Consider the following 57,671-nt stretch of genomic DNA (forward strand, 5'->3'; position numbering starts at 1 on the left):
TGTTATTTTTATAGTTTCATCTAGTGATGTACCTGTTTTGAGAACAGGTTGAATTACAAAATCACCTTCATCAAGAGTAGGTACAAATTCGCTTCCCATTCTAGAAAATAGAAAACCACCAAGTATGATGAACAGTAAACTAATGGCTATAATTGGTTTGGTATGTTTGAGCGCAAATTTGATGGTAGGAGTGTATTTCTTATGAAGAAAAGCCATCAATTTATCAGATAGATTTGGTTTTGTTCTTTTTTTGGAACTAAGAAATAAAGAAGAAGCTACCGGAACATATGTAAGACAAAGAATCATAGCTCCTATTAATGCGAAGCTAAACACAAGAGCCATGGGAATAAACATTTTTCCTTCTACACCTTGTAAGGATAAAATAGGTATAAATACGATTAAGATAATGATTTGTCCAAAAAAGGCAGATTTCATCATTTTGCTAGCTCCATCAAGAGCAATTGTATCTCTTGTATTTTTTTTATCACTTTTAGAAAATTCTTGCAGTTCTTTGCTATGTTTCATGAATTCATGGGCTATGAATTCTACGATGATTACAGCGCCATCTATAATAATTCCAAAGTCAATGGCTCCAAGACTCATTAAGTTTGCATTGACATTGAAAATGTACATCATAGAAAGAGCAAAAAGTAAACACAATGGTATAACGGAAGCTACAACCAAACCAGATCGCCAATTGCCGAGTAATAATACCACTACAAAAATTACAATTAAACATCCTAAAATGAGGTTTTCTGCAATGGTATGAGTAGTTTTTGCAATAAGTTCGCTACGATCTAAAATTGGATTTATATAAACTCCTTCTGGTAATGTTTTTTGTAAAGTAGCTATACGATCTTTTACCAAGCCTATAGTTTCCAATGAGTTGGCGCCTTTCAACATCATAATTTGCCCCATTACTTTTTCACCCTCTCCATTTGCTGTAATAGCTCCAAAACGGGTGGCATGTCCAAATTTTACTTGCGCAACATTTTTAATAAGAACAGGAATATGATTTTGCGTTGAAACTACTATATTTTCAATATCTTCCTTACTGCTTACCAAACCTTCACCACGAATAAAATAGGCTTGATTGTTTTTTTCAATATAACTACCGCCTGCGATACTATTATTTTCTTCTAATGCTTTAAAAACTTGAGAAGGAGTTAACGATAGGGCATTAAGATGTTCTGGGTTAATAGCTACTTCGTATTGTTTGAGATATCCACCCCATGTATTTACTTCTACAACGCCTTTGATACCAGAAAGTTCTCGTTTTACAATCCAATCTTGAATGGTTCTTAAATCGGCTGCAGAATACCAATCTTTATATGCTGGCTTAACATCTAGTGTATACTGATAGATTTCTCCAAGTCCTGTGGTGATAGGTCCCATTTCTGGAGCTCCAAAACTTTCAGGGATATTTTGTGAAGCCGATTTTATTTTTTCGGCAATTAATTGTCGAGGTAAATACGTTCCTATAGATTCTTCAAAAACAATGGTGACAACAGAAAGACCAAATTTGGAAACCGATCTTATTTCTTTAACCCCAGGTATGTTTGCCATTTCTAGCTCTACGGGATAGGTAATGAATTTTTCTACATCTTCGGTAGATAAATTTTCTGAAGTTGTAATTACTTGTACCTGATTGTTGGTAATATCGGGTACAGCTCCAATGGGTATTTTTGTAAGGGAATAAACACCAAAACCTGCTATTACGAGAGTGAATAGTATAGCTAACAGCTTATGCTGCATGCTAAACTTAATTATTTTTTGCATGGATATGATTCAATAAGATAAAACTTGATTTTTGTATTTTACGCTTGAATTATATCAAATATTTAGGAGGTTGTAATAGCTTATTTGAAAGAAGCCAATGCTGGCAATTGGGTGTATAAAGGATAGTTTTTTTATGATTGATAACCACTGATGTCGTAATCTTTTCCGTATTTTTTAAAAGATAATTTGGGATAAAATGATTGATGTGGTGCTCTCCTGAATGATTATCAAACGGAATTTTATGTTGGCTATCGTGCTCTTTTGTGTGCGAAGCTTTGTTTTTTCCGTAGTGTTTTTCTAAGAATGAATAGAAGTTATCACCAAATTCAGAATGATGAAGTTGGTAATGATCATATAAACCAACATATTCTTTCATATCGGTAAACGCTCCAAAAATGAGTTGAATACTGAATTTTAGAAGGAAAAAAATATGTAAGTAGTTTTTAAACATATGGTTACAAAGGTACTTTTCTTTGTTTTCTATTGAAGCATTCTATTCTTAAGATTCGCTTAATTTTTAATCTATTGTAATTTTAAAAGTAGTTCCTTTTCCTTCTTCACTATGCATGGTTATAGGGGCATGAATCATTTCACTAGCTTTTTTTACTATGGACAGGCCTAAACCATTTCCTTTTATTTTTCTATCACTTGGATTTATTCTGTAAAATGGATTGTAAATTTTATCAAATTCATCCTTTGCAATTCCTATTCCTTGATCTTCAATATAAATGTAAGGCTTATTATTTTCTTGAGATAACTTAATGGTTATTTTTGAATTGATTGGAGAATATTTAATGGCGTTACTCAGCAAATTTTCGAGTATTAATTCCAAGTAATATTTGCTTGTAAATAATTCTTGGCAATGATCATCTTTTATATAAACGGCAATGTTTTTTTCTGAAATTTGCTTTCGAAAACGCTGAATAATATCATCTATAAGAGTTGTTGTAGCAAAGTTTTCCTTGTTTATAAGTTGTTCGTTCTTATTAAAACGAGCTAGTAGTAATAATTGATCTACGATGTCTGAAATACGGTCAATTTCTTGAATACTACTAGTTATCTTCGTTTCGTATTCTTTACAATTTCTTTCTTTTCTAATTAACACTTCCAGGGTTCCTTTTAATACTGCCAGCGGAGTTCTTAATTGATGTGAAGCATCTGAAGTAAATTGTTTTTCTCGTTGTAAAGCTTCCTCAATTCTGTCTAAAAGGTCGTTAATGGACTTGGTTACTAAAAATAGTTCATCTTTATTTTTAGGAAGTGTAATTCTTTGATTTAAATTCTCTTTTGTAATTAGATTGGCTGTATTTGTTATTTTTTGAACTGGTTTAATGGCACCACCGGCTAAAATTCTTGAACTCACAAAGATGAGAATCAATATAAATGGGAAAAAGAGTAACAGATTAAATAATAGATCATCCAATATCTCGGTAATATTTTCAACGGACATAGCTGTAATAATATAGCCTTTGACAACATTTTTTTCATGTATTGGAGTCTGAATTTGTCTGATAAAAGTACCGTTCAATTTGGTGTTAAATGCACTATTATTCTCTTGATTAACATGAAGTTTTAGGTTGCCATTTTTAAGATTGGGTGATTTGTCCAGTGTATTTCCCAATGAATCCGTTATCTGCACAAAAACCGGGTTTACCTGTAGTTCAACATGTTCTCGTTCTTCCCATTCTTCTTTATCTGTAAAAACAATTTGATGATGATCTACTGCAATTTCAGCAAGATGTAATTTAGACTCATAAAAGAGATCAGAATCAATATGTTGATATAAAGATTTTTTTACAACAAGATAAATACCTGCAAATACAACGCTCATAACAATGGCAGTTATAAGCATGTAATAAAGAGAAATTCTATTTTTAAAAGATAAATTCATTCTACAATCATGTAACCTACACCACGCACAGTTTGTATGTAATCTTCGGTTTTAGTGAAACCCAATTTTTTACGTAGTCCATTTATATAAACATCAATAATACCGGTGTCATATTCAAAATGAATATCCCAAACTTGTTCAATAATTTGATTTCTAGAACAAACTTTTCCTTTATTTTGAAGTAAATGTTCTAGCAAGGCAAATTCCTTTTGAGTAAGTGGAACTTCAAGTCCAGATTTTGTTACTTTATGCGCATCAATATCCATAGAGATGTCTTTTAATTGAAGTATGCTATGTATATTGGATACATTTCTTAACTGTACTTTAATGCGCTCAATTAGTTCATCAAAATGAAAAGGTTTTTTGATATAATCATTTGCGCCCGATTGCAAACCTGCAATAGTATCTTGGATAGTATCTTTTGCGGTTAAAAAAATGATTGGGGTTGCGGTATTTTCTTTTCTGTATATTTTACAAATTTCCAAACCACTAATTCCAGGTAACATCCAGTCTAGCAAGATTAAGTCAAAGGATTCTAGCTTAAGCAACTGTAAACCTTCGGTTCCTGTATTTGCAATAGAAACATGGAAATTTTCTTCTGTTAAACCTTCCTTTACAAAATTTGCAATACCATCTTCATCTTCTATAATTAGAATTTTTGCCATACTTCAAAAATAGAAAATCAAATAGTTAGATTTCCTTTTTATTCTTAAGATTTGATTAAAACCAACCTTTATATTTAAAGCTTCTTCATAATATCTTTTGTAACTGTTAAAATATTCCCGCTTATACATCGTTGTTTGAGTAAGTTTTATTTATTTTGCGCCCATGCGAAAAGCTTTGTTTACCCTTTTTTTAATAATGTTTGTAGAAATAATTTCTGCCCAAATTGGGGGGCAAAGTACCTATCAGTTTCTTAATCTTGTAACTTCTCCAAGGCAAGCTGCACTGGGTGGAAAAGTTATTACCAATTTTGATAGCGATGTTGCCCAAGGACTTTTCAATCCGGCAAGTATTAATAATGATATGGATAATCAACTGGCATTGAATTATGGGAATTACTTGGGAAATGTGAATTATGGATCTGCAACATATGCTTATCAGTATGACAGATATGTTAATACAATTATGGCAGGTATTACCTATGTGAATTATGGATCTTTTGATGGAAGAGATGAATATGGAAATGATACAGGAAGCTTCTCTGGAAGTGAAACAGCCGTTTCTGTTGGTTGGGCCTATGATATTCCGTGGTCTGATTTTAGGGTAGGAGCCAATGTGAAATATATTTATTCTTCCTTTGAAAGCTATAATTCTATGGGAGGAGCTTTTGACCTTGGTTTAATGTATGTAAATGATAAACTCGACTTTAACGCGGCTATTGTAGTTCGTAATATAGGAGTTCAATTTACAACCTATGCAGGTTTGCAAGAATCTTTACCGTTGGAAGTAGATTTAGGTTTGTCACAGACTTTAGAACATGTACCAATTCGTTGGCATTTAACTTTTGAAGATTTACAATATTGGAATGTATCATTTTCAAACCCGGTAAATTCAGAAGAGAGTTTAGATGGAACTGTAACTGAGGAGAGCGATACTTTTTTTAAAGAACTCTTTAGACATACTGTTATTGGCGCTGAACTATTTCCGGAAGGAAACTTCAATATTCGCTTAGGTTACAACTTTAGAAGATCTTCCGAAGGAAAAATAGAAGAACTAAGATCATTTTCAGGATTTTCAGGAGGATTTGCGTTACAAATTAATAAGACCAAAATAAGCTATACCTTTGCAAGGTACACCACTGCGTCACATGCGAGTTTATTAGGTGTACACTTCAATCTTCAATAATATCTATGAAAAAGAAAATTACAATTGCTATTGATGGTTTTTCATCAACAGGAAAAAGTACCATAGCAAAGGAAATTGCAAAATCACTCGGCTACGTTTATGTAGATACGGGAGCAATGTATAGAGCAGTTACTTTATTTGCTATGAATTCAGGAATGGTTTCACCAGAATTAACCAATAGTTTAGGGTTGATTAAACTTTTGCCTCAGGTTAAATTGCAATTTAAGTTCAATGAAGAGAAAGGTGCTGCAGATATGTACTTAAATGACATCAATGTAGAAGATAAAATAAGAACTTTAGAAGTTTCTAATTTGGTAAGTGTAGTTGCTGCCATTCCCGAGGTTCGTTACAAACTCGTAGAGCAACAGCGAGAAATGGGTAAGGAAAAAGGAATCGTAATGGATGGTAGAGATATAGGTACAGTAGTTTTTCCAGATGCAGAATTAAAACTATTTATGACCGCTTCTGCAGAAGTAAGGGCGGAACGCAGGTATAAAGAACTTACAGAAAAAGGAGAAGCAGTAGATTTTGACGCTGTATTATCAAATATCCAGCAACGCGATCATATAGATTCTACAAGAGAAGATTCTCCATTGGTAAAAGCAGAAGACGCTGTAGAAATTGATAATTCTTATATGAGTAGAGAAGAGCAGTTTGCAAGAATTTTAAGTCTAGTACATATTACTTTAGAAAAATAAATAAATTTTCATTTAAGCTGTTGTAAATCATAAAACAAGTTTGTATTTTTGCACTCCTTTTTAAACAAAGTAGGAGAGGAGAAGGAAATTATTGTATATCAATTTATTAATACTTCTGTTTTGGAGTTGAACTTTCCTAGCAAAGCAGAATACAAATTTTTAATCAGCACATGGCTGAAGAACAAAACAAAACTGTAGCTCAAAACCAAGAAGAGTTTTTAGCGAATTTTAACTGGCACAACTACGAAGAAGGTATTGATCAGGTAGAGGACGAACAACTAAAAGAGTTCGAAAACTTAGTAGAGAAAAACTTCGTAGACACTGCAGATGAAGAGGTAGTAGAAGGAGAAGTAATTCACATTACAGATCGTGAAGCTATCATCGACATCAACGCTAAATCTGAAGGTGTAATCTCTTTGAACGAGTTCCGTTACAACCCAGATTTAAAAGTTGGTGACAAAGTAGAAGTATTGATTGACGTTAGAGAAGATAAATCTGGTCAATTAGTATTATCTCACCGTAAAGCAAGAACAATCAAAGCTTGGGATCGTGTAAACGATGCTCATGATAAAGGTGAAGTAGTTAACGGTTACGTTAAATGTAGAACTAAAGGTGGTATGATTGTAGATGTTTTCGGAATCGAAGCATTCTTACCTGGTTCTCAAATTGATGTGAAACCAATCCGTGACTACGATCAGTACGTTAACAAAACTATGGAATTCAAAGTGGTTAAAATCAACCATGAGTTCAAAAACGTAGTTGTTTCTCACAAAGCGCTTATCGAAGCAGATATCGAAGAGCAGAAGAAAGAAATCATTGGTCAATTAGAAAAAGGACAAGTATTAGAAGGTGTTGTTAAAAACATTACTTCTTACGGTGTGTTTATTGACCTTGGTGGTGTAGATGGTTTAATCCACATTACAGATCTTTCTTGGTCTCGTATCAACCACCCTAACGAGGTTGTAGAATTAGATCAGAAATTGAATGTTGTAATCTTAGACTTTGATGATAACAAGTCAAGAATTCAATTAGGTCTTAAACAATTACAAGCTCACCCATGGGAAGCTCTTGGAGACGAGGTTAAAGTAGGTGATAAAGTTAAAGGTAAAGTAGTTGTTATTGCAGACTACGGTGCGTTTATCGAAGTTGCTGACGGTGTAGAAGGATTAATCCACGTTTCTGAAATGTCTTGGTCTACTCACTTACGTTCTGCTCAAGATTTCGTAAATGTTGGTGACGAAGTTGAAGCAGTTGTTTTAACTTTAGACAGAGAAGAGCGTAAAATGTCTCTTGGTATCAAGCAATTGACTCCAGATCCATGGACAGATATTACTACTAAATATCCTGTAGGTTCTAAACATAAAGGAACTGTACGTAACTTTACTAACTTTGGTGTATTCGTAGAATTAGAAGAAGGAATTGACGGATTAATCTATATCTCTGATCTTTCTTGGACTAAGAAAATCAAACACCCATCTGAGTTTGTAAACGTTGGTGATATCTTAGAAGTAGTTGTTCTTGAATTAGATGTTGACGGACGTAAATTATCTTTAGGTCACAAACAAACAACAGCTAATCCATGGGATAAGTATGAAGATGATTATGCTGAAGGAACTGTTCACAACGGAGCTATCGATGAAATCGTTGACAAAGGTGCAACTGTAACTTTCAACGAGGATATCGTAGCATTCATTCCTTCTCGTCATTTAGAAAAAGAAGACGGTAGCAAATTGAAAAAAGGTGAAGCTGCAGATTTCAAAATCATTGAATTCAACAAAGAGTTCAAAAGAGTTGTTGCTTCTCATACAGCTATCTTCAAAGATGAAGAGAAGAAAAATGTAAAAGCTGCTACTAAAGCAAGTAACAATGCAGAGAAAACTACTTTAGGAGACTTAGACGCTTTACAAGAATTAAAAGATAAAATGGAAGGAAAATAATCCTGAAATTTTAAAATAATTTTAAAAGCCCTGAATTTTTTTCAGGGCTTTTTTTATGGTTATAAGTATTTGATTGTTAGTCTTTCATAAGATGATCTTTGATTACAGTTTATGCCACTGTTTAAAAGGGAAAACTATCAACAAGTAACGGTTGAAAAATGCTTTCTAAATATTATGAATGCTAACTAAAATTAGTTACTTTTGCCTGATTTCAAATACAATCGCTTCAAAAAATGGTAAAAGATTTATTCGAGAGAATACAGCAAAACAAAGGACCTTTAGGAAAATGGGCTGCACATGCAGAAGGATATTTCGTATTTCCAAAATTGGAAGGAGAGCTTAGCCCAAGAATGAAATTTAGAGGAAAAGATATCTTAAACTGGAGTATTAACGATTACTTAGGTTTAGGGAACCATCCCGAAGTTAGAAAAATAGATGCAGAAGTAGCGGCAGAATACGGTGCTGCTTATCCAATGGGTGCTCGTATGATGAGTGGTCATACCTCTGTGCACGAACAATTACAAGACGAATTAGCTGCTTTTGTGAAAAAAGAGGCTGCCTATGTTTTAAACTTTGGTTACCAGGGAATGGTTTCCATTATTGATGCATTGGTTTCTAAAAATGATGTAATTGTATACGATGTAGATTCACATGCATGTATTATAGACGGGGTACGTTTACACCACGGAAAAAGATTTACATACAAGCATAACGATGTTGAAAGTTTAGAGAAAAACTTACAACGTGCTACTAAAATTGCAGATGAAAGTAATGGAGGTATTTTGGTAATTACCGAAGGTGTTTTTGGTATGCGAGGACAGCAAGGTAAACTAAAAGAAATTATTGCTTTAAAAGAAAAATACAACTTCCGTGTTTTAGTGGATGATGCACACGGTTTTGGTACTTTAGGAGAAACTGGAGCAGGTGCTGGTGAAGAGCAAGGATGTCAAGATGGTATTGATGTTTATTTCTCTACGTTTGCCAAAGCAATGGGAAGTATCGGAGCTTTTGTAGCAGCAGATAAAGACACGATCGATTATTTAAAATATAACTTACGTTCTCAAATGTTTGCTAAATCATTACCAATGATTTATACAAAAGGAGCATTGAAACGTTTAGATATGTTACGTACCATGCCAGAGCTTAAAGCAAAGTTATGGGAAAACGTAAACAACCTTCAAAATGGATTAAAGAGTAGAGGTTTTGAAATTGGAGAGACTAATACTTGTGTAACTCCGGTTTACCTTAAAGGTAGTATTCCAGAAGCTATGGCATTGGTTCATGACCTTCGTGAAAACTATGGTATATTCCTTTCTATTGTAGTGTATCCTGTAATTCCAAAAGGAATTATTTTATTGAGAATGATTCCTACATCTTCTCATAATATAGAGGATATCAATACTACTTTAGCTGCTTTTGAAGCAATTAGAGAAAAATTACAAAACGGAACTTATAAGAAAATTTCAGCTGCTGTAACGCAAGCAATGGGAGAATAAGTTTTGATAAAATATAAAATAAGAAAAAAGGATGCTGGATAAGGCATCCTTTTTTTTGACCATTTCGGTTTAAAATGTCAGAAAGAAAATAAACTTTCTTTGATGATTTCTTGTTCACAAAGGTGTAAATTTTATAATCTCGAAAAAATGACAAAAGTCAGCAAATTCAATCCTATTTGCAGTAATTTTGAAGGAAAATAATATCATTATGAATAAAGGTATCTACATTGCCACAATGGAAGAAGACAGTGGAAAATCACTGATTTCTTTGGGGTTAATGCAAACATTGCTAGGAAAAACAGCAAAGGTAGGTTATTTTCGTCCTATAATAGACAACCTCCCTGAAGGTAAGAAAGATAACCATATAGAAACCATTCTTTCTCATTTTGAGGTTGCTCAGACCTATGAATCCGCTTATGGCGTTACGCGTTCAGAAGTAATAGAAAAGCGCGATAAGAATAATGGAGGAGCTTTTTTGGATGTCATTATTCAAAAGTATAAAGAACTCGAAGATCAGTTTGATTTTGTATTGGTTGAAGGAACTGATTTTTCCATGAAAGGGAATGTTTTTGAATTTGATACCAATGTTTCTATCGCTAGAAATTTAGGACTTCCAACTATTATTATTTGTAGTGGACGTGGTAAAACACAACAAGAGTTAGTAGGAGCGTTAGATTTTGCTTATACATCTTTCAGAAACAAAGAAGTAAAGGTAATTGGTATCGTAGCCAATAAAATTGAAAAGGAAAATATGAATTATGTTTCCTTCGACCTGAAAAAGTTATTTTCTGAAGAAGTTGAAATATCTGTAGTTCCTTTGATAGATACGTTAATGAATCCTACCATTAAAGAAATTGTAGAAGAACTAGATGGTAAAGTGTTGTTTGGTGAAGATCATTTAAACAATCAAACCGGTAGTTTTGGAGTAGGAGCCATGCAGTTAAGAAACTATCTTACCAAATTGAAAGAAAAAAGCTTGGTAATCACTCCGGGAGATAGAGCCGATATTATTTTAGGAGCTTTACAAGCACATATTTCTTCTAATTATCCTAAAATTTCTGGAATTGTATTAACAGGAGGTTTAATTCCAGAAGATAGTATTTTACGTTTAATAGAAGGTTTGTCTCAAATTGTACCCATCGTTTCTGTAAAAGGTGGAACGTTTGGTGTAACCAATAAAATTGGGAGTATCAAATCACAAATTTATAGAGACAGTAAAGACAAGATTCTTACATCTATTGCTATTTCAGAAAAGTATTTGCAATTAGATAAATTATCTGAAAAATTGATCAATTTCCAATCGCATGTGATTACGCCAAAAATGTTTCAGTATGGTTTGTACAAGCGTGCACAACATACACGTAAACACATTGTATTACCGGAAGGATCAGACGAACGAATTCTTACAGCTACCATGCGCTTATTAGCCTTGGATATTGTAGATATTACATTGTTGGGGAATTTGAATAAGATAAAAACCAAAGCAACCGATCTTGGTTTGAACTTAGATTTTTCGAAAATTAATGTAATTGAGCCTGTAAAGTCTGAAAAATATCAGCAATATGCCGAAACGTTTTATGAATTAAGAAAGCATAAAGGTGTAAATATGGATATGGCCAGAGATATGATGGCCGACGTTTCCTACTTTGGAACCATGATGATTCATATGAAAGACGCAGACGGAATGGTATCTGGAGCGGCACATACCACACAACATACTATTCGCCCGGCGTTACAGTTTATTAAAACCAAACCGGGAGTTTCGGTGGTTTCTTCTGTATTCTTTATGTGTTTAGAAGATCGTGTTTCTGTATTTGGTGATTGTGCGATAAACCCAAATCCTTCGGCTGAGGAACTGGCAGAAATTGCAATATCTTCAGCAGAAAGTGCAAATGGTTTTGGTTTAGAGCCAAAAATAGCCATGTTATCGTATTCTTCAGGAACAAGCGGAAAAGGAGAAGATGTAGACAGAGTTCGCAAAGCCACAGAAATTATCCGAAATAAACGACCAGATTTAAAAGTGGAAGGCCCTATTCAGTATGATGCTGCCGTTGATGCTTCTGTAGGTAGAAGTAAAATGCCAGATTCTGAAGTTGCAGGACAAGCCAATGTATTGATTTTTCCAGATTTGAATACGGGTAACAACACCTATAAAGCGGTACAAAGAGAAACCGGAGCTTTGGCCATTGGACCAATGTTGCAAGGATTAAACAAACCTGTAAACGATTTAAGTCGAGGTTGTACGGTTAACGATGTGTTTAATACCGTTATCTTAACGGCAATACAGGCACAAGGAATTTAAATTCAATCATAAAAAGACATCATATTTTCATGAATATATTAGTAATCAATTCAGGGAGTTCATCTATAAAATATCAATTAATCAAAATGCCCGAAGAAACTGTAGCTGCCAGTGGTTTGGTAGAGCGTATAGGTTTAGACGGCGCTTTGATTCATTATAAATCAGGAGATTTTAAATTAACCAAGGAAGTAGATGTTCCAGATCATGAAACAGGATTATTGAAGATTACCACCTATCTTTTGGATAAAGAGTTTGGTGTGATCAGTGACAAAGATAATATTCAAGTTGTAGGGCACAGAGTGGTTCATGGTGGTAAAACTTTTTCGGAAACCGTAGAAGTGACCGAAGAGGTGAAGGAGAAAATAAAGAGTGTTTTTCCATTAGCTCCTTTACACAATCCTCACAATTTAAAAGGAATTGAAGTTGCAGAAAAAGTTTTTGATAAAGCAAAGCAAGTAGCGGTTTTTGATACAGCATTCTTTCAAACAATGCCTCAAAAAGCGTATCAATACGCGATTCCTAAGAAGTTTTTAGAAGAGAACGATGTTCGCGCTTACGGATTTCATGGAACCAGTCATAAGTACGTATCAGAACAAGCAATTGCATACTTGGACCGTCATGAATTTCCTAGTTCAAAAATCATTACCGTGCATTTGGGAAATGGCTGTAGTATTACTGCTATCAAAGACGGTAAAGCTATAGATCACTCTTTGGGATTGGGACCTGCAAACGGATTGATTATGGGAACCAGAGCAGGAGATATTGATCAATCTGTGATATTTTTCTTGATAGATAAACTTGGGTATACTGCAGAACAGGTAAACAATATTCTTTTGAAAGAAAGTGGAATGTATGGGTTAACCGGTTATAGCGATATGCGCGATATTGAAGAAAAATCTGCAGAAGGCGATGAAGACTGTAGATTGGCACTTTATATGAATGGTTACCGAATTAAGAAGTACATTGGTTCGTATATCGCAGCAATGAATGGCGTAGATGCTATTGTATTCACAGCCGGAATTGGCGAGAATAGTAGCGTAATTCGAAAAATTGTATGTGATGATATGGATTTCTTAGGATTGCAATTGGATCCTCGTAAAAATGCAGTAAGGGGAAAAACCGTTAGAGCTGTAAATTTACCAGAAGCTTCGTTGAAGATTTTGGTAGTGCCAACCAATGAAGAATTAGAAATAGCAAAACAATCTTTTGCAGTAGTTACTAAATAATCTCAGCATAGCATAAATTAAAAAATCCGGATATGAGCATATCCGGATTTTTTAATTTTATGAAGTCATTTAAGACTATTCAATATCTTTTACAAACGTGCAACGCTCTGCATATACTTCTGGATCAAAATTCTTCCAAAGTCTACGAACTGGCATATTATCTGCAAGTTCTGGAGTTCTAATGCAGTTTTCAATACCTTTTGCACTCATTACTTTGAAATATTCATTGAAAAGAATAGCGGTTACTCCTTTGTTTTGATATTCAGGCTGTACACCAATAAGGTAGAACAAAGCTGTTTTGCTATATTTTTTAGCTTTCAGTAAGTGAAGGAATCCAAAAGGGAACAGTTTTCCGTTTGCTTTCTGCAATGCTTCAGAGAAGGAAGGCATTACAATTCCAAAACAGATCAATTCATCTTTATCATTCACTACAAACTTGATGTATTCCGGGTTGATAAAGCTGATGTATTTCTTTTTAAAATACTCCTTTTGAGCATCGGTCACTGCAACAAATGAAGAAAGCGTAGCATACGATGAATTGAACAAGTCAAACATTTTGTCTACATACGGCATTACGTCTTCGGTTTTTGTAAAGTTCACCGGGCGTAAGTTGTATCGTTTTCTGATGAGCTTTTCGGCCTTCTGAAAGAAAATTGGTTTAGCATTGGCAAAAGGAAACCTATTTTCTACATATTCTTTCTCTACTTTAAATCCGTATGCTTCGTAATGTTTCACGTAATAGGCGTGATTGTACCAGGTTGCCATGGTGGATAATTCTTCAAAACCTTTGGTAAGTACACCAACCTTATCCAAATTGCTGAAGCCCATTGGACCTTCTGCATATTCCAAATTGTGATGTTTTCCGGTGTCAAAAACTTTGTCTAGAAGTGCTTTAGAAACTTCCAGATCGTCTATAAAATCAAACCAACCAAAACGTACTTTCTTTATTTTTTGGTCATTTACCTCTAACCAATTCACAATAATGGCAATTCTACCCACCATTTTGTGGTCTTTGTAAGCACCATAAAATTTAGCTTCGGCAGTTTGAAAGGCAGGGTTAGCTTCTGGATTAAAGGATTCCATTTCGTCTTTGATGATTGGCGGAACCCAATATTTGTTACCCTTGTATAATGTAAATGGAAACTTTACAAAAGTTTCCATTTCTTTTTTAGTTTGTAATTCTTTAATGGTTATCATAGCTAGTTAATCTTGCGGATCTTCTATCGTTTCTTCTATTTTTTCGAGTCCTTTTTTACGTTTCTTTTTCTTCTTCTTTTTCTTTTTTCCTCCTGTAAGATCTTTGTTTGCTTTTTCTTTACTGGTTTTTAATTCATCGCGGTGTCTATCAATTCTAAAAGACAATCCGAGTCCTCCAAAAGTTTGTGCCGGAGTATCTTTTATACTTGTCCCTGCATTTAAATCTATTTGAACATTTTTACCTAAAAGATATGCAAAACCAAATTTTACAATATTATCAGCATACACATCACTTTTAACTCCTTGATCTTCCACAAACATACTAAATCTAGGATTGCTAGAAAAGGCATGTGTAATTGTTACCACAAATCCCATCTCTGGATAATCGGTTGCAATACGGTTATAACTGAAATTAGCTACCAAAACCCAAAACGGTAAAAAATTACTCTGAGCAGAAAGCACTGCCTTTGGGCTTATTTGAGGTTCTTCCAGTTGTGCATAGAAGGCATAATTCTGTAAATTATATTGATTGAAATAATCGTATGGACTTTCAGACATGTTGAAGTTTGCCCCCGCATATAATGAAATGGCAGGAACTACATTTCTCCAATGGAAACCATGATTGGCGTCCCAACTTCTTATATTGATTTTCTGATCTTCTTCACTTACCGGATCAAAGAGTAAATATTTAATTCCGAGTGTGTTTTTAAGAAAGTTACTGCGCTTGCTTATGACTTCGGGCGAAACGGTTGTGTTGGTCAATTCATCAAATTGATAGGTGAAATCCCATAAAATTTCCAGTTGTTCTTTAAAAAAACCATAGCGTAAGGTACCATCAATAGCATACCCCTCTACAATAGATTGATTAAAGTTTTGGTGTTCTAATTTTTTATAGGTGAATCCGGTTTCTAATTGTAATACTCTTTTCCCCACGCTATAGGCACTCATAGACGTTCCCGGTCTGTTGGAATTGATAACGTCTGTATATTGAGCATGAAGATTGGTGAAGGAACATAGTAGCAGTAGAATAAAACTTCGGATAACTAATTTCATATGTTTTTTTGGTTTTCTTGTGGAAGTTAAAAGTAGCAAATACAAATTAAACAGCCTAACAGTGCAGCAGTGTTAGGCACGTTTTTTAGATAGATTTATGAAACTTGTACTAGGTAACAATGATAAGAATTGTATTTTTGAATTTTAAGAATATAGAGAATTGATTATGCAGCAAGCTTATTTAGGTAACTTTTTAAGAACCGTTATCATCATCATAGGTGTTTTAATGCTTATTCGTTATGTAACAAAGGTTTTTATGCCATACATTTTGAGATATTTAGTAAAGAAATCTGAAGACCATATCAACAAGAAGTTTCAAGGATTTCAAGAGTCTCAACAGCACCAAAACGATTATCAAGACACAAACTATACTACATCCCATAAAAAACAACCTAAGAACGATAAAAAAGTAGTAGGGGAGTATATAGATTTTGAAGAAATAGAGTAACCACTTTACAACCACATCAATGAACCTAAACATCAACGATCTTTGGAAGCACCTTGCTGTTTTCGTACTTTTTATCATTATTCCACTTATCTATTTTAGTCCTGTTCTGGATGGAAAAGTAATTGAACAAAGTGATATTGTTCAATACAACGGAATGGCAAAAGAGCGTAATGACTATAAAAAGGAAACCGGTACAGAATCGTATTGGACAGACAGTGCTTTTGGTGGAATGCCAACCTATCAATTAGGAGCTAATTATCCGCACAACTATATTAAGAAGTTAGATCATTTGATTCGCTTTTTACCAAGACCGGCAGATTATGTATTTCTATACTTTTTAGGCTTCTATGTGTTGATGTTAGTGTTGAAAGTAGATTACCGATTGGCATTCTTAGGTTCGCTGGCTTTTGGTTTTTCAACCTATTACATCATTATTTTAGGAGTAGGGCATAATGCCAAAGCGCATGCTATTGCTTATTTTCCAATGGTTATCGGTGGTATTCTCATGGTATTTCGGAAGAAGTATTTCTGGGGAGCGGTGCTCACGGCTTTTGCTATGGCGTTAGAAATTAGTGCCAATCACTACCAAATGACGTATTATTTATTGCTACTGGTTATCACGCTGGGCGTTGTATATCTTATCGATGCTTTTAAGAAGAAGGAGTTGCCACATTTCTTTAAGTCGGTTGGGATTTTGATGGCAGCTGTGATTATTTCAATCCTTACCAATGCAACCAACCTTTTAGCTACTCAAGAATATACCAAGTGGAGTACACGCGGTAAAAGTGAACTTACGTTCAATGCAGATGGATCTCCAAAGGAAACCGATGCTGCTTTGGACAAAGAATATATTACGCAATATAGTTATGGGATTGTAGAGTCTTTAAATCTCTTTGTACCCGGAATGTTTGGCGGAAGTAGAGATCTTGATGAAGATTCAGCCGTGTACACCTATTTGCAAAAACGTGGCGTACCAAAAAGTCAGGCAGCGGGGCTAACAGAAAGTTTAACCACCTATTGGGGACCTCAGTACTACGTAGCCGGGCCGGCCTATATTGGCGCTATTGTTTGGTTCTTTTTTGTGCTAGGGCTATTTCTTGTCAAAGGCCGCTTTAAATGGTGGTTGGTTGCCGGGAGTATTTTAGCCTTTTTACTATCGTGGGGTAAGAATTTGATGTGGTTTACAGACCTGTTTATTGATTTCTTCCCGTTGTATGATAAGTTTAGAGCAGTATCGTCTATACAGGTATTGGTAGAATTTACCATTCCTCTTTTGGGAATCATCGGGTTGAAGAAACTCTTTGACAAGGATGTGGATACCAACGAGAAACTACACGCTGTTAAATGGACAGGAATTATCTTGGGAGGCTTGTGTGTGGTATTGTTCCTTATCAAGTCGATGTTTGACTTTGTGGGCAGTAGCGATGGTATGATTCGTCAGTACTACGGAGATGACATTGTTCGGTTGTTAATAGAAGACCGTAAGAGTATTTACAATGCCGACCTATTCCGAAGTCTTATTATTGTAGCTATAGGCTTTGCCGCAGTTTGGTTCTATGTAAAAAACACCTTAAAGCAAAATATGGTCATTGGTGTTTTGGTGATCTTGGTATTGGTAGATTTGGTTGGGGTAGATAAGCGTTATGTAAGCAAAGATGATTTTGTTTCCAGCAGACGTATGTCGCACCCTTTTGAAGCTACCAGAGCCGATCAACAGATATTGAAAGATACAACCCACTTTAGAGTGTTTGAGCCTTCCGTAGGACTTAATGGGGCTAGAACGTCTTATTTCCATAATTCTATAGGCGGTTATCACGCCGCAAAACCGAAACGTTTACAAGATCTTTATGAATATCAGCTTGCCAACGGTAATATGGATATTCTCAATATGCTGAACGTAAAGTACGTTATTCAGCAAAATCAGGAAGGGAGCGTATATCCAACGCCAAATCCGGATGCGAATGGCAATGCGTGGTTTGTAGCTTCCGTTAAGAAAGTGAGCTCAGAAGATGCCGAAATGAAAAGTCTGGATAGCTTGCAAACCAAAACCACCGCTGTGGTAAATACCAGTGCTTTTCCGGAGGCTGCTTCGCTTTCCGAAAGCTATACCGTGGCCGATGCTCAAATATCTTTGGTACAACATACTCCAGACCATTTGGTGTACCAAACGTCTAATAGTAATGATGGTTTGGCAGTGTTTTCAGAAATGTATTATCCACATGGATGGAAGGTAACTTTGGACGGGAAAGAAGTATCTCATTTTAGAGTAGATTTTGCGCTGCGCGGTATGCAGGTGCCCGCAGGAAACCATACAATAACCTTTACCTTTGATCCGCAGGTAGTAAAAACAGGAAGCGCTATCTCTTTGGCAGGGAACGTATTGCTGGTACTTTTGGTAGCCGGCGGATTGTTCTTTCAGTTGAAACGAAAAGATCCTTCAAAGGAATAACGTATGCAGAAGGTACTCATCATTACCTATTATTGGCCACCAGCCGGAGGACCCGGAGTGCAGCGTTGGCTGAAATTTGTAAAGTACTTTCGTGACTTTGGTATTGAACCTATTGTATACATACCGGAGAATCCTACGTATCCCATGACCGATGCTTCTTTTGAAGCCGAAGTTCCGGAGGGGATCACCATTCTTAAACACCCTATTTTTGAACCGTATGCACTAGCCGGTTTGTTGTCTAAAAAGAAAACACAAACCATTAGTAGTGGAATCATACCCACTAAAAAGCAATCGTTAGCAGAGCGCTTGCTTCTTTGGGTACGGGGTAATCTTTTTATTCCAGATGCGCGGGCCTACTGGGTAAAGCCTTCCGTAAGGTATCTTTCCAACTATATCCAAGAAGAAGGGATTGAAACCATTGTGACAACCGGTCCGCCACACAGCTTGCACTTAATAGGTTTGCAACTGCAGTCTGCCTTAGGTGTTCGGTGGATGGCTGATTTTAGAGATCCCTGGACGTCTATAGGATACCATTCCAAGTTAAAGCTCACCAAGCGTTCACAAGCCAAGCATAAAGCCCTTGAAAAGGAAGTATTGCAGCGTGCCGATGGTATTTCGGTGACCAGTTATACGACTAAGAAGGAGTTTGAAGCGCTGACGACTCAACCCATAAAAGTGATCACTAACGGATTTGATGCCGTTACCTTACCCGCTACAAAGCTGTCTGACAAATTTACGCTGGCTCATATAGGTTCTTTACTCTCCGGAAGAAACCCGGAAGCGCTATGGCAAGCCTTGCAAGCATTACAGCAAGAAGAGCCCAGTTTTGCAGCAGATTTGGAAGTGGTACTCGCCGGAAAAGTGAGCGAAGAGATTCTGGAAACCATCACCGCTTATGGATTGAAAGACGCTGTGCGCTTGCCCGGCTATATTTCACACGGTGAGGCCTTGCAATTGCAGCGGGAGAGCATGGTGAACCTGTTGATAGAAATTGATTCTAAGGAGACACAAGGTATCATTCCAGGTAAGTTGTTTGAATATATGGCAGCAGCCCGACCTATTTTAGCCGTTGGTCCTGCCCAGTGGGATGCCGCAAGCATTGTAGAAACCACCCAAACGGGACATTCATTTTTGTATACGGATATGGTGGCCATCAAAAAACAATTGTTATCTTGGTATCGTCAATACAAGGCAGGTGAATTGCAGGTAAATCCAACAGATTTAGAGCAATTTACACGAAAAGTACTGACCAAGAAAATGGCAGCATACCTAGCTTCATTGCACTAAATTATATGGGCGTAATATTTAAACAATCTTTTCTAAATACCATATCTACCTACGTAGGGTTTGCTATAGGTGCCATTAATACCCTTTTTTTATATACCAGTTTTATGACCGACGAATATTATGGGTTGGTTGGGTATATGATCTCGGTAGCGAATATATTGATGCCCTTGATGAACTGTGGCGTGCAGAATGCTTTAGTCAAGTTTTACTCCTCTTACACACCCGGGGAAGAACGGAATAAATTTACCTTTATGATGTTTCTATTGCCGTGGCTTGCCATTATTCCGGTGGGTATTATAGGTACGCTGGGTTACCATACCATTGCAGGGCTACTCTCTCAAAAGAATCCTATAGTAGCCAATTATGTGTGGATGATCTACATTATAGCGGCCTCTATGGCGTATTTTGAAGTATTCTATGCGTGGACCAAAGTGCAATACCAGTCTGTAGTGGGGAATTTTATGAAGGAAGTACTCCACCGCGTTATTGTGATGCTATTGCTGTTCGCTTTGTATCTAGAATGGTTAGATATCCAAGAGTTTATCTATGGAATGGTGTGCATGTATATTTTTAGAATGCTGGTGATGTGGGTGATAGCCTTCAAGATTAAACGACCTGAGTTTTCATGGGGATTGCCAACTCAGTTTAAAAGTGTACTGAAATACTCTAGCCTTATCATTCTGGCAGGTTCTATAGCCATTATCCTTTTGGATATAGACAAAGTGATGCTGGGCTTGTATATGGATATCAACAATGTAGCATACTATAACGTTGCGGTGTTTATAGCCATAGTTATTGCTGTGCCTACGCGCGCCATGCAACAGATAACCACGCCCATCACGGCCCGTTTACTGAATGAAAAGAATTATGAAGAACTGGGTACCTTATACCAGCGGTCGTCTATCAACCTATATGTGGTGAGTGGTGTGATCTTTTTATTGATCGTGTTGAACATCAAGGAGCTGTATGAATTGCTACCCGATGCAGCCTATAGCAAGGCCATTGTGGTGGTGTTTTTGATCTCGCTGGCAAAACTGTGTGATAACCTGATAGGCATCAACAATGCAATCATCTTTAATTCTAAGTATTACCGTATGGTACTGCTTTTTGGATTATTGCTGACTGTGCTTACAGTGGTATTGAACATGCTCTTTATACCGCTATGGGGTATGAACGGATCGGGGTTTGCCACGCTTTTGGCCTTTTTGATCTACAATAGCATGAAGCTTGTATTTGTACAACGGAAGTTTGGTATACAACCTTTTACTACCAAAACCTTGCATGCGTCGCTATTTTATACACTAATGGTAGGGGCGTTCTTTTTTTGGGACTTTCCTTTTCATCCACTGGTGAATATCGTTTTGAAATCGGTATGTATTGTAGTCATTAGTGGTGTGGTAATGATCCGTTTTCATATGTCTGACGATATCACTGCCGTTTGGAAAAAGTATAGCAAGCCTATTCGCAATTACCTTCCGTAATGTAACCATCGGTTTCGTAGTCTGCACACAAGCCTTCTTTGCGCTCTACAAACTGATTTTCAAAATTTCCGGTAGATTCATTGTATACCGGTTCATAGAAGTCACAGTAACAACCGTTTTCATCTTCTTCTGCACAAGAGGTGAAGGCTAGTATTGAAATTCCCAGAATGAGTATCTTTTTCATGGATGCGTTATTTTTTATCAAAAATAAGAAAGTAGTGCTACAATCAAACAAAAATTTAGGTTTCTCTCCAAGTCTTTTCCAAGTGCAGGTAGGCGTATTCCATGGTCATAAGCAATAGCATACTCGGAGTCTGGAAAGGAAGCGATTATTACCCGGAAACAGATGGGTAGAAGGTAGACAGAAGGTTGGTGCAAGGTTGGTAAGTCTATGGGTAGCCAGGCGACCGTTTTACCAAAAGGTAGCTAAGCCGGAGCATAGTGTTTGCTTACAGAACGCTTACAGGATGGTAACAGAACGGTAACAGAACATTACGAAAGTGTCCGATTTGTTTGGGTTACTGTGCATTATATCAACGTTTTAGTAAAAATGAAGTGTCCGCAACTGTAATGCAAGTGTCCGATATGATTTTGTAGGTTGTTTATTTTCAGGGTTTTACGGAATTTAGCCTTGGTCTATGTGTTGGATGATTCATCTAAAAACCAGTGTATTATGGTAGGAAATAAATATCAGTTACTCGTAAAAAGTATCGAAAATAGCATTACAAATTTGTGCAATTTTGTGCATATCTGTGGGAATCTGTACCCATGTGTGGAGTATGATACCATTATAGGGCCGTTAGTACGTAATGGTACTCAAATGTACCCAACGTGACCAATTGTTACATTTTCGTAAAACAACCCTGTGTGTTTGTTGCAGTGTTGTTGCAGTAAACGATGAGTTTCCTTTACGAAAATGCCATTTTACCAAGGAAGACTGGAACAAAACTGGGACAAAACCCCTTGGGAGGTGGCTGTGGATGAGGTGGATGCTATGTGAAAAGTATTGTTGTAGGAAAAAGTGGGGGTAAAAAACTAAAAGTGTATAAAAAGTTATATCTTGTTTATGATATAAACGAGTGAGCTAACATTTGAGAAAAATGAGAAAACAAAGAATACTTTTATTATTAATTATAATTCTTACTTCTAACACAGCTTTAGGGCAAGCAACTGATTCGCTAAAAAATGCTATGTTGGAAAAAATAAAATATAGTGAGCGTTTTAAAGAAAACATCTATGAATTTAAGGGAAAGGAATTGCCAAAATTTGAACTGAATCTTCTTAATGGGAAAAAACTCAATTCGGAATCTCTAAAAGGCAAACCAACCGTTATAAATTTTTGGTTTAGTAATTGCACATCTTGCATCGAAGAGATGCCACTTTTAAATGAAATTAAGTCTGAATTAGGAAATGGAGTAAACTTTATATCAATGACCTTCCAGAAATCGAATGAAGTTAATGAATTTTTAAAAACACACGATTTTAACTTTACTCACATCGTAAATTCAAAAGATTACATAAAAACTTTCGGAACTTTTGGTTATCCAAAGACTCTGATTTTGGATAAAAACTTAGTCATTGTTGAAATTGAGAAAATGATTCCAAAAGACACCGAAAACGAAGAAAAAAATAAAGCGGAATTTAAAGCACAATTATCAGAAAAACTGACTGAATTAAGAAAACGTTAGCTAACAAAGATCTGATCAAAATCTAAAGTAGAAAAGAGCGGGGATTATCAATGTTGACGGAATCACAAGTTCCAACGGTAACCTTAACCTTACTCCACTCTTTTGTTCTTTCTTATATTTATAGATAAAAGTTAGTAATTGTAAACTTAAGATGGTAAGCGTTGCACAACCCCATTGTAATAGTTAGCGGTTAGTTTATACAAGTCGCTTTTGAGTGACTTTGTTTTATGAATTGTAGTGAGCCGTATAAAAAATGTGTATATTGTTTTTGATATAAACGAGTTGTAAGCAATCTGACCAAATATGACCGACGAATTTATTCCACCAATAAAAGAAAGAACAACAGATGACTTGTTAAAGATTGTTGGAGCACCAGATAAATGGAATCCAAGAGCTGTTTTCCTTGCGAATAATGAATTGATAAACAGAAAAGTTGAGCCGAAAAAAATTCAGACCGCTAAGTATTTATCAAAAAAAAGAGAGAAGGTTGAGGAAAGAATAAAAGCCAACGAGAGTTATCAGTTTTGCGACTTTTTTTTTAACCCTTTTTGGACTTTATTTGAAATAATATTTTCGTGGGAGTTAAAAAAGGACGGATTTATTCGAAAAGCTAAACAACAAAAATATTTTCGGATTGGAATTGGAATTCTGATTTTGATTTGCATTGGACTCTCATATATGACTTAATAAAAAACAAAAGCCAGCGTACAACAAGTTGGTAACCATTACACAACCCCATTGTAATAGTTAGCGGTTGGTTTCTACAAGTCGCTTTTGAGTGACTTTGTTTTTATGAATTGTAGTGAGCAGTATAAAAAATGTGTAAATTGTTCATTATATAAACGAGTTAGCACCAATTTGAAAAACAATGATAAAAACGATAATTATAGTAATAAGTGTGTTTTTAATTCTAACAGGATTTAAAACCTATAAGTTTCTAAAAGAAAACGTTAAGAAAATTCCAAAAGTAAGTTTTGAGGAACAACTTAAAACTTACAACGAATTAGGATACAAATTGAACAGCGGAATTACTAAAGAAACGTTACTTGAATCATACGACAAATCTGATTTTGAAGACGATACTTGGGTTCTTATGTATGTTACTTTAGGTTCGACAATAGAAAGAGAACCTTGGACACCAATAACAAATGATTGTTGGCATTTCGATGCTGAATGTATTGAAGATAATGGCTCTTATATAGACATACTCGAGAATATTAAAAGAATATCTAAAAACAAACTGAACTTTGAAAATATTAAAGATTTTGTTGACATAGATAATGAAAAAGCTTGGGTTTCTTTTGAGCTAAATGGAAAAAATCACAAATGGAATTTAAGAATTGATGATGATTGGGTTGATGGTTCTATATTCGATAAAATTAATGAGCTAAACTCGGAATTAAATAACTCTAGAAAATTGACTTTTATTGGATTGGGTCAAGATGTAGTAATTGACTATATGACTGAAAAAGAAATGATTGAATTTAAAAAGGCAACTAATGTTAAAATAAAATGGTTGAATGGAATTAAAGATATTGGAGAATAAATAACTTCTGCTAACATCTGTAACCATTACACAACTCCATTATAATGGTTAGGGGTTGGTTTATACAAGTCGCTTTTGAGTGACTTTGTTTTTATGAATTGTAGTGAGCAGTATAAAAAATGTGTATCTTGTTCATGATATAAACGAGTTACCAGTACTATGAATTAAATCAACAAATTGAAAACAATACAATTCATATTCATACTTCTCTTTTTATATTCTTGCAGTGATAAGCAAGAAAAGGATACAACAAAGGATATCAGAAAGTCAATTATAACGTTGTCAAAAATTGATAGTCTCAAAACAGATGATGATGTTCAAAATTTTATAAGAGAATCTAATTCGAGTTACGATGAATTCGAATTGAAAAGAATTCAAGATTTTGATAGAGACGATAAATCAGATAGCATAACCAAGATTATTGCGAACAAATTAAGAATAACGAAATCCTATTATAAAGCGGACTTTGACTACAACGGATATACAGACTTATTAGTCATTGGAGACAACAAAGATTGTTTGAGTTTTAAACCTTGTAGTTTTAATTCTATGGTAATCATGAATTTTGGGAATGATAGTTTAAAATATGTCAACATTGTTAAAGACATGCGCACATCAATAGTCCCAATCATAGAAAAAAGAAAAGATGAAACCATACTCGTAATTAACACTCCAGACCAAATAAGTTGGAGAAACGAAAAATTTAAAGATGGTTCTGTAGATAATCTTATTTATAGAAATGGGAATTTTATAGAATACAACTCAAAAGTTGTACAACACAATATTGAGCGAATTGAATACTCGACTGGTCCTTGTTTTGGCCCATGTCCAATTTTCTCTTTATCGTTAACAAACAATGGTAAATCTGAATTTTTGCCGGAAGCATTTAATTTTGATGATGAGAGTTATGATGAAAATACTGAAGGCAAATTTATGTGCAACCTAGAAGAAAAAAAATGGAATGAATTGACAGATTTAATTAACTACCTAGATTTTACTAATCTTGAGAAGTATTATGCTGTTAATTGGACTGATGCCCAAAGTTGTACTTTGAAAATTACGTATGATAACGGTAAAATTAAAGAAATTAGAGATTATGGTCGAAGAGGGACTTATGGTCTTAAACAGCTATACCACCAATTATTTGAATTACGATTTAATCAAAACTGGAAAAGATAAATACAAATGGCAACATCTGTAACCATTACACAACCCCATTGTAATAGTTAGCGGTTGGTTTATACAAGTCGCTTTTGAGTGACTTTGTTTTTATGAATTGTAGTGAGCAGTATAAAAAATGTGTATCTTGTTCATGATATAAACGAGTTAGGTGCAATATGAACACAACTTTATCTGAAAATAATATTGATATAAAACTCAAAGAACATTACAAGCTTTATGTTTTGTTAAAAGACAAAATCATATTCGAATCTGAATTACAAAATAGCGGAATAAAATATTACGTAGACATAAATGAACAACCATCTATTGATGGCGGAATTAGATATTTCCTACTCGACACTGATGTGAAAAACGTTGACCGTATTATTATCGAAAACGGAATCGTGGCAAATACTGAATCTAATCTGATTTCGGATTTTAGAGACGAAAAAAAGATAATGAAATTGTACGTTTCCATTGCTGGAGCAGTAATCGGAATTATAATTCTGATTGTGGTATTTGAAAAAATAATTGGATAAAAATTTGAACGAAATAATAAATACTGCACCTAAGCCGGTAACCATTACACAACCCCAATGTAATAGTTAGTGGTTGGTTTATACAAGTAGCTTTTGAGCGACTTTGTTTTTATGAATTGTAGTGAGCAGTATAAAAAATATGTATATTGTTCATGATATAAACGAGTTAGCAACAATACTAAAACACAATAAAATAAAAAATGAAAGTATTTTTAAGTTGGTCTGGACAGACTAGTCACAAAGTGGCAACAATTTTAAGAGACTGGATTCCTTCAGTCATACAATCAGTTGTCCCTTATGTCTCATCAGAAGATATTGATAAAGGAACCAGATGGAGTACAGATATAGCCAAAGAACTAGAGGATTCAGCTTTTGGAATACTATGTGTAACAAAAGACAATATTGATGCACCTTGGTTAACATTTGAAGCTGGAGCATTATCCAAGAAATTAGAAAAATCGTATGTAAGTCCATTTCTTTTTGATATAAAAAGAGCAGAAATTGACGGTCCTATTTTGCAATTTCAATCAACAGTTTTTGAAAAAGAGGACATAAAAAAATTATTAAAAACCATAAATAAAGCTTGTGGAGATGATAAACTATCCGATGAAAGATTTGAAAAATCATTTGAAGTATGGTATCCCAATTTAGAAAAGGAATTAACTGCTCTAAAAAAGAAAACTAAAGCAGAGGAAAATCCTGTAGAAGAAACGCCAGAGAATTTTAATCAACAAATGCTTGAAGAAATTCTGGAATTATCAAGAATAAACCAAAGAATTTTAAGAGACCCAGAATCAATTCTACCACCCGATTATCTAAGATATGCTTTAGAGAAATCTAAGTCAAATGAAAAAGATAATAGTTTATTAAGAGAAAAAGAAATTATTGCACAAGAACTTAATCATTTAATATACAGACTAAAAGAACTTACCTTTAAATACAAGGAATTAGAAAAGCCAATCGACGAAGAGTTCGAAAATAACGTACACAGATTGACTAGTGTAATTGACCATTTGGAGTTTATAAATAGAAAAAGTAATCGATTAAGAAGATAAAGTACTGTTGCCAACAAAGATCTGAGTTAAAAACAAGCCTATTTAAGCTACGTTAGCTATTACAAAACGGTATGAAAAAGACCTATGCAATACAATTGAACAAGGTTACCATAGGAACCACTGTGTTTGCCTATGCAGATGTTTCTATGGGGGTTGTTTTTGGTACGGTGCTATTTCAGGATATCAATTCACCTTACGATTTTTTAAAAGAATATTGTCTTCAAAATGGAATTGGTATAGATGCCCATATCCCGAAGATAAATTTATAACCACACCCATCATTCCTGAACTTAAAGTTTTGGATGTCAATGGAACGGAATTACAAGGGTACGAAGCTCATTTTCTAGGGGTGGAAAGTGAGGTTTTTCAGCTACACTTAGTAGATATATCAGAGGATTTGATGCAATCGGAATTTAAACATCACTTTGATGCGTATTACAAAAAATAGAAGAACTAAGCAGAACGCTATAAAATGTAAAGAGGTACATAGACGTTTTGTGATGGGTTGAGCGCTTCGTTTCCTTCAATATAAAAAATACTTTTTGTAAGAAAAATATCCTTCAAAAGATGTGGAAGTTGTATATTTAGACAAACATTCATTATCATCACTACAAACGAAAGCTATGAAAAGATTCCTTATTCTCGTATTTGTGTTCTTATTTCAAATTGTATCGGCACAAAACAATGCTGCAACGGTGCGTTACAAGATTACAGTAAACAAAGATTCCCTAAAAAATGCTTCGGATGTGTATGTAAAAAGTATGGTGGAGCACAGCAGCCCTGTGTATGCTTTACTAGACTTTAATAAAACTGCGTCTCTGTACTTTTTAGAGGGAACGCTTTCAGAACTTTACAACGCACCCATCAACCTGGCCAAGAGCTTTGGAGGTAGTACTACCACGTACTATTACAATCAAGAAAGTAAAGAGTATTTACGAGAATCTCATCTACAACCAGATCCTTTGATCATTAAAGGCGAACCTATTCACTGGACTATTTTGGAAAACGAGACCAAAATGATACAGGGATATTTGTGTGTGAAAGCTATAAGAGAAAGTGAACCAAAAGATGCGAGATTAAAAACAAAGTCGCGATTAGAAGCGTGGTTTTGTCCTGATATTCCCTTCAGTTTTGGTCCGGAACGCTTTCATGGTTTGCCGGGTTTGGTAGTACAGTGTAGCGGTAGTGTGGTTTCGTTTCAAATGGAAAAGATTACCTGGCATACCAAACCTTTAAAAATTGACAAACCAACCGGGAGCGAGGTACTTTCAGAAGAGGAATTTAGAGACCGGGTGGGTAGGTTTTAATGAATGGGGCTTTTTTAAATGGAAGATTGCTTGAAGTTCAGGTACGAATTTTTTGAGAAGGGTAGCTTTCTTTCAAAGAGCACATCATTTCATAACATCATAGCGAGGATCCTTAATACTTCGGTAACTTAGAAAACAGGGCAGGCAGTATTTTTGTAGATTCATGAAAAACTACAGCCTCCATACCCTATTTTACTTTTTATTTCTGAGTGTACATGTGCTTTGTGCACAACAAATGAAGTTTAAACCCCTTACTACCAAAGAAGGTCTTTCCAATAATTCTGTGAATGACATGATCAGCGATGCAGACGGTAGATTATGGATAGCCACCTGGGACGGACTCAATGTTTATGACGGTGCTACTGTAACGGTTTTTAAACATCACCCTAGTGACAGTACAAGTTTATCCGGTAATGTAGTTTTAGGATTGTTGAAAGATGCTACCCAACGTATTTGGGTACTTACGGATAACCAAACGGTTTCTTCCTATGAAGGCGATGGTATTTTTAAAGCTTATCATTTTTCCGAACAACCAGATGCGCTGGCACTTACCAAAGACGGGCGTATTGCGGTAGCCATACAAGATGAGTTCCTAGTTTTAACCGCCAATGCATTTTTAAAGCATACGGCACAACAAATTCAAACAACGGATCATCTTGGGGTACTGAAACATTTTTTATTGCAGAAATATCCGGAATTGATCATCAACGATATATTTAAAGATTCCGAAGGTAATATTTGGTATGCTACCCGAAGAAACGGACTCTACATTATCCCCAATACCCCCAAAAATGTTAACAATCAGTTTATCGAGCATTACACCTACGACCTGTATTCTCCTTACAGTTTTACTAGCAATGAAATAGAAAAGATCTATCAAGACGATTTTGGTAATATTTGGTTGGCTCATAAAGATGGAGGAGTGAGTATGGCCTATAATGGAGCAGAACAGATCACTACTATTATTCCGCATCCTGTAAAGTTTCCGCATTTACCCAATGAAACCATTAGAGCCATTACCAAAGACAACCAAAGCACCATTTGGTTGGGCTATTACACCAAAGGATTGTTCTACTACAGCGAACAAACGCATTGTTTTTTACCGTTTGAAATTAAAGAAGCAACCGAGAATGAAGACTGGAACCGCATTCGTAGTTTGTATACTGATGCAGAAGGAACCGTTTGGGCAGGAACATACAATGGGGTTATCAAAATAACGAAAAATGGGTATCAGTTGCTCAATGCCACAAACACACCCAATTTTCCCTACAATAGAAACTATGCATTTTGCGAAGATGACAAACATCTTTGGGTAGCTTGTTGGGGAGGTTTAGGAAAGCTAGATACAGAAACTGCTACATTCAAACGCTTTCCGCATCAAGAGGTATTGAATGATTATCATATTCGGTATGTGATCAAACAACAAGACACCTTGGTACTGGCAACCGAAGCCAATGGAGTACTCTTTTTCACAGAGCAAGAAGGAATCATCAAACGCATTACTACTGCAGATGGCATTTTGGGAAATAGTATTTACCGTATACATTTTGATACGCATACCGGCTATTACTGGATTGCTGCTTTGGGAGGTATTTCGGTGTATGCTACAGAAAAAGGAATCATTAAGAATATTTCAGAAGCAGATGGATTACCTAGTCATATGGTCTATGGATTGCTTTCAAACGGTTCTAAAATGTGGATCAGTACTACCAAAGGAATAGCCACCATAGATACGCATACGTATCAGGTATTTCAATTGCCAAAAGATCAAGGATGGCAGGCCGAAGAATTTTCCGAAGGCGCTTCGTATCAAGATCGAAAAGGGATGTTGTTCTTTGGTGGAATTAACGGACTTAGTTATTTTCAACCGGATGCCTATCATTATTCGCTAAAGCCACCCAAGTTGCATGTGGTCATTGATGGGAAAGAAAATTACACCCAACGACTGTCTAAAACCTATAGCCATAATTCGCTTTCGGTACAACTCACACCTGTGAGTTTTTCAGGAGTACATCCTGCTATTTATTATCAATTAAAAGGCTTTGATACAGATTGGAAGTTATACAATGGTCAGGAACTGCTATACCATAACCTGAGTGCCGGAGATTATACGTTGCTAACGCGTATTGAAGGCGAGCAAGGTTCTGTGCACAACTATCTGGAATTGCATATAGGAAAACCGTTCTATCAAACTTCCTGGTTTTTTGTTTTGTGCTTACTGGTATTGGTAGGATTGGTTAGTGGTGTTATTGTCCGAAAAAATAGAACCGCCAAGCGCATTCAACGAGAGTTGGAAGAAAAAATCCGTGAGCGGACCGCCACGGTGGAAGATCAAAAAGCAACTTTGCAACGCACGAATGAAGAACTGGAAGCAAGGCATACCGAGTTGAATGTACAGAAAGAACAAATACTGGCATTGCACCACCAATTAAAGAATAGAGATTTTGAGGTAGAAAAGTTTAAAACTTTTGTATTGAGTGGTTTTAAACCCAAGTTATCCAAGATTGTACAGGAGCTTCAAAAGGTATCCACATCGGGGAAAAAAACAGAAATGGAACAAGAGCTATTTGCATTGATCCAAACAATTTCAGAATGGGATTATCTAGATCATGTACAGGCTTTAGGTGCAGTAGCCAATTCTCAAGTTCAATTTAAGAAGTTGATCAGGCGTATTTATGAGAATATTCAGCTTGGAAAAATCACCATAGAGGCAAAGTTTACCTATGAGATCATGGCCGCTTCCGAACTTATTGCGATAGATGTACTACGCTTGAAATTGTTGTTTCAATATTTACTCAATGAAGTATTAAAGTACAGTGATTCCGCTTCAAAACTAACGGTAAGCACGGTATTGGAAGAAAAGGATATGATCATCACCCTGCAAAGCAATAGCGCCTTGTTACGGGAACAATGGGAAAACATCCAAGATTATAGTCCGTATTACAAAGCATTTGAAACTTTACTGAAAGACCTTGCCGGCGTCATACAACAAACAACTTCAAAGGAATTATCCTTGACTATTACAATTCCTGTAGTCAACGTACAACAGCAAACGGAAGCATCGGGTGTTCTGCTTTTAAAGCATTTAGAACAGTCTGATGCACAACAGAAGCCTAGCATTTTGGTATACTGCGATGCCGATGATGTGGAACTGGTGCAGCATTTGCTAGAAAATACGTCTTATCAGTTGGTATTTGAACACGATGCCAATGCATTGCCAAGCGCTTTACAGCAGATCAATGTAAAAGCGTTGGTAGTCTACAATGCCTTGTTTACTTCAGCATTGATACAGGTAATTTCTCAGCCTGCTTTTAAACAGTTACCAAGTTTATACATTGCAGAGCACATAGATCTGGAAATGGAAGAAAAGGTAATGGATCATGGGATGAGTGCTATTATTTATTTACCGGTACGCGCAGGGTTCATTGAAAAGAAAATTCAGTCGATCCTGCAACAACGCAAAAAAGTGTTCTCCGCTGGTGGTTATGATCTTCTATCAGATAGTGCTGCCACATCGGTCAACCTAAACCCCAATGAAAAGTTAGTAAAGCAAGCACTGGAGTTGATTCGTAAAGAATTGGGGAATGCAGCTTTTAATATAGACATACTACATTCTACGCTGGATATTTCAAGAACCAAGTGCTACCGTATCTTTAAAGAAGTACTGCAACAATCACCCTCCGATGTGTTGATCAATCTACGTTTGCAAAAAGCGGAACAATTGCTATTACATGATCGATTGAATATATCAGAAATCAGCTTTGAGTGTGGGTTTAATGATCCTAAATACTTCAGTAGGATGTTTAAAAAACATTTTGGCGCGAGCCCCAAGAGCTACAAACAGCAACAGCAAAATGAATTTCCTGTTTAAGGTGAGATTACTGCAATATTAAGCCAATGTTACTGCAACAAAAGTGAACGTTTTTGGTAGATAAAAGCCTCGTTTTTGCATCGAAACTACACCTTTCTGAAACAATAATCCAACACAAAACCTAGGGCTGACACTAGTTTAGCACCAAACCACAAACACATTTTTTAAATGAAAAAGACCTATTTGTTTTTGCTATTATGCATTTTAGGTATCTCGGGAGCACTGGCACAAGCCACTGTAAACGGTACCGTTGTTTCTAAGACAGACGGGATGCCCATTCCCGGTGCAACTGTTGTACCTAATGGTGCACAAGCACAAGGAGTACTTACAGATTTTGATGGAAACTTTAGCTTTACCGTTACCGAAGTTTCCGGAACCATTACCGTAAGTTATATGGGCTTTGCTACTCAGGAAGTTTCCTATGAAGGAGATGCAATGCTTCGAGTAGCATTAGAAGAACAAGTAAACAGCCTTGATGAGGTAGTACTTATTGGGTATGGTTCTTCACAGAAAAAAGACTTAACATCTGCAGTAGCTACTGTTGACAATGTAGAAAACATTAAAAGCAGACCGGTATCTAATTTCTCAGACTTTTTACAAGGAAATTTACCGGGGGTAACTGTAACACAAGATGGTGGAGACCCTTCGTCTTCTGCTAGTATTGTAATTCGTGGTATGGGAACCTTAAACGGGCAATCACCATTAACGGTCGTAGATGGTGTTCCATATTATGGTCCGGCTATCAACCCGAACGATATTGAATCTGTAAGTGTATTGAAAGATGCTGCTGCCGCGGCGATTTACGGAGCTCAGGCATCTTCGGGAGTTATTGTAATTCAAACCAAAAAAGGAAGAGCAGGAAAAATGCAGGTGAACATAGATTCGTATGCAGGTTTTCAATCGGCTAACAATTTACCAACGCCTTTAAACGCAGAAGAAAATAACTATGTGTATAACACCGCTGCAGACAATGCAGGTGCTTCTCGTTTATCAGCACACGATGCAAGTTTAAACCCTTGGGGTGCGGTGACCAGAACAAACTGGATGGACGAGATATTTAGAGATGCTGCTTTGTATAACGTGAATGCATCTATAAGTGGAGCTAGTGAAAAAGCACATTACTTAACCTCGTTTGGCTACAATAAAGTAGACGGTGTTTTGATAGGTACTAGTAAAGACCGCTATTCTTTCCGTGTAAAATCAGACTATGATCTTAGTGACCGTATGACTATAGGTGAAAATGTATACTTTTCTAAAACGGAAGCTATTGGAACCAATACAACCAGTGGCTATTCTGGAGCTATTATCAACGCTATTTATATGCCAGCGGCTGCTTCGGTTTACAATGAAGATGGTACATACCAGGGAGTAGTGCCAGAGGATCTATCCGATTTTGCAGGAGCTTACGGAGATGTGTACAATCCGGTAGCATTATTACTACGTCCTACCACCAGCAATCCTGTAAACTATATCAATGCGAATGTATATTTCAATTATGAGATTTTAGATGGATTCAGCTTTAAATCGAATTATTCGTATGCATTGACCAATACCAAGTACAAGCGTTTTGTACCGATGATTCCAGAGATAGGAAGAGCCAATTCCGAAAACTATTTATACCAAAGTTATTCCGATACCAATCGTTGGATTTGGGATAATCAATTGAACTATAAAAAGTCTTTTGGAAAACATAATCTGGATTTGACAGCTATATATTCTGCGCAGCATACCGATTATGAATACTTTTATCAAGAAGGAAGAGGTTTCAGTAGCGAGGAAGGCTACAACCAGTATATGAGCAATGCTACCAGCTTACAACCATCGGTAACCGATGTGTACGAAGATGCATTGACTTCTGCCATTGGTAGAGCCATGTATAACTATGACAATACCTATTACCTTTCGGCAAGTATCCGTAGAGATGAGACTTCTCGTTTGGCAGACGGTAACAAATCAGATTATTTTCCTTCTGTTTCGGGAGCGGTACGTTTAACCAATCTACCTGTTTTTGATAATAGTACCCTTCTGAATGATTTAAAACTAAGAGGTTCATGGGGTGAAATAGGAAATATCAATACAGTAGGATATTATTCATTTGATGTACCATTGAGTACCAACATTGCAGTGATGGGAGAAGATGGAGCTTATGATGCCAACGGAACGTACGTGGGACAACAAAGTAACCCAAATCTAAAATGGGAAACTACGGAATCTTTTGACATTGGTTTAGATGCACAATTGTTAGAAAACAGATTGAGTTTAACGCTTGATTATTTCAGCAAACGAACCAAAGGAATGATCATTCCCGGATTAGAAGATTCACACCAAGGAACAGCGGCTGCCGATGTTAATGGTGGTGAAGTGAAAAATACAGGTTGGGAACTAGCGGCTTCTTACACCGGTGGAGGTAAAGATTTAAACTATACCATTCGTGGAAACATGAGTACCGTGCAGAACGAACTTGTAAACTTGGATGGATACAATGAAGCAGGTATTGAATACATTCAGCATAGCGATGAGGTAAGAGGGGTGTTAAGACCATTCCGCTCTGCAGTAGGTGAGGAATTGTACTCATACTATCTAGTTCCGGTAATGGGAATTTTCCAATCGCAAGATGAGATTGATGCGTATGCTCAAAATGGAGAATTGATTCAACCGGATGCACAACCGGGTGATTTGAAATTTGAAGATGTGAATAACGATGGTAAAATAGATAGTAACGACCGTAAGTTTATGGGAAGTTATTTACCGGATTTCACTTATAGCTTTGGATTTACAGTCAACTACAAAAACTGGGATTTAAATGCCTTGTTTCAAGGTGTAGCAGGAGCAAAGGCTTTTAATGCGTACAAATATTCTACCTATAACGCTTCTTTACAGGGGTACAACCTAGACAATCGTGTATTGAATGCATGGAGTGAAGACAACACAAGTTCAGATATTCCTAGATTATCTACTAGTGATGCCAATGGAAACTTTGGAACCATTTCTAGCTGGTATTTAGAGAATGCATCGTACCTGCGCTTAAAGAACGTAACGCTAGGGTATACACTGCCAACAGATTTCATGAACCGTATCATGGAAGGTTCTTCTTTAAGATTTTATGTGTCTGCGGATAATATTTTCACCATCACAGATTATTCAGGTATGGATCCGGAAGTGGGTAACAATGGGTTAGACATCGGTAGATATCCATTGTCTTCTAAATATGTAGCCGGTTTATCACTATCCTTCTAACAACAATCAATATTTAAAAAGACGATTATGAATAAACATATCACTATAAAATTAACGAGTCTTGCAGCAACAGCATTGCTTTCATTGGCAGTATTCAACTCTTGCTCAGAAGACTTTACCAGTGTAACTCCAAAAGGAAGCACCTCGTACGCTAATTATTGGAAAACAGAACAAGATGCTGTACAGGCGGTAAATAGTATGTACAACGAAATGAAATCTGAAGAATTATTTTCAAGAGGTTTTTTCTGGTACATCAATGCTTCCGATGATTTGATCACCGGACGTATCAAAGCCGATGCTGATAACATTAAAAACTTTGTATGTACAGGAGATGAAGGGTATACATCGTACATGTACCCTGCCGGATTCCGTGTCATTCGTAGAGCAAATGACGTTTTAAAGAACGTACCAGATATGGATCTTGATGAAGATCTAAAGAATCGTTTACTGGGCGAGGCCTATTTTATGAGAGGTTTCTTCTACTTCTGGTTAGCTCATAGTTATGGAGATAACGGTGAAAACGGAGGGATTCCTATTGTAACGGTAGCAAACATGGATGATGCCGCTGGTAGCTATGAGCGTCCGTCAAGTGTTACGGTAAACTATGCTCAAATAGTGGAAGACTTAACTGCAGCAGCAGAGCTATTGCCATTATTCACAGATTTGGAAAGCGCAGACTACGGTCGTGCACACAAAGATGCTGCGTATGCCTACATTGCCAAGACCTATTTGTACTGGGCGCAGTATGATCAAAGCAAGTATGCAGATGTAGTAACCTATGCAGATATGGTAACCAATTCCGGTTCTGGAAGAGCATTGATTGACACCGATACGCCTGATGAAGATTTTAGATTGTTGCACAGTCATCTAAACAATTGGACCAATGAATACATTTGGTCTGTAAACTCTGGTGTTGAAGACGGAAGTAAACTTCCTGGTGTCATGCTTGAAAACAAAGGATGGAGTAAGTACAACGGATGGGGATATTACCAACCAACCGAAGAATTGTACGAGGCTTTTGAAGAGGATGATGTACGAAGAGGTGTTACCATTTTAAAGTTTGGAGATGAGTTCACCTACTTTGGTGAAGACAGACAGTACTATTCAGAGAATTCTTTGTCTGGGCTTCAGTTCAACAAGTATATGTATGAATACCAATACGAATCTCCGGAAGGAACCTATGTGAATTCAAACGGAGATAACCCAACAACCGTGTACAATGTTCCATTAATGCGCTATGCAGAAGTATTGTTAATGAAATCCGAAGCATTGATCATGCAAGGACAAAACGGGGATGCTCCTTTAAATTTAGTACGTGACAGAGCAGGGTTAAACCCAGTTTCCGGAGCTACGATAGACGATTTGAAACATGAGCGCCGTGTAGAATTAGCAGGGGAATTTGCAAACCGCCATTTTGATTTGGTTCGTTGGGGTGATGCAGAAAGTGTATACGCACAAGCATTACACGGTAGAATTCATTCAGACAGAACCAATCCAGATTCAGATTATACCATCGAAGAAGTGTGGGAAGCGCGAGACTTCGATCCTTCATATATGCACGTTTGGCCATTACCTACCACTGTAATAGAGGGTTCAGGTATTTCGCAAAACGTCGGTTGGTAAATTGTGTTTTTAGTTATTTGTTTAATGAAAGATGCCACTGTGCAAGGTGGCATCTTTATGACTTTTTTGTATGCAGAAATTAACAAGATATGTGTGGTTACTATGGTTGGCTACCAACAGCCTTTGGGCGCAAAATCCAATCATTCATTCCCATAATGACTATGAGCAGCAAGTACCTTTTTGGAATGCTTATGCCGCTGGGGCGCGCTCCATTGAGGCCGATGTTATTTTAAAGAATAATACATTGTACGTAGCTCATGCCGAATCAGAGATTCAGGAAACCAGAACGATGGAAAGTTTATACCTAGCACCTATTCAAAAGGGCGTTGCTATGGGAATGATCACTGAGCAACCATTACAACTATTATTAGATATAAAAACCGATGCCAAAAAGACTTTAAAGCTTTTGGTACAAACGCTGGAAAAATACCCTAGTGTATTGGCACAGCAACAAATTACGTATGTGATCTCGGGAAATCAACCGGAACCTAAAAAGTTCAAGGACTATCCTGAATACGTTCAATTTGATTACCAAGCCTTAGAACCTTTGACCGATGAAGAGTGGAATCATGTAGGTATGATCAGTTTAAACTACAAACGCTTTGCAGGTTGGAATGGTAAAGGTCGTTTTACCAAAGAAGATCTGGCGAAAGTGAAAGAAGTGATTGAAAAAGCACATAGCTACCACAAACCATTTCGTTTCTGGGCAACTCCCGATTCTAAAAGTGCCTGGAAAGCATTTACCGATTTAGGGGTAGATTATATCAATACAGATATGCCTTTTCAGTGTGTAAACTACGTACGTTCGTTGCCAAAACGCGTGTACACCAACACAGTGTTTTCAGAAGTATATACCCCAACGTATGAATACGACCAAACCGAAGAAGCGGTTAAAAACGTAATTTTATTAATTGGTGACGGGAACGGACTTTCAGAGATTTCGGCAGCAACGCTTGCCAATGGTGGTGAATTAACGTTGACACAACTAAAGAGTATTGGGTTCATCAAAACATCTTCCTCTGATGACTTTACCACTGATTCTGCCGCAGCCGGAACTGCTATTGCCATCGGACAAAAAACGTATAACCGTGCTATTGGGGTAGACAGTTTGGGCAATGCCGCTACCAACATTTGTGAAGTGTTACAAGCCCAAAACTATAATACGGCAGTGATTTCCACAGACGAAATTACGGGCGCTACGCCTTCAGCCTTCTATGCGCATCAAAAAGATAGAGGAATGAACCAAGAAATTGCAGCGGATCTGTACAAAAGTCAATTAACACTTTTTGCAGCGGGTGGCCGTAAGTATTTTCAAGAGCCGTTGCCTTTTACCATCGTGGACACTCCCGAAGCCATTGCCAATACTACTGCGAAACATGTTGGTTATTTTATGGCGGAAGGTGGCGTTCCTAGTGTGTTAAATGGGAGAGGAGAAGCATTTCCTGATGTTGTAGCCAATAGTTTAGTGTATTTAGGAAAACAAGAACAACCTTTCTTTGCTATGATTGAGGGTGCTCAAATAGATACACATGGACATTTTAATGATGTAAGCGGAATTGTCGCAGAAGGAATTGATTTTGACAAAGCCATTACCAAAGCCATTCAGTTTGCAGATACCCATCCGGGTACGTTGATTATTGTCACAGCCGATCATGAAACTTCTGGTTTTAGCATTCCGCAGGGAAATCTGGAAAACCATGTGATTGAAGGTGATTTTACCACCCATGATCATACCGCGACCATGGTACCTGTATTCGCCTATGGACCACATTCGCAAGATTTTATGGGTGTGTATGAAAATAACGAAATTTACCATAAGATACTTAAACTATTAAACCTCTAATAGAACGTATTTAGTTTCCCCCAACTATTACCAAAAACCGTATGCGCCTGTGGCCATGCGGTTTTTATTTTTAGGGTAAGATAGAACTATAATTTCCAGTTCATACGTTGTTTGGGCGTTAGAAAAGTCCAGGCTACAATTCTGCTTACCTTATTTCCGGTGCCCATTTCAATGGTTTTGAACTCGTTTACCTTAGCCTTTTTAAGTTGTTGATAGATGCCTTTCAGGCTTTCTTGTTTCGAAACCAAAGTTGTAAACCAATAACAGTTGTTAGCAAATTTGATACTGTCTACAATCATTTGCTGAATAAACGCTTGTTCGCCTCCTTTGTAGATGAGTTCGTTGCTTACTCCGGCAAAATTAAGCGCTGCTTTGGTCACCTTTTTACCACTGAGGTTACGCACTTTACGTAGACTTCCCTTTTGTGCTGCAGCCGCTGAGGTATGAAAAGGAGGATTGCAAAGTGTCAATGTCACCTTTTCTTCGGGATGTAGAATTCCTGTAAAAATCTGTTTTGGGTTCGGTTGCAAACGTAAATCGATCTTTCCGTGTAGCTGTGCATTATTTTCCACAATCTGTTTGGCTGATGCCAATGATTTTGCTGCTACATCCGACGCAATAAAGTCCCAACCATATTCGGCTACGCCTAGCAGTGGATAAATACAACTAGCCCCGGTACCCACATCTAAACAACGAACGTGTTGATGTGGTACATCTTTACCATGTTGACGCTCTTGTAGCAAGTCGGACAGATAATGTAAATAATCGGCTCTCCCGGGAATGGGTGGACATAAATTAGCATCCGGAAACTCCCAATATCCAATACCGTAATAGTGTTGCAACAGGGCTTTGTTAAGCAATTTCACCGCCTTAGGATCGCTAAACGCTACCGAAGGTTGCCCCATTTTGTTGGGCACTACAAAAGCTTCCAACTCGGGTACCGCAGTCACCAAGGCTTCTAAATCATACGCCTCCCGATTTTTATTTCGGGGATGCAAACGACTTTTGGTAGGAGTTTTCTTTTCGGTAGGCATGGCGAATTCTTTGCCTGCAAAAGTACGTATTTTTAAGAAGTCTTTCTTTTGAGTTGTTCCAAGTAGCTACAACCGCTGGCGCGAGCATCTTGCTCGTGACCTGATATTTTCAATCTATGATATAATTACTTCTATTAATATCGAAATAGCACAAGCGTGACCCTTGTGCTAGCATCTTACTATGAATTCATATCTATTTCTAAAATTGTATGGTCGTCGTTACCATAATTTCTGGCACTACTATATTTCCAATCAATCGGATCGGTAACAAATCCACTTAGTACAGGATTTTGATGGATATAGGTCAATTTTTGCTCAAAAACTTTTAAAGACCAAACCTGAATAGGTTGATTGTGTTGTTGCCAAAATTGCCTATGCTTTACATTGCTATTTTTCTTTCCTGCTTGCGAAAACATCCACAGTAACCATTCTTTTCTACTTTCTTTTGGATTTTCCGCTATTTGTTTTATCAAAGTTCGTGAAGTATAGCCTTTAAAATCTCTAATTAGACCAGAAGGATCTTGATGTGCAGACCTGAAAAGTAAATGTACATGACTTGGCATAATGCAATACCCATAGAGTTCCATTCCTTTGTGTTTTCTACAATAATCTAATGAAGTTATAAGTGTTTCAAAATAAGCGTTTCTAGTGAAAACATCAATCCAATGAATAGTGGCAAAGCTTATAAAATAAGCACCATCTTTTTCTGAAAATTTATATTTTCTACTCACATACTAAATATACAAAAATAACAATAGAGCCTACATTTATAGTAAACAGCACGAGTGTGACCCTCGCGCTAGCAGAAAAGCTACCACCGCTAGCGCGAGCATCTTGCTCGTGACTTTATATTTTTTTAATCTATGATATAATTATTTCTGGAATAATAAAACAGTACGAGCGTGACCCTGACGCTAGCAGAAAAGTTACCACGGCTAGCGCAAGCATCTTGCTCGTGACCTTACATTTTTTAATCTTTGATATAGTTACTTTTAATAATATTAAAACAAGCACGAGCGTGACCCTCGCGCTAGCAGAAAAGCTACAACCGCTGTCGCGAGCATCTTGCTCGTGACTTTATATTTTTCAATCTTTGATATAATTACTTCTAATAATATTGAAACAGCACGAGCGTGACGCTCGGGCTAGCAGAAAAGCTACAACGGCTAGCGCTAGCATCTTGCTCGTGACCTTGTATTTTCAATCTTTGATATAATTATTTCTGGAATAATAAAACAGCACGAGCGTGACGCTCGCGCTAGCGAAAAAGCTACAACCGCTGTCGCGAGCATCTTGCTCGTGACTTTATATTTTTTCAATCTTTGATATGATTACTTCTAATAATATTGAAACAGTACGAGCACGTCCCTCGCGTTGGGAAAAAAGTCACAACCGCTGGCGCGAGCATCTTGCTCGTGGCCTTATATTTTAACAAGTAACTATACTATTATGAAACTGTTTTAAATCAAAAAAAGTAGCTTCAAAATAGGCTAGGCTATCCCTTTTTTTCATACCTTGAAAATACCGCCTTAAAGCTGTTTTTGGCATTTTTATTTTCTTACAAACAGCAGAAAACCATAAGAGATGTCCCGTAGATACCGCGTGTATCTCCCGTATATGTCTCGTGTTATGACTAATAGACAATACATCCGCAATCGAACCGCAACCCTACCGCAACTGGGCGTACAATATAGCATACATACTTTTGAAGCATGATGTTCATCAAGAACTGCAAAACCTCAGAAATAGATGACCATTGGCATCAATATCCATGCATTTAAAATCGGTTATGGTATCCCTGTAGGTACTGGCATGTTCAGGCAATAGTCAAGCCATGGTGAGTCCATAGTTTTACAGCTAAACAATGGACTCAGTATGGACTTACCATGGACTCACCATGGAGTGAGGTGGGAGGTATGCGCTGAAAGAAAAAGGCAGATGTGATTGTTATATAGTTAGGATCATCATGATGGGTATGATGTTCGAGAAACAAAGTAGGAAATTTGCTTCAAATAGAGATATGGCTTACTTTTAATGCTCATCAATTAAGGAACATCCATTTATGAAAAAATATATATTGCTTTGCATTTGCCTGTGTACGTATGCAATGGCGCTAGCACAAGAATCGAATACTGAAACTTATAGTTTAACGTATACAGTAGATACGCTCCAAAGTAAGGTGCTTAAAGATGATAGAGCTTTGAAGGTGTATCTTCCGGAAGGGTATGATGCGCAGCAAAAATACCCGGTAGTGTACATTACCGATGCTCAAACTAGCAATTTCACCACGGCTATGACGTATATGCATGCTATGATGGAAGGGGCATTACTTCCTAAATGTATTTTGGTAGGGATTGTTCAAAAAGACCGTTGGAATGAGCTAGAGGTGTCCTATAAAGAAAACGGAAAACGCTTCAAGGACTATATTTTTGAAGAGGTGGTGCCATATATTGATGCGCAGTACAGCACTTCCGGTTACAACGTAATGGTTGGGCACTCTGATGGGGCGGAATACAATCAGCATTTGTTGTTAGAAAAAGAAAATCCGTTTGCTTCTTTCATTAGTTGTAGTACCAATTTTAATACGCCTATGGAAGAAGCGTTGGGTACGTTCTTCAAAGAGTATACCGGGAAGCCTATCTATTATTTTATTGCTAATGTGAAGTATGAGGTTCCCGAAAGAATAGCAGCAGGTAATCTAATGGAAAGATTAGCTGTAGAAGCTGCGAATCCGAAGATTCAATTGACGTTACAAACTTACAAAGCGCAACATGAGAGCATTGTGATTCGCGCTTTACAGGACGGATTGTTGTACGTGTTTCAAAACTACCGCAACTTGGATGCGTATGCTGATTTTAAAGAGTATGCAGATCATTATCAACAAGACATCGCGACATACTATGGATTTGTACCTCAGTTTGAATACATGGATGTGGACTATTATTTTGGTAAAATATTAGATGAAAAAGACATCGCTGGGTATGAATTTATGGTTCAGTTTTCAAATCAGCACAACATATTCTTTGGGAATTATGTAGACGAGGCTAATTCGTATTTCTACATGGAGGCTTATCCACAAACCATTGTATCGTATAACAGGGCTTTAAACGATATGGAAGGTATCCAAAAAAATGTTTTTATGGGTAATTTATTTAGGGTGTTGAAGGCTTATGAACACGAAAACGATCTGAAAGGCGCTGTAAAATTTATGGAAGCAAGTATCAAAAAATTACCGGAATACAAATTGGAATTATCCTACCTATTAGGCAAGTTTTGCAAAGAGCAACACATTCAGGAAGCCAAAGGAAAACGCTTGTGGGCCTATTGCAAAAAGAACTATCATGAAAACCGCGCGTTCACCCAAGCCGATTTAGAAGCGTTGTAACATTTGAGGCTTTGTTACTACTGATAGTTACAAACCAACAACAAATATGAAAGCACTTGTACCATATACCTCGGTGACCGAAGCCTTACCGGCTCTAGACAACGGTGGCCGTTTTTACAATTGGAGTTCCAAAGCCAACGATGGCGAAATCACCGAAGCCGAAGTGGCCAAAACAGGGCAAATATATATAGGCACTCAAAAACTTATTTTGTATCTGGAAATGATGTTACTAGGCTTGTCACACAACGAGCAACAATCTATTTTGAACAGATTAAGTCCAGATTTAACAAAGGCATACCGAAAGTACCAACCCAAATGTTGGTTGCCTTCTCAGGTACAACAATCGGGAGTAGCGGCCAGCAATGCGATTGTAACGGGCATTCCCAAGTTGATCGATAAAAAAAGCGAATTTCAAGGATTTATTATGATTCCCATTGCGGCAGGGAGTACTACTGTAATGACCATGATACCGTTGATAGAGGCTTACAATGTATATGAGCTAAGAGATGAAGCTACTTCAGAAACCTTTATCATAGCCCATACCAAACAAAATGCGCCATTGCCGGAACAGCGAGTAGTAGTAGGCGGTATACTCAAAAAACTAAAGAGTGACGCCAAAGACACAGAAGAAAAACAACTGTTTTTGGAAGTACAATATCATATTGATCAACCGGAATTGGCTAACCGATTGGCATTGCAGCACTAATTACCACATTCTTAACAACTATTTACGATAAACCGTTTATTTTTGTAGCAAACTACAACCCAAACTATGGCTTCAGGATTTTTTGCGATCTTAGATGATATCGCTTCTTTAATGGATGATGTTGCTTCGGCAAGTAAAATAGCAACTCAGAAAACCGCGGGTATCTTAGGAGATGACCTTGCTGTAAATGCAGAAAAGGCTACCGGCTTTGTATCTAGCAGAGAGTTGCCGGTTTTATGGTCTATTTCTAAAGGAGCATTACTCAATAAAATTATCATTATTCCTATTGTCTTCTTGCTCAAAGTGTATGTACCCATTGCTATCACCATTGTATTGTTAATTGGTGGTTTTTACTTGGCGTACGAAGGGGTAGAGAAGATTGTGGAGTTCTTGTTTCATAAACAACACAAACCAGAGGCTGCGGCTATTCCCAAAGGAAAGGAAGCAGCATTGGCAGCTGAAAAATCAAAGATCAAAGCTGCAATTTCTACAGATTTTATTTTGTCGCTAGAGATTGTGATCATAGCCCTTGCTTCTGTTCCACAAGATGCTACTTTAGGCGTTCAAATAGTAACCGTTACGGTGGTGGCCTTGTTGGCTACCGTGGGTATCTATGGAATTGTAGCCTTAATTGTACGTATGGATGATGCAGGTATCAAGCTTATTGACCGGTCTAACGATACCGGTTTTAGAAGTAAATTAGGTCACTTTTTGGTAAGAGCTTTGCCGGTAGTTATTCGTATTTTATCTGTGGTAGGTACCATTGCCTTGATCTTGGTATCCGGTGGTATTTTTGTACACAATGTGGAGTACATTCATCACATGTTACCAAGTGTGCCTAGTATTGTAAAAGAGATTGCCTTAGGATTAATTGCAGGGCTCATTGCTCTTGGAGTGATTACCGGTGTGAAAAAACTGATACACGTTTTCAAAAAATAAAAAGATGCTTTTTGGAATGCAATAGGGATGAAGAAAGTAATCCACTTGTATTTTAAAAACAACAACAATCAAAAAAAGCCCTGAACTATTATAGTTACAGGGCTTTTTTTAGAAGGATACGTCCCATTGTAGCCGGAAACGCATACGATTGTCTATTTTCATTTCGGGTGTTTCATAATCAAAAGCAGAACACTCCAAAGTTAATTTATTTCTGTGCCCTTTAAAAAACCAGTTGAAGGCTAATGAGGCTTCTTGTAGATTATTAGCTAAAATACTTCTATCGGGGTTGTAATGGGAGTAGCGTGCGGCAATTTCCAGCGGAGCAGGCCACCAGTCAAGTGCTTGATGTGCAAGGTAGCCGGCTTGAGCGTAGTAACCAATCATGTTGGTAGTGGCATCATTATTTTCATGGTCAATAATTTCTTTTTGATGAAATTCTGATTGCCAACTGAAACCTCGGTATACAAACGCAGATTCTATATTCAATTGGTTAATGCGGTATTGGCCGTCTTCCATACTTTCAAAACCTGTTAAAGCACCACCACCGGAAGAAGAGAATCGGGTATACGGACTTTCATTGGTAACGGCAGCAACGGCGATAATAGCTTCGGGAGTTTTATGAATAGAAAGATCAGAACTCTTAAAACCAAGATCTTCTCCAAGCATATTCCATTGTAAACGTGCAAAATACATAAGATTGTTGTCGTCATTGGTTCGGCTTCCACGTCCGGTTCCTGTAAGCATTGCTGCCCAGTAGCTAAAGTCTAGCATCCCATTACCGTCTAGTCTACCATAGAGTTCCACACCTTGTTGCCTATCTACTGTAAAATGTCGGTTTAACAGTGAACGGTCTACCATTTGCTGGGCACCACTACTTATGCGGCGTTCACGGCTATATTCTATTTTCCATTGACCAACTTTCAGTTTTAGCCATTTCCATTTCTCTACCATTACTCTCCAGTCTAGTAAATTGGATTGGCTTACATCATATTCCCAATAATATTTAAGCCACGGTTGGTATGCGTGCCCACCAACCTTTAAACGAGCTCTATTGATTTTGAATAAATTGTTCTCATCTTGATTAAAATCGTCCAGCGTCAAAGGATCGGTATCATTTGGTGTGGCAAATCTAAATTGGAGTCGGCTTTGAATTTGTAAAAGGTATTTGTTGTCTTCAGACCGCATTTCAAAGCCTTTGTTTCCGTAGGTAATGTGTAACTTGGGTAAAGAATCTTTTTTGGATTGTTGTCCCAGGGCCTGAAAACTGCTTAAAAGCCCAAGAACTACAATAAAAATATAGTTGTGGTGGTTGGTTATTCTCATTGTGTTTTCCTATTCTTAGGGAGCACGGTATGCTATTAAGCGTGCAAAGCTACACATAATAGTAGGTTAAGCATAATGTTTGTGTAACAATTTAGATACATTATGTTAACTCTTGGAAATATCTTTTGAAGCGAATTAGTGGATTACTGATATTCGATAATATGAGGAGGTTGATAATTGTACTGTTCCAGACTGAATTGATTATAGCCCGAACCTTGAAATTGCAGTTGGTTACCGGCATTACCAGGCATTTTGGGAATATAGAAAAAGGAGAGCTTAATGTTTTCAAAAACAAAATAATCATTACTAATCAAGAATCCGATTCCGAATTTGGTATAGGCTTCATTTTTAAAGAAAGGATGTGGTTCTGATCCAATGCAACCCAAATCAATATCTAAAAAAGGACTCATACGAAAGCCTATCCAATCAAACGGAACATACGATTGTGTCCTAAAACTGAATACAAATTTACGCGTTCCAAAAACCTGTCTGCTATCAAACCCTGTAATGCCATTTTTACCGTTGAGGTCTATTCTGTCTAGTATAATATCTTTTCTATTGATACCTACTACAGAATTGAGTTTAGCAAATTGCCTAAAATACCATTTTCCAATACTAAAAACCGGAGTAAAATAAGTGGTTTGTAACCTGAATAAAGATTGTCTGGGATCACCATCGCTGTAATAACTACCGTATTCTGCATTTGCAGCGATATAACCAAAATCACTAAAATAATTGCTAAGTGTTACACTGAGTCCGGTATAGTAATTACCGCTTGTAGCATTTTGTTGATAACCGGAATTAATAAAATAACTACTACCCACTGCAATATCTTCAATATCACCATTTCTGAAAATATACCGATCTCTTACATAGTTTACATGACGTAAACCTACGGAGCCCAAAAAGAAGTTCTGATTGGCAAAAAACGAAACGGAATCAATGGTTTCATCTGGTTTTTGTAGAAATGATCTTTTAGCAAAGCGAGCACCTAAAATTAGGTTGGTAGGAAGGCTTTTTTCATCCTCCTTATGCGCAATAGGAATAGCATAGCCACCCCAAACATCTACTTCAAAACGCTTAAGGGGTTCGTAGATCATAGTATCTGTATTACTCATGTAGAGATCTTCCCAGTCATACCGTTGCGTAAAACCTATTTTGCCCGCCCAACGAGTGAATGGAGAATAAAACGACCTATCTACCTGAAATACATTTTTATAGGCTTGATTAATTTCTACATCACGAGAAACTTCTGCATTGATATAGCTATTGTAAATATTCTGAGCACGATACCCCATAGTGTATCCAATACCGTTTTCTTCTTGAAATCCTTTCTTGTAAGCAGCAGTGACTTGATGACCGAAACCAAGGAAATTTAATTCTTTGAGTTCCAATTCACCATTGTTGGTAGAAAGATCTCCTCCAACCGCTAAGCTCCAGCTATCTAGCACATAAACGTGTAAATCAACTTCATCTGGAGAACCAGGTACTTTTTGAGGACGTATCAAAGCCCTTCTGATAAAATTTCGTCTCCGTAAAAGACGCTCAGATTCTAAAATTAATAAAGAGTCTAACGGTTGATTTTCTTTAACTACAAGCAATCCTTTAATAGTGAATTGTTTTGTTTTGCCGTGGAGGGCATTTCCAAATTTATCAATAGCTCTTGTGGGAATCTTGGTAGAGTCTTTTTCACTATACCCAAATGGATCTAATGTAGTTATTTTAATATTTCGAATGCGCTTGCCCTGGAAATCCTTAAAATTTCTGTTTAACTGATTTTCCAGTGTTTTTGTGGTTCGGGAATTGTTGGCAGGGTTTACAGGTTGAAAAAGAAAACCATGCAACATTTTGGTAAATTTACTTTTATGTGTTTTCTGTTGAAGATTTCTATAAAATTGAAGTTGGTTTTGCTGTCTTGTGCTGTCTGTGACTGGAATTCTCGTTTTCAGTGAATCCTTTTGTTGTGCTTTTAAATGCACACAGCACATAACAAAACACCATAAAAGAACCACATGTTTCAATCTCACCACTGCTTTAAATAACGAAGGACAAATTTACGGAATCTAAAAGAAAGATGGTAAAAACTTCAACCAAGAAAAAGTAATTAAAAAGAAAATGTAGAGTAGAGAATGAGACTATCTCATTGTGTAATAAAAAAGAAAAATGCAGTAAGCATACAAAGGAAGCATATAAAAATAAGTACGGAAAGTAGCTTGATGGTAGAATTATTTTTCCGCTGATTTTTGTAGAAAAGCTCCACCGAAAGTACACCACGTTGGCGAGTAGAAAGATTGTATAGTAGGGTTCGCTTTTTCATAAGGAAAAGATACATAAAATAAATTGATTATCAGAGGGTAATGAAAAATTATTAAAGAACTAGATCTTGTTCACCGAATCAAAAAACTGAATGCCCTTACCCAAGTAGAACAAACCTTGATAAACTTACTTAAAATTATGGCCATCGACAATAGAGAATGGATGAACGAATGAGTAACGCACTCAGTTTATTTTGATATCGGTTTACGGTATAAATACCTAATTTTTTCTTTCGATATAATTTACCATACCGAAAGTCTTGTCACAATGACAAAGATCCTGAGGAAAAAAAGCTGTAATGTGAGGGAATAGTTAGGGAGGAATATCTACGCTTAAACAGCGATTGTTTTCCTAAAAAATTTATTATTAACTAAATGTAGTTATTTTTTTTAAATAAGTAAGATTTTATTCAAAAAAAATTACTTGAAATTGACTACAATGATGGAAAATTGATACTGATGAATATCCAAATAATTTAAAATGCTTATAGATAACCTTACTATGAGTAAAAACGAGAAAATATATTTTATGCGTTAGCTATATAGCTAAAATGATTTAGTTAAGTTAATTCTTACTTGGTTATGAGTTCTGTTAAAAGTTTTTAACAAATAAGTTATTGATATAAAGATTTATATGTTATATATTCGTGTAAGGGGAAATTAAAAAGCAATCGCCGCCACGGAGTAAAGTATCTTACAGTATTGCTATGTTCTTAAACAATTTTATTGCGATAGGAAAAATAATACTAGGGGGAAAACAAAGATACCCGTGGCGACCCGATTGTGATGATCCTATCTTCCTCATAAATTTAGAATTAGATTTCAGGAGTTCTGCGTTTCTATAGATTTCACTATTTTTACATCAAACAGGATTATAATTTCATATGGTCACATCAGGAACTATGGATTCATGGCTAGTATCTCTATTGCCTATCGTGCTAATATTTTGTGCATTATCTATTTTAACATTAAAAATTATTGCACTTGTAGATATTCTACCCAATAACTTTAAGCAGAAAAATGATAAACTAATATGGACTTTGGTAGTGCTATTTTCTGGACTAATAGGACCTATTCTTTATTTTCTACTTGGAAGAAAACAAAAGATAGCTCGTACTTAATTAGTGTCACTAGGCTTCTTCTGAGATCCATTTCACAAAATGGTATCCTGGTTTTTCAAAGCCTTCACGCTCATAAAACCGATGTCCGGCTGTATTATGTAAAAAAGCATTCAGTTCTATAGTTTCGCAACCTTTTGCTTTTACGTATGATTCTATCCAATTGAATAATTGTTTACCAAGACCTTTACTTCTATAACTTTCGTCAATATACACATGATCGGCTTCGCAGCTTTTACCGGCATAATGTCGGGTCATAAACCACAGACCGCAACAACCTATCATTTTATCAGCATCATAAATGCCTATACATTCATAGTTTTGAGTAACCATTTCCAATAATCGCTGGCTAAGAATCTCATTGGGAACTTTATGACCAGATAATTTCTGAATAAATGGCATTGCACAAAGAATATCTTTTGGAGCAATATGTTGAAATTTTATAGGCATGGTTCAAAATTTTAGGGATGGCAAAGGTACATTTATGAACCTTATTTTTCATAGTATTTTGTTCCATCTTATGAACTTCTCAATTTTTCCTACATTTGAAATTGAAATTAATAGTAGAGTATGAAACGTTTTATAATAGTAGTTCTTTTTCTTACTGCTCAAATGATGGTTGGGCAAAACAAATTTTCTGAATTGATCACCTTAGAAGGCAATCGTATGGAAAAAGCTATGATGGAAGGTAACTATGAAGTAATTGTAGAATATACCTATCCAGAAATAGTGAATATACTGGGAGGAAAGGAGAAGGCATTTCAAATGATCTCTGGCGGTATGGAGCAAATGAAATCTCAAGGATTGGAATTTAAAGAAATAGAAATTGGAAGTCCTGGAGATTTATATAACGCAGGAGAGGAATTACATTGTTTAGTGCCTCAACGGCTGGTATTGGAAAGTAATCAAGGTACTGTAGAAACGGAATCTTACTTGTTGGCAGTTTCTCAAGATGAAGGTAAAACTTGGTATTTTTTGGATACTGCGCAATTAACTCCAGATCGCGTACAGGGTTTATTTCCAAATTTTAATCCAAATCTTACACTACCTGAAAAAACACAGCCTAAGTTTACACCAAGTGAACCATAACTAGTTTCATTTCGCTGATTCTACTATCTTTGCGGCATGTCAGTAATAAAATTCATTACCCCTCAGGAAGTTATTACGGTGCGCCATCCCATTCTAAGAGAAGGGAAACCGTTAGAATCATGTATATTTTTAGGAGATCATTCAGCAGGCACTTTTCATTTAGGCTATTATGAAAATAACCAATTAGTAGGTGTGGTAACGCTATTTAAAAAGAACTATGGCGAAAATGGCGGCATAGGTTATCAACTACGTGGAATGGCTGTTCTGCAAGAATTTCAAGGAAAACAAATAGGAAGAAAACTAGTAGAAAAGGCTGAACAAATTGCCATACAGCGCTATGGTAATTACGTTTGGATGAATGCTAGAATTGTGGCTGTTGGTTTCTACGAAAAAATGGGTTATCACAAAGTGAGCAATGCATTTGATGTTCCAGGAATTGGCAATCACTTCACCATGCTAAAAAAATTACAAAATTAGTTTTTTATTTAACTTCAATATATGATTTAGAGAAGCCTTTAAGCCATATTTTGTTAGTATATTTACAGCTATAACTTTTCAACTAGAAAATTAAATTACATGAATAAAAAAGCACTACTTATGATCCTTGACGGATGGGGAAAATCACCTGATCCTAAAGTTTCAGCGATTGAAAAAGCAAACACTCCATTTATTGATAGTTTGTACACTAAATATCCAAATGCAACTTTAAAAACCTTTGGTATGAACGTAGGTCTACCGGAAGGGCAAATGGGAAACAGTGAAGTAGGGCACATGAACTTAGGTGCCGGTAGAATTGTGTATCAAGATTTTGCAAAAATCAACTTGGCTGTTGAAAAAGATACATTAAGAAAAGAATCGGCATTAAAAGAAGCATTTAAATATGCTAAAGAGAATAATAAAGCTGTCCATTTTCTTGGATTAGTAAGTGATGGTGGTGTGCATTCTCACATCAATCATCTAAAAGCTTTATTGGACGCTGCAGCTCATGAGCATTTAGAAAAAGTATTTATCCACGCTTTCACAGATGGTAGAGATGTTGACCCAAAAAGTGGAAAAGGATTTATAGAAGATATTCGTAAATATTGTACAAAAAGTCATGCACGTCTAGCGTCCATCATTGGTAGATATTATGCAATGGATAGAGATACGCGTTGGGAACGTGTGAAATTAGCATATGATCTCATCGTGAATGGTGATGGTCAACCTACAAAAAATGCTCTCGAAGCTATTCAAGAAAGTTATGATGAAGGTGTTACTGATGAATTCATCAAGCCAATTGTAATGCATGATGCAGACAACCATCCAATAGGAGAAGTACAGGAAGGTGATGTAGTAATTATGTTCAATTTCCGTACAGATCGTGGTCGTCAATTATCTCAAGCATTAACACAGAAAGATTTTCCAGAGTACAATATGAAGAAGTTAGATTTGTATTATGTAACCATGACAAATTACGATGCTTCTTTTGAAAATGTACATGTGATTTTTGATAAAGATAATATCAAAGATACTTTGGGTGAAACGCTTTCAAAGGCTGGTAAAAAGCAAATCAGAATTGCTGAAACCGAAAAATATCCTCACGTAACATTTTTCTTTAATGGAGGTAGAGAAGAACCTTTTGAAGGAGAAAATAGAATTTTGTGTCCATCTCCAAAAGTAGCTACTTATGATTTGCAACCAGAAATGAGTGCATACGATATCAAAGATGCTATTGTTCCTGAATTGGAAAAAGAAGAAGTTGATTTTGTATGTTTAAACTTTGCCAATCCAGACATGGTAGGGCATACGGGAGTTATGGAAGCAGCTGTTAAAGCGTGTGAGTCTGTAGACGAATGTGCTAAAGCTGTGATAGAAACTGCTTCTGCTCATGGTTACACTTCTATTGTAATTGCAGATCACGGTAACTGTGATACCATGGTAAATCCAGATGGTTCTCCAAATACGGCACATACTACGAACTTGGTACCAATTATCTTGGTAGATGAAGACATTAAAGAAGTGTACGATGGTGTTTTAGGTGACATTGCTCCAACTATTTTAAAATTAATCGGGGTAGAACAACCAGAAGCTATGACACAAAAACCATTAATAGATTAATGAAAGGAATAGCATACATACTATTATGTTGTATATTATTTTCTTGCGGAAGCAAAGCTGGTTTGATAACCAATGAAGATGCAACTACGGTAAATCCTGTAGCAGATCCAGATTTGGTTGGGCCTATCAAGAGGGCTACTTTGGAAGATGATTACAATTGGTTTGATGAAGAGTATACATCTTATAAAGTAGATGAAACTGCTGCAAAAACCATTAAGCCATATTTGGAAGATGTTACCGTAAAGATATTTATGGGAACTTGGTGTCATGATAGTCAACAACAAGTACCACACTTTTTCAAAATTATGGATCAAATCAATTTCAAAGCAGTTGAAGTATATGGCTTAACAACCGATAAAACATCACCGGAGGGATTAGAAGATCAATATAATATTATTAATGTTCCTACATTCATCTTTTTTAAAGATGGAGAAGAAATAAACAGAATGGTAGAGTATCCTCTAAATACCTTAGAGAAAGATATGGTTGCCATTTTCACTACTGATACTTACGAAAACCCATATGCGGGTTTCTAACAAGTATATATGTTATTGAGAAGGGAGAGGTTGCAACTAGAATTGCAACCTCTTTTTTTTTGGTAAATATTTAACATTACCAACTATCGGAAAGCTTTTCTAAGGATTGCGTATCTTAGGGGAAACTATGTATATTTGTATTTATTAATTACACAAAGTATGTTATTATTTATAAGCACTCCGGAGGTTTTGTTTGTCATGGTGATAGTGGTGATGATATTTGGTGCTGATAAAGTACCGGAGATAGCGAGAGGTCTTGGTAAAGGCATGCGAGAATTGAAAGACGCTACCAACGATATCAAAAAAGAGATAACCAATAGTGCCGAGAAAAGCGGTATTATGGATAAAGAACTTACCAAGGACATTAAAAATCAGATAGACGAAGTAAAAGACTCTATCGAAGAAGTAACCGGTCCTATAAAGCGCAGACATTAATGCTAAAAAGAATCACAGAGTATGATACCGATCTATTAATCTATTTAAATAATCTTGGTTCTGAGCATCAAGATTTATTTTGGTTACTAGTTACGCGAATCATATTTTGGATTCCTCTTTACATTTTCTTTTTCTATTTAGTTTTTAGGAAAAATTCTAGACGAGAAGCTTTTCGGGTTGTGTATACACTCGTAGCCATGCTTGCGGCTACTTTTGGGTTAACACAGCTGGTAAAGAATTTTGTTCTAAGAGCAAGACCTGTAAATAATGAGCGGGTTTTTGAATCACTTCGTGTAATGATTCAGCCTGTTGATTATTCATTTTTTTCAGGACACGCCTGTAATAGTTTTGCAATAACTACCTTGTTTTATTTATTTCTGCGGAAAAAAATTCCGTTTGCATGGACGTTTTATCTTTGGCCTTGTATTTTTAGTTATAGCAGAATTTACTTGGGTGTTCACTTTCCTTCCGATGTTTTTGTTGGTGCAATTGTGGGCATTACCATGGCCATATTTTTCTACTGGTTACACAAAATGTTAACCATTCGTATCGATAAAAAAAATCTACAAGCTTAGTGTATTCATTTCGCATATGGATAAGTTGATTCAGAAAGATATTATTCAAATTATTAAAGAAGAAATAGCAATTGGTTTCAAAGAACCCATGGAGATTTTTGATGTGGTTTTAGATACCTTCAATGAAATTTCTTTAGATGAAGATTGGGTTTCAAAAACCATAGATGAACAATACACCATAAATATTGAAGATAGCAAAACGTGGCATCATCCTACAGATTTTGAGAAATTACGCAATGTATTCAATGAGCTCATAGAAAAAGGAATTGTGGCATTGCACAATGCAGGATATACTCGCAACGATTGTTTATCTGAATGTCATTCTGTAATTCAAGAATTAGATTTTTTTGAAGAGCATATCAAGGGATTTTGCTACTATTCAACTCAAGATATCAAACGTATCATTCACATAAAAAATCCATTGTTTATAGGGTTTCAGGCGTTAAATGAAAATGAGTCACTTTCTATAGAAATAGGAAATATAATTGTTGAAGAACTAAAGAAACAAGATTTTGAAGTCTTGTGGAATGGTAATTTAGCTTCAAGAATAGAAGTGATTAATTTTGATTGGAAAAAAATCCCAGATAAAACAGATTACGATTATAAAAATGTAATTCACAGATTGAATCACTACAAGAAAAGCCAGAAACCAAAGAAAAAATCACTTTGGAAATTCTGGAAGTTATAGTACTCTACTAATGGTGATTCCGTCTCTAATGGGTAACAAAACTGTTTCCAGGCGAGGATCTTCTTTCAGTCTTTTATTGTATTCCAATAGTGCCAATGTTTGCTTGTCGTTGCCTTTAACTTCTTCAACCACTTTTCCACTCCAAAGTACATTATCAGACAAAATAACGCCTCCTTTGTTCATTTTCTCAATGATGATATCAAAATACGCCGGATAATTTTTCTTATCAGCATCAATAAAAACTAGGTCAAATTTTATGTCTAGCGTAGGCACAATTTCTTTCGCATCCCCAATATGTTGAATGATTCGGTCTCCATTTCCACTTTTTTCAAAGAATTTTTGCTGAATTTCCTCCAATTCTTCATTTACATCAATGGTGTGCAAAACGCCATCAGCTTGCAATCCTTCTGCCATAGAAATTGCAGAATATCCGGTATAAGTACCAATTTCTAAAATAGCCTTAGGAGCAATCATTTTAGAAATCAAACTCAAAAAACGTCCCTGGAAATGCCCACTCAACATACGTGGTTGAATCACTTTTAGATGTGTTTCGCGTGTAAGTTCCTGTAAAATTTGTGGTTCATTTTCAGAATGGTCTGTAGCATATTGTTCTATGGTTTCCGGTAAAAAATGCATAACATAAAATTTTGGCAAAAGTACATATTTCTCTTGGGAATTGTTTGGTTACACAGCTTTAGAGAATGAATTATTAATCTTATTTTTGAGCACAACTAAATAATCAACTCAATATGCAATTTCAAAATACGTTAGCTTTTGCTCGCGAACTTGATCAACAAGATGAACTAAAGAAATATAGAAGCGAATTTCACTTTCCAAAAGTAAATAACAAAGATGTCATTTATTTCACAGGAAACTCATTAGGATTACAGCCTAAAAGAGCACAAAAGTATGTAGATGATATCATGAAAGATTGGAAAGATTTGGCTGTAGAAGGTCATTTCTATGCTGAAAAACCTTGGTGGGATTATCATGAGCGTTTTGCGAAGCCTTTATCTAAAATTGTAGGAGCAAAGCCAGAGGAAGTTACCGTTATGAATACGCTCACTGTAAACCTTCATTTTTTGATGGTATCTTTTTATCGTCCGGAAGGAAACCGTTTCAAGATTATTTGTGAGGAGAAGGCATTTCCATCAGATCAATACATGTTGGCTTCTCAAGTAAAATTTCACGGATATGATCCCAAGGAAGCGCTAGTAGAAATAAAAAAACGAGAAGGTGAAAGTTTTTGGAGAACCGAGGATATTTTAAAAATTATTGAAGAAACCGGTGATGAGTTGGCTTTGGTCATGATGGGTGGTGTAAATTACTATAACGGGCAAGTTTTTGATATGGAAACCATTACCAAAGCGGCCAAAAAACAAGGTGCTCATGTGGGATGGGATTTAGCTCATGGAGCTGGTAATGCAGAACTTAAATTACATGATTGGGGAGTAGATTTTGCTGCTTGGTGTAGTTATAAATATATGAACAGTGGACCTGGAAATGTAAGTGGTATTTTTGTACACGAGCAATATTTAAATAGAAATGATTTTCCTCGTTTTGAAGGTTGGTGGGGTCATCATAAGGAGCGCCGTTTTTTAATGGAACCTGAGTTTGTACCGCAACCAAATGCAGAGGCATGGCACGTGAGCAATGCTGCCGTGATAGCTATGGCGCCTTATTTAGCTTCTTTGGAGATTTTTGAAGAAGTTGGTATGGAAAAATTAATTCAGAAGAGAAATTTAATCACTTCCTATCTAGAATTTGTACTTCATGAAATTGATAAAGAAGTAGATAGTACTTTTGAAATTATTACTCCGAGTAATCCAAAAGAAAGAGCTTCACAACTTTCTGTTTTGTTGCACGGTGAAGGAAGAGCTTTGTTCGATTATTTGATGGAAAGCGGCGTGATTACTGATTGGAGAGAGCCAAATGTTATTCGTTTAGCACCAGTTCCTTTATATACTTCTTATGAAGATATGTATCATTTTGGTCAGATTCTGAAAAAAGGAATTTTGAATAAGAAAAAGTAAAACGATATAAGATCATAAAAGCGATACAAATTTGTATCGCTTTTTTTTTAATATATATCTGGATTCTCAATAATATCTTGTGCTCTTGCTTTGAGTTGTTGTAACTGCTCTTTATCCATTTTGTGAAGTAAATTTAGCATCATTCCCATGCGTCGGTTGTCTTTAAAAGCCCATTCTTTTTCCGAAAGAAAATTCCAGTACAAGGCGTTGAACGGACATGCTTTTTCGCCTAGTTTTTCGGTGTGTTTGTAATAGCATTTGCTACAATAATTACTCATTTTATTAATGTAATTTCCGCTGGAAACATATGGTTTTGTCGCAATATTACCTCCATCTGCAAACTGACTCATACCACGTGTATTGGTGATTTCAACCCATTCAATCGCATCAATATAAATTCCTAAATACCAGTCGTCAACTAGTTTAGGGTCGGTTT

48 protein-coding genes (2 of these 48 running past the window's edge) are annotated in these 57,671 nt (G+C 36.4%); 34 read left to right on the forward strand and 14 right to left on the reverse strand.

The genetic code is table 11. The features are described from left to right. The 4 genes from BM383_RS05700 to BM383_RS05715 all read right to left on the reverse strand — a co-directional run. Window positions 1-1,779: the 5' portion of a CusA/CzcA family heavy metal efflux RND transporter gene (locus BM383_RS05700; RefSeq protein ID WP_093023915.1), read on the reverse strand. Its footprint begins 2,553 nt before the window's first position; only the first 1,779 of its 4,332 coding nucleotides appear in the window; its start codon is at window positions 1,777-1,779; its stop codon lies beyond the left edge, outside the window. A 49-nt stretch (window positions 1,780-1,828) separates the two neighbouring features. Continuing rightward, window positions 1,829-2,230, reverse strand: coding sequence for a hypothetical protein (locus tag BM383_RS05705; protein WP_093023917.1), 402 nt, complete (start codon window positions 2,228-2,230; stop codon window positions 1,829-1,831). A 66-nt stretch (window positions 2,231-2,296) separates the two neighbouring features. Then, complete coding sequence (locus BM383_RS05710) at window positions 2,297-3,610, reverse strand: sensor histidine kinase (RefSeq protein WP_177229068.1); 1,314 nt, start codon at window positions 3,608-3,610, stop codon at window positions 2,297-2,299. 56 nt (window positions 3,611-3,666) lie between these two features. After that, complete coding sequence (locus BM383_RS05715; protein WP_093023921.1) at window positions 3,667-4,335, reverse strand: response regulator transcription factor; 669 nt, start codon at window positions 4,333-4,335, stop codon at window positions 3,667-3,669. Window positions 4,336-4,531: 196 nt separating this feature from the next. Between BM383_RS05715 and porQ the strand changes: the two genes are divergently transcribed. From porQ to BM383_RS05745, 6 genes are all read left to right on the forward strand, one after another. Beyond that, window positions 4,532-5,518, forward strand: a complete 987-nt coding sequence (porQ, locus tag BM383_RS05720; protein ID WP_245766537.1) for a type IX secretion system protein PorQ — start codon at window positions 4,532-4,534, stop codon at window positions 5,516-5,518. A 5-nt stretch (window positions 5,519-5,523) separates the two neighbouring features. Next, window positions 5,524-6,216, forward strand: coding sequence for a (d)CMP kinase (gene cmk, locus BM383_RS05725; RefSeq protein ID WP_093023925.1), 693 nt, complete (start codon window positions 5,524-5,526; stop codon window positions 6,214-6,216). 170 nt (window positions 6,217-6,386) lie between these two features. After that, window positions 6,387-8,153: a 30S ribosomal protein S1 gene (gene rpsA, locus BM383_RS05730; protein ID WP_093023927.1), complete on the forward strand. Its 1,767-nt coding sequence runs from the start codon at window positions 6,387-6,389 to the stop codon at window positions 8,151-8,153. A 233-nt stretch (window positions 8,154-8,386) separates the two neighbouring features. After that, window positions 8,387-9,649 (forward strand): cysteate-C-fatty acyltransferase, encoded by a 1,263-nt coding sequence (locus tag BM383_RS05735; RefSeq protein WP_093023929.1) that lies wholly within the window; start codon window positions 8,387-8,389, stop codon window positions 9,647-9,649. A 208-nt stretch (window positions 9,650-9,857) separates the two neighbouring features. Further along, window positions 9,858-11,951 carry a phosphate acetyltransferase gene (gene pta, locus BM383_RS05740; RefSeq protein WP_093023931.1) on the forward strand — a complete coding sequence of 698 codons (2,094 nt, stop codon included), beginning with the start codon at window positions 9,858-9,860 and terminating at the stop codon, window positions 11,949-11,951. A gap of 29 nt (window positions 11,952-11,980) precedes the next feature. Further along, a complete protein-coding gene (locus tag BM383_RS05745) occupies window positions 11,981-13,177 on the forward strand; it encodes an acetate/propionate family kinase (protein WP_093023933.1) in 1,197 nt (398 codons plus the stop codon). A 75-nt stretch (window positions 13,178-13,252) separates the two neighbouring features. On the opposite strand, the gene BM383_RS05750 is transcribed toward BM383_RS05745, so the two are convergent. Next, entirely contained in the window at window positions 13,253-14,374 is a 1,122-nt protein-coding gene (locus tag BM383_RS05750; RefSeq protein ID WP_093023935.1) for a GNAT family N-acetyltransferase, read from the reverse strand. 6 nt (window positions 14,375-14,380) lie between these two features. Next, window positions 14,381-15,427, reverse strand: a complete 1,047-nt coding sequence (locus BM383_RS05755; RefSeq protein ID WP_093023937.1) for a transporter — start codon at window positions 15,425-15,427, stop codon at window positions 14,381-14,383. Window positions 15,428-15,593: 166 nt separating this feature from the next. Between BM383_RS05755 and BM383_RS05760 the strand changes: the two genes are divergently transcribed. The 4 genes from BM383_RS05760 to BM383_RS05775 are packed head-to-tail and all read left to right on the forward strand — an operon-like array spanning window position 15,594 to window position 21,092. Continuing rightward, complete coding sequence (locus tag BM383_RS05760; RefSeq protein WP_093023939.1) at window positions 15,594-15,875, forward strand: DUF4834 family protein; 282 nt, start codon at window positions 15,594-15,596, stop codon at window positions 15,873-15,875. A 19-nt stretch (window positions 15,876-15,894) separates the two neighbouring features. After that, window positions 15,895-18,324: a YfhO family protein gene (locus tag BM383_RS05765; protein ID WP_093023941.1), complete on the forward strand. Its 2,430-nt coding sequence runs from the start codon at window positions 15,895-15,897 to the stop codon at window positions 18,322-18,324. A 3-nt stretch (window positions 18,325-18,327) separates the two neighbouring features. Continuing rightward, window positions 18,328-19,611 (forward strand): glycosyltransferase family 4 protein, encoded by a 1,284-nt coding sequence (locus tag BM383_RS05770; protein ID WP_093023943.1) that lies wholly within the window; start codon window positions 18,328-18,330, stop codon window positions 19,609-19,611. 5 nt (window positions 19,612-19,616) lie between these two features. Further along, window positions 19,617-21,092 carry an oligosaccharide flippase family protein gene (locus tag BM383_RS05775; protein ID WP_093023945.1) on the forward strand — a complete coding sequence of 492 codons (1,476 nt, stop codon included), beginning with the start codon at window positions 19,617-19,619 and terminating at the stop codon, window positions 21,090-21,092. On the opposite strand, the gene BM383_RS05780 is transcribed toward BM383_RS05775, so the two are convergent. Then, window positions 21,070-21,276, reverse strand: coding sequence for a hypothetical protein (locus BM383_RS05780; protein ID WP_093023947.1), 207 nt, complete (start codon window positions 21,274-21,276; stop codon window positions 21,070-21,072). The genes BM383_RS05775 and BM383_RS05780 overlap by 23 nt on opposite strands. A 916-nt stretch (window positions 21,277-22,192) precedes the next feature. Between BM383_RS05780 and BM383_RS05785 the strand changes: the two genes are divergently transcribed. The 12 genes from BM383_RS05785 (at window position 22,193) to BM383_RS05840 (ending at window position 38,962) form a co-directional block, all read left to right on the forward strand. Further along, the gene (locus tag BM383_RS05785; protein WP_093023949.1) at window positions 22,193-22,780 is read left to right on the forward strand and encodes a TlpA family protein disulfide reductase; all 588 of its coding nucleotides are present in this window, start codon (window positions 22,193-22,195) and stop codon (window positions 22,778-22,780) included. Between the two features lie 303 nt (window positions 22,781-23,083). Next, window positions 23,084-23,467: a hypothetical protein gene (locus BM383_RS05790; protein WP_093023951.1), complete on the forward strand. Its 384-nt coding sequence runs from the start codon at window positions 23,084-23,086 to the stop codon at window positions 23,465-23,467. Between the two features lie 181 nt (window positions 23,468-23,648). Beyond that, window positions 23,649-24,326: a hypothetical protein gene (locus BM383_RS05795; protein ID WP_093023954.1), complete on the forward strand. Its 678-nt coding sequence runs from the start codon at window positions 23,649-23,651 to the stop codon at window positions 24,324-24,326. Between the two features lie 279 nt (window positions 24,327-24,605). Then, window positions 24,606-25,505, forward strand: coding sequence for a DUF6438 domain-containing protein (locus BM383_RS05800; RefSeq protein ID WP_143106345.1), 900 nt, complete (start codon window positions 24,606-24,608; stop codon window positions 25,503-25,505). 158 nt (window positions 25,506-25,663) lie between these two features. Next, a complete protein-coding gene (locus tag BM383_RS05805; RefSeq protein ID WP_093023959.1) occupies window positions 25,664-26,026 on the forward strand; it encodes a hypothetical protein in 363 nt (120 codons plus the stop codon). 200 nt (window positions 26,027-26,226) lie between these two features. Then, entirely contained in the window at window positions 26,227-27,081 is an 855-nt protein-coding gene (locus BM383_RS05810; RefSeq protein ID WP_093023962.1) for a TIR domain-containing protein, read from the forward strand. Between the two features lie 71 nt (window positions 27,082-27,152). After that, on the forward strand, window positions 27,153-27,350 hold the full coding sequence (locus BM383_RS05815) for a hypothetical protein (protein WP_093023964.1): 198 nt from the start codon (window positions 27,153-27,155) through the stop codon (window positions 27,348-27,350). 354 nt (window positions 27,351-27,704) lie between these two features. Next, entirely contained in the window at window positions 27,705-28,388 is a 684-nt protein-coding gene (locus tag BM383_RS05820; protein WP_143106346.1) for a GLPGLI family protein, read from the forward strand. Window positions 28,389-28,623: 235 nt separating this feature from the next. Continuing rightward, window positions 28,624-32,259: a two-component regulator propeller domain-containing protein gene (locus BM383_RS05825; protein ID WP_177229069.1), complete on the forward strand. Its 3,636-nt coding sequence runs from the start codon at window positions 28,624-28,626 to the stop codon at window positions 32,257-32,259. A 168-nt stretch (window positions 32,260-32,427) separates the two neighbouring features. After that, the gene (locus BM383_RS05830; RefSeq protein WP_093023970.1) at window positions 32,428-35,496 is read left to right on the forward strand and encodes a SusC/RagA family TonB-linked outer membrane protein; all 3,069 of its coding nucleotides are present in this window, start codon (window positions 32,428-32,430) and stop codon (window positions 35,494-35,496) included. Between the two features lie 27 nt (window positions 35,497-35,523). Further along, window positions 35,524-37,119 carry a RagB/SusD family nutrient uptake outer membrane protein gene (locus BM383_RS05835; RefSeq protein ID WP_093023973.1) on the forward strand — a complete coding sequence of 532 codons (1,596 nt, stop codon included), beginning with the start codon at window positions 35,524-35,526 and terminating at the stop codon, window positions 37,117-37,119. A 70-nt stretch (window positions 37,120-37,189) separates the two neighbouring features. Then, window positions 37,190-38,962 carry an alkaline phosphatase gene (locus tag BM383_RS05840; protein ID WP_093023975.1) on the forward strand — a complete coding sequence of 591 codons (1,773 nt, stop codon included), beginning with the start codon at window positions 37,190-37,192 and terminating at the stop codon, window positions 38,960-38,962. Window positions 38,963-39,048: 86 nt separating this feature from the next. Here BM383_RS05840 and rlmF read toward each other — a convergent pair whose 3' ends face one another. Next, window positions 39,049-39,996: a 23S rRNA (adenine(1618)-N(6))-methyltransferase RlmF gene (gene rlmF / locus BM383_RS05845; protein ID WP_093023977.1), complete on the reverse strand. Its 948-nt coding sequence runs from the start codon at window positions 39,994-39,996 to the stop codon at window positions 39,049-39,051. A gap of 179 nt (window positions 39,997-40,175) precedes the next feature. Beyond that, window positions 40,176-40,727, reverse strand: a complete 552-nt coding sequence (locus tag BM383_RS05850) for an REP-associated tyrosine transposase (protein WP_093023979.1) — start codon at window positions 40,725-40,727, stop codon at window positions 40,176-40,178. A gap of 1,331 nt (window positions 40,728-42,058) precedes the next feature. Here BM383_RS05850 and BM383_RS05855 point away from each other — a divergent pair. From BM383_RS05855 to BM383_RS05865, 3 genes are all read left to right on the forward strand, one after another. Beyond that, a complete protein-coding gene (locus BM383_RS05855; RefSeq protein WP_093023981.1) occupies window positions 42,059-43,381 on the forward strand; it encodes an alpha/beta hydrolase in 1,323 nt (440 codons plus the stop codon). Window positions 43,382-43,427: 46 nt separating this feature from the next. After that, on the forward strand, window positions 43,428-44,087 hold the full coding sequence (locus BM383_RS05860; RefSeq protein WP_093023983.1) for a hypothetical protein: 660 nt from the start codon (window positions 43,428-43,430) through the stop codon (window positions 44,085-44,087). A gap of 66 nt (window positions 44,088-44,153) precedes the next feature. Then, entirely contained in the window at window positions 44,154-45,026 is an 873-nt protein-coding gene (locus tag BM383_RS05865; protein WP_093023985.1) for a DUF808 family protein, read from the forward strand. A 108-nt stretch (window positions 45,027-45,134) separates the two neighbouring features. Here the strand turns inward: BM383_RS05865 and BM383_RS05870 are convergent, their stop codons facing one another. Both BM383_RS05870 and BM383_RS05875 read right to left on the reverse strand, forming a co-directional pair. Continuing rightward, on the reverse strand, window positions 45,135-46,349 hold the full coding sequence (locus BM383_RS05870; protein ID WP_093023987.1) for an OprO/OprP family phosphate-selective porin: 1,215 nt from the start codon (window positions 46,347-46,349) through the stop codon (window positions 45,135-45,137). A 143-nt stretch (window positions 46,350-46,492) separates the two neighbouring features. Continuing rightward, window positions 46,493-48,196 (reverse strand): BamA/TamA family outer membrane protein, encoded by a 1,704-nt coding sequence (locus tag BM383_RS05875; RefSeq protein ID WP_143106347.1) that lies wholly within the window; start codon window positions 48,194-48,196, stop codon window positions 46,493-46,495. Window positions 48,197-49,566: 1,370 nt separating this feature from the next. Between BM383_RS05875 and BM383_RS05880 the strand changes: the two genes are divergently transcribed. Further along, entirely contained in the window at window positions 49,567-49,785 is a 219-nt protein-coding gene (locus BM383_RS05880; protein ID WP_245766538.1) for a PLD nuclease N-terminal domain-containing protein, read from the forward strand. A 9-nt stretch (window positions 49,786-49,794) separates the two neighbouring features. Here BM383_RS05880 and BM383_RS05885 read toward each other — a convergent pair whose 3' ends face one another. Continuing rightward, a complete protein-coding gene (locus tag BM383_RS05885) occupies window positions 49,795-50,232 on the reverse strand; it encodes a GNAT family N-acetyltransferase (protein WP_093023993.1) in 438 nt (145 codons plus the stop codon). A gap of 120 nt (window positions 50,233-50,352) precedes the next feature. On the opposite strand from BM383_RS05885, the gene BM383_RS05890 reads away from it, so the two are divergent. From BM383_RS05890 to BM383_RS05920, 7 genes are all read left to right on the forward strand, one after another. Next, window positions 50,353-50,871: a hypothetical protein gene (locus tag BM383_RS05890; RefSeq protein ID WP_093023995.1), complete on the forward strand. Its 519-nt coding sequence runs from the start codon at window positions 50,353-50,355 to the stop codon at window positions 50,869-50,871. Window positions 50,872-50,907: 36 nt separating this feature from the next. Beyond that, window positions 50,908-51,348 carry a GNAT family N-acetyltransferase gene (locus tag BM383_RS05895; RefSeq protein ID WP_093023997.1) on the forward strand — a complete coding sequence of 147 codons (441 nt, stop codon included), beginning with the start codon at window positions 50,908-50,910 and terminating at the stop codon, window positions 51,346-51,348. 99 nt (window positions 51,349-51,447) lie between these two features. Further along, entirely contained in the window at window positions 51,448-52,968 is a 1,521-nt protein-coding gene (gene gpmI / locus BM383_RS05900) for a 2,3-bisphosphoglycerate-independent phosphoglycerate mutase (RefSeq protein ID WP_093023999.1), read from the forward strand. After that, window positions 52,968-53,504, forward strand: a complete 537-nt coding sequence (locus BM383_RS05905; protein ID WP_093024001.1) for a thioredoxin family protein — start codon at window positions 52,968-52,970, stop codon at window positions 53,502-53,504. Before gpmI ends, BM383_RS05905 begins: the two co-directional genes overlap by 1 nt. A 159-nt stretch (window positions 53,505-53,663) precedes the next feature. Next, complete coding sequence (locus BM383_RS05910) at window positions 53,664-53,939, forward strand: Sec-independent protein translocase subunit TatA/TatB (protein WP_093024003.1); 276 nt, start codon at window positions 53,664-53,666, stop codon at window positions 53,937-53,939. Next, window positions 53,939-54,514: a phosphatase PAP2 family protein gene (locus BM383_RS05915; protein WP_093024005.1), complete on the forward strand. Its 576-nt coding sequence runs from the start codon at window positions 53,939-53,941 to the stop codon at window positions 54,512-54,514. Before BM383_RS05910 ends, BM383_RS05915 begins: the two co-directional genes overlap by 1 nt. A gap of 16 nt (window positions 54,515-54,530) precedes the next feature. Next, window positions 54,531-55,202 (forward strand): DUF6891 domain-containing protein, encoded by a 672-nt coding sequence (locus BM383_RS05920; RefSeq protein ID WP_093024007.1) that lies wholly within the window; start codon window positions 54,531-54,533, stop codon window positions 55,200-55,202. Here BM383_RS05920 and BM383_RS05925 read toward each other — a convergent pair. Then, window positions 55,197-55,838: an O-methyltransferase gene (locus BM383_RS05925; protein WP_093024009.1), complete on the reverse strand. Its 642-nt coding sequence runs from the start codon at window positions 55,836-55,838 to the stop codon at window positions 55,197-55,199. The two genes, BM383_RS05920 and BM383_RS05925, sit on opposite strands and share 6 nt — an antisense overlap. 113 nt (window positions 55,839-55,951) lie before the next feature. On the opposite strand from BM383_RS05925, the gene kynU reads away from it, so the two are divergent. Further along, on the forward strand, window positions 55,952-57,235 hold the full coding sequence (gene kynU, locus BM383_RS05930) for a kynureninase (protein WP_093024011.1): 1,284 nt from the start codon (window positions 55,952-55,954) through the stop codon (window positions 57,233-57,235). 47 nt (window positions 57,236-57,282) lie between these two features. Here kynU and BM383_RS05935 read toward each other — a convergent pair whose 3' ends face one another. Further along, window positions 57,283-57,671, reverse strand: partial view of a cryptochrome/photolyase family protein gene (locus tag BM383_RS05935; RefSeq protein WP_093024013.1) — the end only. 1,147 nt of this gene lie beyond the right edge of the window; 389 of the gene's 1,536 nt are visible here — the last part of the coding sequence; its start codon lies off the right edge, out of view — the gene reads right to left on this strand; the stop codon is at window positions 57,283-57,285.

This window comes from Pustulibacterium marinum (assembly GCF_900116665.1).
In the GTDB taxonomy this organism is placed as follows: Bacteria; Bacteroidota; Bacteroidia; order Flavobacteriales; family Flavobacteriaceae; genus Pustulibacterium; species Pustulibacterium marinum.

Bases quoted from the DNA above. Each gene is read 5' to 3' on its own strand.
- BM383_RS05705 (WP_093023917.1), bottom strand. From the start codon at position 2,230: ATGTTTAAAAACTACTTACATATTTTTTTCCTTCTAAAATTCAGTATT.
- BM383_RS05710 (WP_177229068.1), bottom strand. From the start codon at position 3,610: ATGAGCGTTGTATTTGCAGGTATTTATCTTGTTGTAAAAAAATCTTTA.
- BM383_RS05715 (WP_093023921.1), bottom strand. From the start codon at position 4,335: ATGGCAAAAATTCTAATTATAGAAGATGAAGATGGTATTGCAAATTTT.
- porQ (WP_245766537.1), top strand. From the start codon at position 4,532: ATGTTTGTAGAAATAATTTCTGCCCAAATTGGGGGGCAAAGTACCTAT.
- cmk (WP_093023925.1), top strand. From the start codon at position 5,524: ATGAAAAAGAAAATTACAATTGCTATTGATGGTTTTTCATCAACAGGA.
- rpsA (WP_093023927.1), top strand. From the start codon at position 6,387: ATGGCTGAAGAACAAAACAAAACTGTAGCTCAAAACCAAGAAGAGTTT.
- BM383_RS05735 (WP_093023929.1), top strand. From the start codon at position 8,387: ATGGTAAAAGATTTATTCGAGAGAATACAGCAAAACAAAGGACCTTTA.
- pta (WP_093023931.1), top strand. From the start codon at position 9,858: ATGAATAAAGGTATCTACATTGCCACAATGGAAGAAGACAGTGGAAAA.
- BM383_RS05745 (WP_093023933.1), top strand. From the start codon at position 11,981: ATGAATATATTAGTAATCAATTCAGGGAGTTCATCTATAAAATATCAA.
- BM383_RS05750 (WP_093023935.1), bottom strand. From the start codon at position 14,374: ATGATAACCATTAAAGAATTACAAACTAAAAAAGAAATGGAAACTTTT.
- BM383_RS05755 (WP_093023937.1), bottom strand. From the start codon at position 15,427: ATGAAATTAGTTATCCGAAGTTTTATTCTACTGCTACTATGTTCCTTC.
- BM383_RS05760 (WP_093023939.1), top strand. From the start codon at position 15,594: ATGCAGCAAGCTTATTTAGGTAACTTTTTAAGAACCGTTATCATCATC.
- BM383_RS05765 (WP_093023941.1), top strand. From the start codon at position 15,895: ATGAACCTAAACATCAACGATCTTTGGAAGCACCTTGCTGTTTTCGTA.
- BM383_RS05770 (WP_093023943.1), top strand. From the start codon at position 18,328: ATGCAGAAGGTACTCATCATTACCTATTATTGGCCACCAGCCGGAGGA.
- BM383_RS05775 (WP_093023945.1), top strand. From the start codon at position 19,617: ATGGGCGTAATATTTAAACAATCTTTTCTAAATACCATATCTACCTAC.
- BM383_RS05780 (WP_093023947.1), bottom strand. From the start codon at position 21,276: ATGAAAAAGATACTCATTCTGGGAATTTCAATACTAGCCTTCACCTCT.
- BM383_RS05785 (WP_093023949.1), top strand. From the start codon at position 22,193: ATGAGAAAACAAAGAATACTTTTATTATTAATTATAATTCTTACTTCT.
- BM383_RS05790 (WP_093023951.1), top strand. From the start codon at position 23,084: ATGACCGACGAATTTATTCCACCAATAAAAGAAAGAACAACAGATGAC.
- BM383_RS05795 (WP_093023954.1), top strand. From the start codon at position 23,649: ATGATAAAAACGATAATTATAGTAATAAGTGTGTTTTTAATTCTAACA.
- BM383_RS05805 (WP_093023959.1), top strand. From the start codon at position 25,664: ATGAACACAACTTTATCTGAAAATAATATTGATATAAAACTCAAAGAA.
- BM383_RS05810 (WP_093023962.1), top strand. From the start codon at position 26,227: ATGAAAGTATTTTTAAGTTGGTCTGGACAGACTAGTCACAAAGTGGCA.
- BM383_RS05815 (WP_093023964.1), top strand. From the start codon at position 27,153: ATGAAAAAGACCTATGCAATACAATTGAACAAGGTTACCATAGGAACC.
- BM383_RS05820 (WP_143106346.1), top strand. From the start codon at position 27,705: ATGAAAAGATTCCTTATTCTCGTATTTGTGTTCTTATTTCAAATTGTA.
- BM383_RS05825 (WP_177229069.1), top strand. From the start codon at position 28,624: ATGAAGTTTAAACCCCTTACTACCAAAGAAGGTCTTTCCAATAATTCT.
- BM383_RS05830 (WP_093023970.1), top strand. From the start codon at position 32,428: ATGAAAAAGACCTATTTGTTTTTGCTATTATGCATTTTAGGTATCTCG.
- BM383_RS05835 (WP_093023973.1), top strand. From the start codon at position 35,524: ATGAATAAACATATCACTATAAAATTAACGAGTCTTGCAGCAACAGCA.
- BM383_RS05840 (WP_093023975.1), top strand. From the start codon at position 37,190: ATGCAGAAATTAACAAGATATGTGTGGTTACTATGGTTGGCTACCAAC.
- rlmF (WP_093023977.1), bottom strand. From the start codon at position 39,996: ATGCCTACCGAAAAGAAAACTCCTACCAAAAGTCGTTTGCATCCCCGA.
- BM383_RS05855 (WP_093023981.1), top strand. From the start codon at position 42,059: ATGAAAAAATATATATTGCTTTGCATTTGCCTGTGTACGTATGCAATG.
- BM383_RS05860 (WP_093023983.1), top strand. From the start codon at position 43,428: ATGAAAGCACTTGTACCATATACCTCGGTGACCGAAGCCTTACCGGCT.
- BM383_RS05865 (WP_093023985.1), top strand. From the start codon at position 44,154: ATGGCTTCAGGATTTTTTGCGATCTTAGATGATATCGCTTCTTTAATG.
- BM383_RS05870 (WP_093023987.1), bottom strand. From the start codon at position 46,349: ATGAGAATAACCAACCACCACAACTATATTTTTATTGTAGTTCTTGGG.
- BM383_RS05875 (WP_143106347.1), bottom strand. From the start codon at position 48,196: ATGTTGCATGGTTTTCTTTTTCAACCTGTAAACCCTGCCAACAATTCC.
- BM383_RS05880 (WP_245766538.1), top strand. From the start codon at position 49,567: ATGGATTCATGGCTAGTATCTCTATTGCCTATCGTGCTAATATTTTGT.
- BM383_RS05885 (WP_093023993.1), bottom strand. From the start codon at position 50,232: ATGCCTATAAAATTTCAACATATTGCTCCAAAAGATATTCTTTGTGCA.
- BM383_RS05890 (WP_093023995.1), top strand. From the start codon at position 50,353: ATGAAACGTTTTATAATAGTAGTTCTTTTTCTTACTGCTCAAATGATG.
- BM383_RS05895 (WP_093023997.1), top strand. From the start codon at position 50,908: ATGTCAGTAATAAAATTCATTACCCCTCAGGAAGTTATTACGGTGCGC.
- gpmI (WP_093023999.1), top strand. From the start codon at position 51,448: ATGAATAAAAAAGCACTACTTATGATCCTTGACGGATGGGGAAAATCA.
- BM383_RS05905 (WP_093024001.1), top strand. From the start codon at position 52,968: ATGAAAGGAATAGCATACATACTATTATGTTGTATATTATTTTCTTGC.
- BM383_RS05910 (WP_093024003.1), top strand. From the start codon at position 53,664: ATGTTATTATTTATAAGCACTCCGGAGGTTTTGTTTGTCATGGTGATA.
- BM383_RS05915 (WP_093024005.1), top strand. From the start codon at position 53,939: ATGCTAAAAAGAATCACAGAGTATGATACCGATCTATTAATCTATTTA.
- BM383_RS05920 (WP_093024007.1), top strand. From the start codon at position 54,531: ATGGATAAGTTGATTCAGAAAGATATTATTCAAATTATTAAAGAAGAA.
- BM383_RS05925 (WP_093024009.1), bottom strand. From the start codon at position 55,838: ATGCATTTTTTACCGGAAACCATAGAACAATATGCTACAGACCATTCT.
- kynU (WP_093024011.1), top strand. From the start codon at position 55,952: ATGCAATTTCAAAATACGTTAGCTTTTGCTCGCGAACTTGATCAACAA.